This is a genomic window from Streptomyces ovatisporus, assembly GCF_042653885.1.
Lineage (GTDB): Bacteria > Actinomycetota > Actinomycetes > Streptomycetales > Streptomycetaceae > Streptomyces > Streptomyces ovatisporus.
The window spans coordinates 173,015-230,685 of the sequence record NZ_JBHSFH010000003.1; the positions used below are offsets into that span (position 1 = coordinate 173,015).

Annotated in this window: 37 protein-coding genes, 1 other RNA gene and 1 pseudogene (2 of these 39 running past the window's edge); 15 read left to right on the forward strand and 24 right to left on the reverse strand. The window is 72.2% G+C overall.

The window, feature by feature from the left end:
- Window positions 1-160, forward strand: partial view of an SCO2278 family lipoprotein gene (locus tag ACFPA8_RS02480; RefSeq protein ID WP_465270228.1) — the 3' end only. Its footprint begins 833 nt before the window's first position; the window shows 160 of its 993 coding nt (coding positions 834-993); its start codon lies beyond the left edge, outside the window; the stop codon is at window positions 158-160.
- 43 nt (window positions 161-203) lie between these two features.
- On the opposite strand, the gene ACFPA8_RS02485 is transcribed toward ACFPA8_RS02480, so the two are convergent.
- Window positions 204-953 (reverse strand): bifunctional DNA primase/polymerase, encoded by a 750-nt coding sequence (locus tag ACFPA8_RS02485; RefSeq protein ID WP_386441533.1) that lies wholly within the window; start codon window positions 951-953, stop codon window positions 204-206.
- 363 nt (window positions 954-1,316) lie between these two features.
- On the opposite strand from ACFPA8_RS02485, the gene ACFPA8_RS02490 reads away from it, so the two are divergent.
- Window positions 1,317-2,216 (forward strand): glycerophosphodiester phosphodiesterase, encoded by a 900-nt coding sequence (locus ACFPA8_RS02490; RefSeq protein WP_386441536.1) that lies wholly within the window; start codon window positions 1,317-1,319, stop codon window positions 2,214-2,216.
- A 105-nt stretch (window positions 2,217-2,321) separates the two neighbouring features.
- On the opposite strand, the gene ACFPA8_RS02495 is transcribed toward ACFPA8_RS02490, so the two are convergent.
- Window positions 2,322-2,957 (reverse strand): TetR/AcrR family transcriptional regulator, encoded by a 636-nt coding sequence (locus ACFPA8_RS02495; protein ID WP_386441538.1) that lies wholly within the window; start codon window positions 2,955-2,957, stop codon window positions 2,322-2,324.
- Window positions 2,958-3,068: 111 nt separating this feature from the next.
- On the opposite strand from ACFPA8_RS02495, the gene ACFPA8_RS02500 reads away from it, so the two are divergent.
- Window positions 3,069-3,290: a DUF6243 family protein gene (locus tag ACFPA8_RS02500; RefSeq protein WP_386441541.1), complete on the forward strand. Its 222-nt coding sequence runs from the start codon at window positions 3,069-3,071 to the stop codon at window positions 3,288-3,290.
- Between the two features lie 196 nt (window positions 3,291-3,486).
- On the forward strand, window positions 3,487-4,305 hold the full coding sequence (gene ddaH, locus ACFPA8_RS02505; RefSeq protein ID WP_386441544.1) for a dimethylargininase: 819 nt from the start codon (window positions 3,487-3,489) through the stop codon (window positions 4,303-4,305).
- A gap of 251 nt (window positions 4,306-4,556) precedes the next feature.
- Here ddaH and ACFPA8_RS02510 read toward each other — a convergent pair whose 3' ends face one another.
- The 3 genes from ACFPA8_RS02510 to ACFPA8_RS02520 all read right to left on the reverse strand — a co-directional run bounded on the left by ACFPA8_RS02510 (window position 4,557) and on the right by ACFPA8_RS02520 (window position 8,863).
- Window positions 4,557-5,594 (reverse strand): small ribosomal subunit Rsm22 family protein, encoded by a 1,038-nt coding sequence (locus ACFPA8_RS02510; protein WP_386442779.1) that lies wholly within the window; start codon window positions 5,592-5,594, stop codon window positions 4,557-4,559.
- A 113-nt stretch (window positions 5,595-5,707) separates the two neighbouring features.
- The gene (locus tag ACFPA8_RS02515) at window positions 5,708-7,123 is read right to left on the reverse strand and encodes a multidrug effflux MFS transporter (RefSeq protein ID WP_386441547.1); all 1,416 of its coding nucleotides are present in this window, start codon (window positions 7,121-7,123) and stop codon (window positions 5,708-5,710) included.
- A 111-nt stretch (window positions 7,124-7,234) separates the two neighbouring features.
- Window positions 7,235-8,863, reverse strand: coding sequence for an alkaline phosphatase D family protein (locus tag ACFPA8_RS02520; RefSeq protein ID WP_386441550.1), 1,629 nt, complete (start codon window positions 8,861-8,863; stop codon window positions 7,235-7,237).
- Window positions 8,864-8,983: 120 nt separating this feature from the next.
- Between ACFPA8_RS02520 and ACFPA8_RS02525 the strand changes: the two genes are divergently transcribed.
- Window positions 8,984-9,835, forward strand: a complete 852-nt coding sequence (locus ACFPA8_RS02525) for an SDR family oxidoreductase (protein ID WP_386441552.1) — start codon at window positions 8,984-8,986, stop codon at window positions 9,833-9,835.
- Window positions 9,836-10,208: 373 nt separating this feature from the next.
- A complete protein-coding gene (locus ACFPA8_RS02530; protein ID WP_386441555.1) occupies window positions 10,209-11,498 on the forward strand; it encodes a lactate 2-monooxygenase in 1,290 nt (429 codons plus the stop codon).
- 30 nt (window positions 11,499-11,528) lie between these two features.
- Here the strand turns inward: ACFPA8_RS02530 and ACFPA8_RS02535 are convergent, their stop codons facing one another.
- Complete coding sequence (locus tag ACFPA8_RS02535) at window positions 11,529-11,993, reverse strand: SRPBCC family protein (protein WP_386441558.1); 465 nt, start codon at window positions 11,991-11,993, stop codon at window positions 11,529-11,531.
- Between the two features lie 125 nt (window positions 11,994-12,118).
- Here ACFPA8_RS02535 and rnpB point away from each other — a divergent pair.
- Window positions 12,119-12,521, forward strand: an RNA gene (gene rnpB / locus ACFPA8_RS02540) — RNase P RNA component class A.
- 282 nt (window positions 12,522-12,803) lie between these two features.
- On the opposite strand, the gene ACFPA8_RS02545 is transcribed toward rnpB, so the two are convergent.
- Together ACFPA8_RS02545 and ACFPA8_RS02550 are read right to left on the reverse strand one after the other, a co-directional pair.
- Window positions 12,804-14,024, reverse strand: a complete 1,221-nt coding sequence (locus ACFPA8_RS02545) for an FAD-dependent monooxygenase (RefSeq protein WP_386441561.1) — start codon at window positions 14,022-14,024, stop codon at window positions 12,804-12,806.
- Window positions 14,021-15,421, reverse strand: coding sequence for an MFS transporter (locus tag ACFPA8_RS02550; RefSeq protein ID WP_386441564.1), 1,401 nt, complete (start codon window positions 15,419-15,421; stop codon window positions 14,021-14,023). Before ACFPA8_RS02550 ends, ACFPA8_RS02545 begins: the two co-directional genes overlap by 4 nt.
- A gap of 283 nt (window positions 15,422-15,704) precedes the next feature.
- Here ACFPA8_RS02550 and ACFPA8_RS02555 point away from each other — a divergent pair, with 283 nt between their 5' ends.
- Together ACFPA8_RS02555 and ACFPA8_RS02560 are read left to right on the forward strand one after the other, a co-directional pair.
- Window positions 15,705-16,337, forward strand: coding sequence for a TetR/AcrR family transcriptional regulator (locus tag ACFPA8_RS02555; RefSeq protein WP_386441567.1), 633 nt, complete (start codon window positions 15,705-15,707; stop codon window positions 16,335-16,337).
- A 266-nt stretch (window positions 16,338-16,603) separates the two neighbouring features.
- Window positions 16,604-17,395, forward strand: a complete 792-nt coding sequence (locus tag ACFPA8_RS02560) for a hypothetical protein (protein ID WP_386441570.1) — start codon at window positions 16,604-16,606, stop codon at window positions 17,393-17,395.
- A 75-nt stretch (window positions 17,396-17,470) separates the two neighbouring features.
- Here ACFPA8_RS02560 and ACFPA8_RS02565 read toward each other — a convergent pair whose 3' ends face one another.
- The 3 genes from ACFPA8_RS02565 to ACFPA8_RS02575 form a co-directional block, all read right to left on the reverse strand.
- Window positions 17,471-18,067, reverse strand: a complete 597-nt coding sequence (locus ACFPA8_RS02565; RefSeq protein ID WP_386441573.1) for a hypothetical protein — start codon at window positions 18,065-18,067, stop codon at window positions 17,471-17,473.
- Between the two features lie 19 nt (window positions 18,068-18,086).
- Window positions 18,087-20,621, reverse strand: coding sequence for a type 1 periplasmic-binding domain-containing protein (locus ACFPA8_RS02570; RefSeq protein ID WP_386441576.1), 2,535 nt, complete (start codon window positions 20,619-20,621; stop codon window positions 18,087-18,089).
- Window positions 20,622-20,772: 151 nt separating this feature from the next.
- Window positions 20,773-22,581, reverse strand: coding sequence for a hypothetical protein (locus ACFPA8_RS02575; protein ID WP_386441579.1), 1,809 nt, complete (start codon window positions 22,579-22,581; stop codon window positions 20,773-20,775).
- 164 nt (window positions 22,582-22,745) lie between these two features.
- Between ACFPA8_RS02575 and ACFPA8_RS02580 the strand changes: the two genes are divergently transcribed.
- From ACFPA8_RS02580 to ACFPA8_RS02590, 3 genes and pseudogenes are all read left to right on the forward strand, one after another.
- On the forward strand, window positions 22,746-22,931 hold the full coding sequence (locus tag ACFPA8_RS02580) for a hypothetical protein (protein WP_386441582.1): 186 nt from the start codon (window positions 22,746-22,748) through the stop codon (window positions 22,929-22,931).
- Window positions 22,932-23,052: 121 nt separating this feature from the next.
- On the forward strand, window positions 23,053-24,024 hold the full coding sequence (add, locus tag ACFPA8_RS02585) for an adenosine deaminase (protein WP_386441584.1): 972 nt from the start codon (window positions 23,053-23,055) through the stop codon (window positions 24,022-24,024).
- A 150-nt stretch (window positions 24,025-24,174) separates the two neighbouring features.
- Window positions 24,175-24,264, forward strand: a pseudogene (locus ACFPA8_RS02590) (IS5/IS1182 family transposase); the annotation flags it as partial.
- Window positions 24,265-24,283: 19 nt separating this feature from the next.
- Here ACFPA8_RS02590 and ACFPA8_RS02595 read toward each other — a convergent pair.
- The 3 genes from ACFPA8_RS02595 to ACFPA8_RS02605 form a co-directional block, all read right to left on the reverse strand.
- Window positions 24,284-24,982: a zinc metalloprotease gene (locus ACFPA8_RS02595; RefSeq protein WP_386441587.1), complete on the reverse strand. Its 699-nt coding sequence runs from the start codon at window positions 24,980-24,982 to the stop codon at window positions 24,284-24,286.
- A gap of 187 nt (window positions 24,983-25,169) precedes the next feature.
- Window positions 25,170-25,400 carry a hypothetical protein gene (locus ACFPA8_RS02600; protein WP_386441590.1) on the reverse strand — a complete coding sequence of 77 codons (231 nt, stop codon included), beginning with the start codon at window positions 25,398-25,400 and terminating at the stop codon, window positions 25,170-25,172.
- A complete protein-coding gene (locus tag ACFPA8_RS02605) occupies window positions 25,390-25,623 on the reverse strand; it encodes a hypothetical protein (protein WP_386441593.1) in 234 nt (77 codons plus the stop codon). The genes ACFPA8_RS02600 and ACFPA8_RS02605 overlap by 11 nt, the downstream gene beginning before the upstream one ends.
- A gap of 115 nt (window positions 25,624-25,738) precedes the next feature.
- On the opposite strand from ACFPA8_RS02605, the gene ACFPA8_RS02610 reads away from it, so the two are divergent.
- Together ACFPA8_RS02610 and ACFPA8_RS02615 are read left to right on the forward strand one after the other, a co-directional pair.
- Window positions 25,739-26,593 (forward strand): helix-turn-helix domain-containing protein, encoded by an 855-nt coding sequence (locus ACFPA8_RS02610; RefSeq protein ID WP_386441596.1) that lies wholly within the window; start codon window positions 25,739-25,741, stop codon window positions 26,591-26,593.
- Window positions 26,569-26,796: a DUF397 domain-containing protein gene (locus tag ACFPA8_RS02615; protein ID WP_386441599.1), complete on the forward strand. Its 228-nt coding sequence runs from the start codon at window positions 26,569-26,571 to the stop codon at window positions 26,794-26,796. The genes ACFPA8_RS02610 and ACFPA8_RS02615 overlap by 25 nt, the downstream gene beginning before the upstream one ends.
- Here ACFPA8_RS02615 and ACFPA8_RS02620 read toward each other — a convergent pair.
- From ACFPA8_RS02620 to ACFPA8_RS02665, 10 genes are all read right to left on the reverse strand, one after another.
- Window positions 26,787-36,461, reverse strand: coding sequence for an amino acid adenylation domain-containing protein (locus ACFPA8_RS02620; RefSeq protein WP_386441602.1), 9,675 nt, complete (start codon window positions 36,459-36,461; stop codon window positions 26,787-26,789). The two genes, ACFPA8_RS02615 and ACFPA8_RS02620, sit on opposite strands and share 10 nt — an antisense overlap.
- Before the next feature lie 135 nt (window positions 36,462-36,596).
- Window positions 36,597-43,862 carry an amino acid adenylation domain-containing protein gene (locus ACFPA8_RS02625; RefSeq protein WP_386441605.1) on the reverse strand — a complete coding sequence of 2,422 codons (7,266 nt, stop codon included), beginning with the start codon at window positions 43,860-43,862 and terminating at the stop codon, window positions 36,597-36,599.
- Window positions 43,855-44,784 (reverse strand): 3-hydroxyacyl-CoA dehydrogenase family protein, encoded by a 930-nt coding sequence (locus ACFPA8_RS02630; protein ID WP_386441607.1) that lies wholly within the window; start codon window positions 44,782-44,784, stop codon window positions 43,855-43,857. The genes ACFPA8_RS02625 and ACFPA8_RS02630 overlap by 8 nt, the downstream gene beginning before the upstream one ends.
- A gap of 44 nt (window positions 44,785-44,828) precedes the next feature.
- A complete protein-coding gene (locus ACFPA8_RS02635) occupies window positions 44,829-50,783 on the reverse strand; it encodes a condensation domain-containing protein (protein ID WP_386441610.1) in 5,955 nt (1,984 codons plus the stop codon).
- A 46-nt stretch (window positions 50,784-50,829) separates the two neighbouring features.
- Window positions 50,830-52,863: a non-ribosomal peptide synthetase gene (locus ACFPA8_RS02640; protein WP_386441612.1), complete on the reverse strand. Its 2,034-nt coding sequence runs from the start codon at window positions 52,861-52,863 to the stop codon at window positions 50,830-50,832.
- A gap of 16 nt (window positions 52,864-52,879) precedes the next feature.
- Window positions 52,880-53,995 carry an HAD-IIIC family phosphatase gene (locus ACFPA8_RS02645; RefSeq protein WP_386441615.1) on the reverse strand — a complete coding sequence of 372 codons (1,116 nt, stop codon included), beginning with the start codon at window positions 53,993-53,995 and terminating at the stop codon, window positions 52,880-52,882.
- Window positions 53,992-55,215, reverse strand: a complete 1,224-nt coding sequence (locus ACFPA8_RS02650; RefSeq protein ID WP_386441618.1) for an acyl-CoA dehydrogenase family protein — start codon at window positions 55,213-55,215, stop codon at window positions 53,992-53,994. Before ACFPA8_RS02650 ends, ACFPA8_RS02645 begins: the two co-directional genes overlap by 4 nt.
- 23 nt (window positions 55,216-55,238) lie before the next feature.
- Window positions 55,239-55,565, reverse strand: coding sequence for an acyl carrier protein (locus ACFPA8_RS02655; protein ID WP_386441621.1), 327 nt, complete (start codon window positions 55,563-55,565; stop codon window positions 55,239-55,241).
- Window positions 55,562-56,521, reverse strand: a complete 960-nt coding sequence (locus ACFPA8_RS02660) for a 3-oxoacyl-ACP synthase (protein ID WP_386441623.1) — start codon at window positions 56,519-56,521, stop codon at window positions 55,562-55,564. Before ACFPA8_RS02660 ends, ACFPA8_RS02655 begins: the two co-directional genes overlap by 4 nt.
- 496 nt (window positions 56,522-57,017) lie before the next feature.
- Window positions 57,018-57,224 carry an MbtH family protein gene (locus tag ACFPA8_RS02665; RefSeq protein ID WP_386441626.1) on the reverse strand — a complete coding sequence of 69 codons (207 nt, stop codon included), beginning with the start codon at window positions 57,222-57,224 and terminating at the stop codon, window positions 57,018-57,020.
- A gap of 345 nt (window positions 57,225-57,569) precedes the next feature.
- Here ACFPA8_RS02665 and ACFPA8_RS02670 point away from each other — a divergent pair, with 345 nt between their 5' ends.
- Window positions 57,570-57,671 carry the 5' end (the start) of a PP2C family protein-serine/threonine phosphatase gene (locus tag ACFPA8_RS02670; RefSeq protein WP_386441628.1) on the forward strand. It continues 1,131 nt past the right edge of the window, so 102 of the gene's 1,233 nt are visible here — the first part of the coding sequence; it begins with the start codon at window positions 57,570-57,572; the stop codon falls past the right edge of the window.

Sequence of the window (57,671 nt, forward strand, 5' to 3'; positions counted from 1 at the left end):
GGACCCGCTGCTGAAGGCGCTGATGACGGGCAAGCCGAAGCAGTCGGTGACGTACGTGCGGGTGTCCGAGCAGGCGGTGACCGTACCGGCGAAGAAGGACGGCGGGCAGGTCGGCTTCCTCAACCGGATCGACGGGCTGACTTCCGCCAAGGGCGAGTGAGGGGGTCCTTCCGGGTGACGGCCGTCCCTACGGCGGCCGGCTGTCACCGCACCGGCCAGGGAGCGGTCTCCTCGCCCGTGTACGACGCGCATGCGTCAGTGAGCGCCTCCAGGAGCATCAGCGGCTCCGGCAGCACCTCCGTGCCACCGGCCCCGGAGACCGGCGGCCGCACCCAGCGCACCCCCGCCTCCTCCCCGCGGCCGGGGAGCCTGGCAGGCGGAACGAGCACGTAGCTGCCGCGGCAGTGCCAGCGCAGCCCCGGGTGTTCGTCCATCGTCTCCGGGTGGCAGTCCAGCTCGCAGGGCCACCACTCCTCCTCGTCCTCGGGAGTGCCGCGAGTGGCGGTGAAGAAGAGCATGCGGTCGCCGCCCGAGATCGCGACGGGGCCCAGCGGCACCTCCTCCGACTCCAGCCGCTCCAGAGCCGCCCGCCCCGCCTCGGCCGGCACGTCGAGCACGTCGTGGTCCTTGCCGGTGGCGGTGATGAAGTTCGCCTCGGGCTGGCTCTCGGCCCAGCGCCGGATCTGTGCCGGGTCCGTGGTGGCCTGCGTCTGCCAGCCGAAGGAGACGGGGTGACGTCCTGGAGTCGGACAGCCGATGCGTACACAGGAGCAGCCGTACCCCGAGGGGTGGGCGGCGGGCGCGAGCGGGAAGCCCGCCTCGGCGGCGGTCAGCAGGAGTTCCGTACGGGCGCGGGCGGCGTCGGCTTGCGCGCCGGCGTTCCTGGCCTTCGCCCTGGGACCGGACCGCGTGAACTGACGCAGCCACCGGTCGAACCTGCTCTCGCGTTCCATCTACCGCCTCACTCCGCACCTAGCGACCACACAACCGTGGATCTCCGAGACTACGCAGCACTGCGCCTGCTCCGCGGCGAATCCACGGATCGGGGCTGACCGACCGTCACGCAGGGCCGCTGTGACCGGCCGTGACGCCCTCCTCGTCGCGCGGCTCGTCCTGTCCTGGCGGAGCGGGTACCCGCGTGGGGCGGATTCTTGTACGACGTCGGCACGCCCGCCGCGTGTACGGCACCGGCATGCCGTCTTGCCGTCGTGCCGTCTTCCCGTAGTGCCGTCTTCCCGTAGTGCCGTCTTCCCGTAGTGCCACGTATGGACCGCTCCGTCCGGCATGGTCCGTGATGCCCGCCTAGCTTGTGATCCATGGTCGCGGTCACACTCACGAGCGCCAGGGCGCTCGTCCTCCGGCTGCTCTTCCCGCTCGTGGTGCTCGCCTCGGCCGCGCTCACGCCCGGCTGCGCGCCGGCCCGCATCCGTGCGGACGACGGCCCTCGCGTCGGCGGTCTCCCCGGAACGGTGTACGCGGCTCATCGGGGCGGCGCCCTCGAAGTGCCGGAGAACAGCATGAGCGGGCTGCTGGCGACGTACCGCGAACGCACCACCGACGTACTCGACGTGGACGTGCGCTCGCTCCGCGGCGGAACGCCGGTGGCCATGCACGACCGGACGCTCGACCGGACCACCGACCACCGGGGACCGGTCGGCGAACTGTCCCTGCGCGACTGGCGCCGGGTACGGACCCGGCCCTCCCCCGGCCTGCCCGGCAGCTGGAGCCCGGAGCGCCCGCCGACTGCCGCCGCGGTGCTCGACCGGTTCGGCGGACGGACCGTGCTCAACATCGAGATCAAGGACGTCGAGGGCCTGGAGCCGCTGGCGCGCATGGTGCGTGAGCGCGGGCTGACCGAGTCCGTCTACGTGCAGTCCAACAGCGTGCGCCTCGCCGCACGTGCGCACCGGATGGGACTGCTGACCTCGGCGTGGCGGTCGGTGAAGCAGGCCCGTGCGGACCGGCCGTCCCGGTGGCGCCGTTTCATCGACATGCTCAGCGTGGACCACCGCGCACGCAGCTCCGACATCCGCCGGGCAGCTCGGTCCGGCATCCCCCGGGTGTGGGCGCACACGATCCTCACTCCCGCCGAGCGGGACCGGGTGCTGAAGCTGGGGTGCGACGGTGTGATGACGGACGCTCCGCGGCTGCTGGCTCGTACGGATGGCAGGGAACGACCCCGGACGGCGAACAGGCAGGCGCAGCAGGGGCGTTGAGACAGGGACCGGTTCCGGCAGCAGTGCCGGCGGGACGGACCCGGGGGGCCGGGAGAACCGGGCACGCAGGGGAGGCGGGCACGCAGGGGCAGCGGGCAGGCCGTCTCAGCGCGGCGCGAGGCCCCGCAGCACGAGTTCGACGAGCGCGTCGGTGAACTCGTGCGTGAGGGTTCCGGTGCGCTGGAGCCAGCGCTGCTGGAAGGGACCGAGCAGCATCTCCACCGCGAGGCCGATGTCGATGTCCTCCGCGATCTGTCCGGCCTCCTGCGCGGAGCGCAGTCTCCGGGTGTAGACCTCCATGCCCGGCTCCATGAGCCGCTCCAGGAACTCCTTCGAGAGCTCTTCGTCCGCCGCTCCGGCCACAGCGAGGGCACGGTAGGGAGCCTCGAAGGAGGCGTCGGTGAACTCGTCGACCGTCGCGCGGAGCACCTGCTTGAGATCGGCCTCCAGATCACCCGTGTCCGGGATGCCCGCCTCGTACTCGGCGTTGGTGACGACCGTCGTGAAGGCGTCCAGCAGTACGGCCGCCTTGGAGGGCCACCAGCGGTAGATGGTCTGCTTGCCGACACCGGCGCGGGCGGCGACGGCCTCGATGGTCAGCTTGTTGTAGCCGACCTCGCCGACCAGCTCCATGCTCGCGTCGAGGATGGCGCGCCGGGAGCGTTCGCTGCGGCGGGAGGCGTCGGGCGTACGGAATTCGCGGGCTCGCGGGGCGGAGGGACCGGAAGAAGCGGAGGGCATGCCCCGAATCTAGCAAGGATCGAAGACGAGACGAACCGTCTTGACAAGACGATACGTCTCGCCTCACCCTTGGAGGGTCACATCGGCCGCGGCGGCGAGAAGGAGATCTTCATGGGCAAGGGCAGGTCCGGAAAGATGCTCGGCGTCGGCGGAGCCCGCGCGCATCTCTCCCGCGAGCAACTCCGCGGAGCACAGGGCGCGTCGGACGGTGCGGGTCTCCCCGACGCCCGCGCCCGGTCCCAGAAGCGCGAACTCCTGCGCAGGCTCCAGGAGTCGAGAGGGAACGGGTCCGGCACGCGAAAGGACCGGCGGACGGACGGGCAGACCGGCTGACGAGCGGGGAACGAGCAGACGGCAAGGGGTCGAGGCACGGGGGACGAAAGGGCGGAAAAGCCTGGCAGAGCGGCTGATCGGGCGCCCGGCACCCGTCGGCCGGAGAACATTCCCGATACTTCTGCGCGCGAAAGGCTCCTCTGGGCGCACCATGGGCGAGCAAGGTGCTCGTCGACTACCCCGTGAGGAGCCTTCGTTGTACGGACCCGGGTACACCCCCCGCCGCTTCCTGATGTGCCCACCGGCACACTTCCGCGTCACGTACTCCATCAACCCGTGGATGGATCCGGACAAGCCCGTGGACCTCCCCCTCGCACTTGCCCAGTGGGAGGAGCTCCGGGACCGCTACCGGTCCCTGGGGCACACGGTCGAGGAGCTCGAACCGCTCCCCGGGCTCCCGGACATGGTGTACTCCGCGAACGGCGCCGTCGTCGTCGACGGCCGGGTCCTCGGCGCCCGCTTCGCGCACCGTGAACGCACCGACGAGGCCGCCGCCCACCGCGAGTGGTACCGGGCGAACGGCTTCACGGACGTGCAGGAGCCGGAGCACATCAACGAGGGCGAGGGCGACTTCGCCGTGACGGACAGCTGGCTCCTCGCCGGCCGGGGTTTCCGCAGCAGTCCCCTCTCGCACGGCGAAGTGCAGGAGTTCTTCGGGCGCCCGGTCATCGGGCTCGATCTGGTCGACCCCCGGTACTACCACCTGGACACCGCACTGTGCGTGCTGGGCGGCAACGAGATCATGTACTACCCGCCCGCCTTCTCGCCGGGCAGCCAGGCCGTACTGAAGCGCATGTTCCCCGACGCCCTGATCGCGGCGGAGACGGACGCCGAGGCGTTCGGGCTGAACTCGGTGAGCGACGGTCACCACGTCTTCCTGCCCCAGGCTGCCGTCGGGCTGTTCGACCCCCTGCGGGAGCGGGGCTACGAGCCGATTCCCATCGATCTGACGGAGCTGCTGAAGGGCGGCGGCAGCGTGAAGTGCGTGACCGCCGAACTGCGTCCGGCAGTCTGACCGACGGAGCGCGCAGGCAGTCGCAAGGTGGACCCCGCGCGCTCCATGCCCCCCCTGTGCCCGGGCCCGTCGGCCCGGGCAATCACATCGGCTGCCCGGAGCGCTTCCGGGCAAAGGCCCGCTCGACCGACGCTCCGACGAGCCGATGTGCCGATGCGCAGGTGCGCCGATGCGCCGATGCGCCGATGCGCCGATGCGCCGGCATGCAGGTGGTCCGGGTCCGGGCCCGGATCTGCTGACGGTCAGCCGGCTCAGGCGGTGCCGGGTCCGGGCCAGGTGTCGCCCCACTTGACGTCGCGGGCCTCCCGGTAGGAGGAGCCGTGGCGTTTGGTGACAGTCGTCGCCCGGAGACCGTCGCCGGCGGTGCACAGGTCGAGCAGCACCTGGCCCTTGCGCTTCTGCGGCCTGCGCACGACGCGTCCCGTGGCCGGCTCTCCCGCGATCGCCGGGCGGACGGCCGCGACGTAGCTGAACTTCTCGTCCTCGTACGGCAGTGAGCCTCCCTTCACCTGTCTGTGCAGGGAGGAGCGGTTGACCCTCGCCCCGAAGTGGCACCAGTCCTCGCCCGGGACCATCGGACACGCCGCGCTGTGCGGGCACGGCGCGAGGACGCGCAGCCCGGCGCCGGTCAACTGGTCGCGCGCCGCCATGATGCGGGCGTAGCCGTCGGGGGTTCCCGGTTCGGTGACGACCACCGCGGGGGCCGCATCGAGCGCTGCGGCGACGACGGCGCCGCGGTCCTGTTCGGTCAGTTCGCCCAGGACGTAGGAGACGGTGACCAGGTCGGCGGCCGGAAGAGACGCCGCGTCCTGCTGTCCGCGCAGCGACTGCCGACGCCACTCAGTCCCCCGCAGCGCCTTCCCTTCCCCCGGTCCCCCGGCAGTGTGACGGTCGCCGGTGGCGAGTTCGCGTCCCAGAGCCAGGGCGGGTTCCGCCCAGTCGAGCACCGTGGTGCGACGGGGCGCGCCGTCGGGTCCGTCGTCGCCCCAGACCGCCGCGGCTGCCCACACCGCGGCGCCCGTACCGCCGCCGACGTCGAGGTGGGTGGCGGGCCGCCAACCGTCCGTACGTTCGGCGAAGTCGGCCAGTGCCGTGGAGACGGCGGCGAACGTGGCGGGCATCCGGTACGCCGCGTAGGCGACGACGTCGGCACGGTCCCGCAGCATCGGAGCACCTGTCGGGGTGTCCCCCCGGTAGCCGGCCATGAGCCGTTCCACTGCCGCGGACGCCTTCCGGGGAGGCAGCCCGTCGACCAGTCGGGCCAGGGCGCGGCGCAGTTCTTCCTCGATCACCGCAGCAGTCTATGGAGCGCGCGGAGAGCGGACTGCGGGGCCGCCGCCCCGGGGGGCTCGGGCCCCGAAGGGGATGAGGTCCGCCTCCCCCTCCGGGCGGCCCCGCGTGGTCAGTTGCGCGTACGCCACGGCCGGCACAGTCCGACGAACGCGCCCACCGCGACCGTCAGCGCGCTGAGCTGAACCACCGCCATCGGCACGGCAGTGTGCTCTCCGGCGATGCCCACCAGGGGGACGGCGACGGCGCCGACCAGGAACTGGGCCGTGCCCAGGAGAGCGGAGGCCGAGCCGGCCGCGTGAGGAGCGCGCATCAGCCCCTGGGAGTTGGCGTTCGGCATGACGAAGCCCATGCCGGTCATCAGCACGCACAGCCAGGCGGCCACCGGGAAGAGTCCCGCATGCCCGAACACCCCGCTCGTCAGGAGCAGCAGTGCGACCGCGGCGGTGACGGTCATGCACAGCCCGAACCCGAGGACCCGGTCCAGTGACACCCGGCCGACCAGGATCTTGCCGTTGATCTGGCCCGCGGCGACCAGGCCGATCGAATTGATCATGAAGAGGAAGCTGAAGGTCTGCGGGCTGGCGCCGTAGATCTCCTGCATGACGAAGGGCGAGGCCGACACGTACGAGAAGAGCGCCGCGAAGGAGAAGCTGCCCGCCACCAGATAGCCGGTGAAGACCCGGTCGGCGAAGAGGCCGCGCATCGTGCGCAGGGCGTTGGGGACGCCGCCCTTCTGCCGGGCGCCGGGCGGGAGGGTCTCGGGGAGCCTGCGCGCTGTGACGACGGTGATCAGGACGCCCGCGCCGGCGAGGATGAGGAAGACGCCCCGCCAGTCGGTGAAGCGGAGTATCTGGCCGCCGAGTACGGGGGCGAGGATCGGCGCGAGCCCGCCGATCAGCATGAGGGTGGAGAAGAAGCGGGCCATGGCGAGGCCGTCGTACATGTCGCGTACGACGGCGCGGGCTATGACTATGCCCGCGGCCCCCGCGAGGCCCTGCACCACCCGGCAGACGATCAGCGTCTCGATGGTGGGTGCCAGAGCACATGCCGCACTGGCGAGGACGTAGGCGCACATGCCGGTGAGGAGCGGGCGGCGGCGGCCGAACTGGTCGGACATCGGGCCGACCACCAACTGCCCCGCCGCCAGCCCCAGCAGGCACGCGGTGAGTGTGAGCTGCGCGGTGGCGGCCTGGGTGTGCAGGGTGCCCGCGACCTCGGGGAGCGCCGGAAGGTACATGTCCATCGACAGCGCGGGAAGGGAGGTGAGGCTGCCGAGGATGAGGGTCACCAGCAGACCCGCGCGGCGGCGCGGGGTCAGCCCGGACCCGGTGTTCCCGGAGACGGTGTGCGGTGCTGCACGGGGTCCGGCGGAGGTCGTCGCCGCCGGGTCGCCGGAGGGTCCCGCGGCTCCTGCGCTGTGCTCGGAGCCCGCCCTCGTGCCGGTGTTCAGGTCGTTGCCGGGGACGGCGGTTTCGTCGGCGGATGCTGTCGCGGCGGCCGATCGGGCGGAGCCGGGGTCGGTCATTCACCTCTCCAAGAGATTGTTGTTGGCCCATACATTCTCCCAGAGCTTCTTCGGCCCGGCCCACTGGTTTCCCGCTCGCCGCCCCCGTGCACGAGGTCTGCGCGCAGCCGGTCAGGCAGGCGTGAGGCCCGGTTCCCCGTTGCTCGAGACGAACGAAGCGGCTGTGGAGACCGGTGCTCCGGGCTTCGTCACGACGTCGACCGTGCGGTAGTCGGCGCGCAGTCGTCGCTGGTCAAGGGTGAGGAGGACGTATCCGCGGCGGCCGTCGTAGAACTGCATGTGGGGGTTGGCGTCCATCAGGGTCTGCCAGTTCCCCGGCCTGGCCACCCCGTCGCCGCCGCTGGCGAGCGAGGTGGTGACCAGTTCCACACCGATGGTGCGCGACGTGGTGTCGTCGTAGTCCTCCTTGATGTCCATGGCGTAGTGCACGTGCACGTCGCCTGTGACGACGACCAGGTTCTCCACGCCCGCTGCCCGCACCGACTCGACGAAGCGCCTCCGTGCAGCCGGATAGCCGTCCCAGGCGTCCATCGACAGCGGGAACGGCCCGGTGGTCCGCTCGCGCCGGCGGGAGAGGACGCACTGCTGCGGCACCAGGTTCCACACCGCGCGCGAGTTCTGCCAGCCGTCGGCGAGCCAGCGCTCCTGGGCGCTGCCGAGCATGGTGCGTTCGGGCCGTTCGGTGTCCTCGGTCGGCACCTGCCAGCCGTCGCCCGCCGACTGGTCGTCGCGGTACTGCCGGCCGTCCAGGATGTCGAGCTGTGCGAGCCGCCCGAAGTGCAGCCTCCGGTAGAGCTGCAGGTCCGAGCCGGAGGGCTGCTGAGGGGGACGCAGCGGCAGGTTCTCGTAGTACGCGCGGTAGGCGGCGGCCCGGCGGGCGAGGAACACCTCGGGTGGTGAACCGTCCGGCACTTCGTCCGCGTAGTTGTTCTCCACCTCGTGGTCGTCCCACGTGACGATCCACGGGTGGGCGGCGTGCGCGGCCTGCAGATCCGGGTCGCTGTGGTAGAGGGCGTAGCGCAGCCGGTAGTCCTCCAGGGTGGTGGTCTCCTTGTTGAAGCGGTCGGGGAGTTGCAGGGACGGGTCCGCGCGGTCGCCGCCGTGTGCGTCTACGGCGTACTCGTAGAGATAGTCCCCGAGGTGCAGGACCGCGTCGATGTCCTCCTCCTCGGCCAGGTGCCGCAGCGCCGTGAAGTACCCGTCGTGGTACGCCTGGCAGGACACGGCCGCGAAGCGCAGCGACGAGGGGTCGTCGTCGGCTGCGGGGGCCGTGCGGGTGCGGCCGGTGGGGCTGGTCCAGGCGCCCACGGTGAAGCGGTAGTAGTAGCGGGTGCGGGGCTTGAGTCCCTTGGGCACGACGTGCACGGCGTGATGGAACTCGGGGTGTGCGGTGACCTTGCCGCCGGCGACCCTGCGGGTGAAGCCCCGGTCGCCGGCCAGCTCCCAGCGGACGTCGACCGCCTCGGACGCGAGCCCGCTGTCCGGTTCGAACGGTTCGGGTGCCAGGCGGGTCCACAGCACGACCGAGTCGGGCAGCGGGTCGCCCGAGGCGACGCCCAGCGTGAAGGGGTCCTTGTCGATGGCCGACGGGTCGAGCCTGGGAACGGCATGGGCCGGCCGGGGGAGGTTCGTGCCGAGGGCGAGCGCCACGGTCGCCGCCGTCCCCGTCAGCAGTCTGCGCCGGCACAGGTGCCGTGCGGCTGCACGATGATCGCTCTCCGTGCTCAATGGCTGCGTCATACAAGCGATTGCACAATCCGCAGGAGGCTGTGAGTCGGCAGACACGCGACAGGCGCATGGCGATCCGGTGGCGGGCCGCCCGCGCGGCGGCGTACGGCTCGTGGCACGTACGCTGCGCGCATGACGACGAGGAGCGGCGCGGCGCTGAACCGGGACGGAGACACCGCAGGTCAGGCGGTGAGAACGGCAGTCGTGACCGGCGCCGGTTCGGGCATCGGCCGGGCCGTCGCCGTGGAACTGGCCGCCGCGGGCTGGTCGTTGACGCTCGCCGGACGACGCCGTGAGCCGCTGGAGGAGACCGCGCGACTGTCGGCGCGGGCCGCAGACAGGTGGACGGGCTCCGGAGCCGGTGCTTCCGCTGCCGCCCCTGCGGGCGCCCATACGGTCGTCCCCACGGACGTCACCGATCCGCGCGCCGTGACCGCGCTGTTCGACTCGGTACGGGACGGCAGCGGCAGGCTGGACCTGCTGTTCAACAACGCCGGTGTGTTCGGTCCGTCCGTGCCTCTTGAGGACATGACGCACCAGGAGTGGTGCGGTGTCGTCGACGTCAATCTGACCGGGTCCTTCCTGTGCGCACAGGGCGCGTTCCGGCAGATGAAGGAGCAGCGGCCCCAGGGCGGCCGGATCATCAACAACGGCTCCGTCTCCGCACACGCGCCCCGCCCCGGCTCCGTCGCCTACACCGCGACCAAGCACGCGATGACGGGCCTGACCAAGTCCCTCTCCCTGGACGGCCGCCCGTACGGCATCGCGTGCGGCCAGATCGACGTCGGCAACGCGGCCACCGAGATGACGGAGAAGATGCAGCAGGGCGTGCCGCAGGCGAACGGGACGACCGCTCCGGAGCCGGTGATGGACGCCGCCGACGTGGCCCGCACCGTGCTGCACATGGCGCAGTTGCCGCTGGAGGCGAACGTGCAGTTCGCGACGGTGATGGCCACGGCGATGCCCTTCATCGGGCGCGGCTGACGGCCGGCGCGGGGGCCCGGCGCTGACGGCCGGCGCGGGGGCCCGGCGCTGCCGGTCGGCGCGGGGGCCCGGCGCTGCCGGTCCGTCAGCCGCGCCCCAGGGGGTGTACGGCCGGGCTCCCGGGAACCGCGACGCCGGCTGCGGCACTTCGCCGCTTCCTCCGCATCGCCCCCGTACGCCCAGTACGAGGGCCGTCCTCCGCCGTGCGATGCACCGCATCCGACGCCGCGGGCCGGTCCTCGGAAGACCGCCCGGACACCCACTAGCCGGAGGGGCCACCTTCGGCGCAGACTCTTCTCCCCGCACCCGTGGCCTCCCCTTCCCCCGGGGGGTGACGATCGGGGCGCCGTCGACAGGGAAGGGCACGAGTGCGATGAGTGAGACGTCCGGCACGACCGGGACATCCGAGTCCTCCGCAGCTGCTGAGGCATCCGAGCCGTCCGGGGCAGGAGCAGCGACGGCGCAGGAGAACGGCGGTGCGCCCGGCGGACCGCCGGCACCGGGCTTCGGCAACTACCAGAACGACATCTACCTCAACGGCCTCGACGGTCAGCTGCCGCCCTTCACCACCGACCTCACCCTTCTCGGCGCATCCGCCCGTGAGCACCTCGACCCGGGCGCGTTCGGCTACGTCGCCGGAGCCGCCGGTTCCGGGGCCACGCACCGTGCCAACCGGGCGGCGTTCGACCGGCACCGGCTCGTCCCGCGCATGCTGCGCGGGTCAGCGGGACGCGATCTCAGCACGACGGTGCTGGGCACCCGCATGCCGGCGCCCGTGCTGCTCGCACCCGTCGGCGTGCAGTCGATCATCCACCCCGACGGTGAACTGGCCACCGCCCGGGCCGCCCGCTCCGTGGGCGTCCCGATGATCCTCTCGACGGCCTCCTCCTACACCGTCGAGGAAGTGGCCGAAGCGAACGGGCCGGGGGGCACCCGCTGGTTCCAGCTGTACTGGCCCAACGACGACGACGTGTGCGTCAGCATCCTGCAGCGCGCCCGCGACGCCGGGTTCACCACTCTCGTCGTCACCCTGGACACCTGGACGCTGGCCTGGCGCCCGCAGGACCTCGACCAGTCGTACCTGCCGTTCATACGCGGCATCGGCACGGCCGTCCCGTTCTCCGACCCGGCGTTCCGCGCGGGCCTCGACAAGCCGCCGGAGGACGACGTGATCTCGGCGGTGCTGCGCTGGGTGCCGATGTTCACCGGCACCGACCGCTCCTGGGACCAGCTGCCCTTCCTGCGCGAGCACTGGGACGGACCGATCGTGCTCAAGGGTGTCCTCCACCCGGACGACGCCCGCAAGGCCGCCGACGCCGGCATGGACGGAATCGTCGTCTCCAACCACGGAGGCCGTCAGGTCGACGGCGCCATCGCCTCGCTCGACGCCCTGCCCGGCATCGTCGAGGCGGTGGGCGACCGGCTCGAGATCCTCTTCGACTCCGGGGTGCGCACCGGATCGGACGTGCTGAAGGCCCTCGCTCTCGGCGCCCGCGCGGTGCTCGTCGGCCGTCCGTACGCGTACGGGCTGGCACACGGCGGTGAGGACGGCGTACGTCATGTGCTGCGCAGTCTCCTCGCCGACCTGGACCTCACCCTGGGCCTCTCCGGGCACCGCACGCCGGCGGAGCTGTCCGCGGACTCGCTGCAGAGCGGAGTCTGATCCGGAGCTCGGCGGCCTGCCGCGGGCCCGTCAGGGCGCCGGCTGCCCGCCGCCGGCGGAGAGCCGCGCGGCCAGCCGCCGCAGTGCGCGTTCGTTGCCGCGTCTGAGCAGCGACCGGACCAGGGGTGCGGACAGGCGCTCGGCCGGGGGCACCCGCCTCCAGGCGTACTCGAAAGCGATGCGGGTGCCGCCGCCCGGCAGTTCCTCCAGCTCGTACGTGCCGTGGGCGACGCGCCTGCCGCCGGCGCCGGTGTTCCGCTCCACGATCCGGACCGGACGGACGGCCTCCACGACCTCGATCTCGACCGCGTCGGTCCGGCCGGCCGCGCGGACCTGCACCGTGGCCTTCGCGCCGACACCGGACGCGGGGCCGGAGTACTCCCAGTCGCGGAGCATGTGGTCGGTGAACGGCTCGTGGTTGGCCATCACATCGAGGAAGTCGTACACCTCCTCCCGACCTTGCGTCACGGTCACACTGACGGTCACTGGTCGCATGCCCCAGAGCGTAGCGCCGGTACCTGAGGCGGCATCACCGCGGCTGCCGATCCGACGCCTCCGGGTCCCCACCGCCTGCGAACCGGGCGGCTCCGTCCCACGGGTACCATGGGCCGTACGGCGGACGAGCCGGCCGGGCGGCCGCGTCGGGACCTTGGTCCCGCCGAGGAACGTCCGGGCTCCGAAGGGCAGGATGGTGGGTAACGCCCACCCGGGGTGACCCGCGGGAAAGTGCCACAGAAAGCAGACCGCCGGAGCCGTACGCGGCTGCCGGTAAGGGTGAAACGGTGGTGTAAGAGACCACCAGCGCCCAGGGCGACCTGGGCGGCTCGGTAAACCCCATCCGGAGCAAGGTCAAGAGGGGCCGTCGGCTGACGGCCCTGCGCGGACGTTCGAGGGTTGCCCGCCCGAGTCCGCGGGTGGACCGCACGAGGCCGGCGGCAACGCCGGTCCCAGATGGATGGCCGCCTCCCCCGGAGCCGCAAGGCGACGGGGAGACAGAACCCGGCGTACAGGCCGACTCGTCCGCCGCACCGTCGAAACCCCCGGTCAGAAGGGGTGCCCGTGGCGCCCGGCTCGGCCGGCCCATCCTCCCGTGGAAGGCACCGACGAGGCCCTGACGCCGCCCCCGCGCGCCTCGCGCTCGCCGAGGCGACCGGTCGGCGATGACCCCCTGGAGCCTGGTCCCGCCGTCGAGTTCCGTCCCATCGCCGCTCAACTGTGGGTCCACAGCCTCCAGTTGGTCGGACCCGAGCAGTGGCGTTCCGCGATCAGTGCACCCGTCGGCGCCGGCGCGCGCGTTGCCCGGGCTCACGTCATGGGACCGAATTCGGGCAGCGTGAGGGCCGAATGGGCCGGTCTGGCCTCCGCGGAGGGCATGACTCGGAGCTCGCGCAGCATGTTGTTGCGCTGCTCCAGGGCCCGGGCGGTGGTCGGGAAGAGTGTGGCACCGCCCTCGCCGACCTGCTCCTGGTTCACGGTGACGAACTCACGGGTGCTGTGTTCGTAGGCAGCGAAGCCCGCGGTGTGGTCCCGGTCGGCCAGGGAACCGGCGAGCATGTACGCGCCGACGAGCGCGAGGCTGGTGCCCTGTCCGGTGAGGAACGAGGGCGCGTACGCGGCGTCGCCCACCAGCGCGACTCTGCCGCTGGACCAGCGGGGCATGCGGATCTGGCTGACCGCGTCGAAGAACAGGTCGTCCGCGTCCCGCATGGCGGCGAGCATGGCCGGGACCTCCCATCCCGCGTCGGCGAAGACCGATGCGACCAGGTCCCGTTGGGCCTCCGGATTCCGGAACGCGTCGAACGGCGGTTCCGGGTGGGCGAAGTTCAGGAAGGCGTGCACTTCGTCGTCGTCCCCCACGGCGTAGAGTGCCGCGGCCCTGCCCGGAGCGTTCCACATCACGGTCTCGCGGGAGAGCCCGAAGGTGTTGCGCATGGTGAACACGGCGAAGCAGTAGCCGAGGTGGCGGTGGAACTGCCCTTCGGGGCCGAACAGGAACTCCCGCGTACGTGAGTGCACACCGTCCGCACCGAACACCATGTCGAACGTACGCCTGCCGCCCCCGCGGAAGGTGACGTCGACCCCGTGGCCGGACTGGTCGAGGGTGTCGATGGAGTCGTCGAACAAGAACTCCACGTCGTCACGGACCGCCTCGAAGAGAGCGCCGGTCAGATCCCCGCGCCGCACCTCCAGGTCCCGTCCCGCGACAGCGCCTGTGACGGTGTGCGGGCGGAGCGACGCCACCTCGCTGCCGTCCCCGTCGAGGAAGGTCATCCGGCGCAGGTCGATGTGGGCGTCCCGCAAGCGCGGCAGGATTCCCATCCTCCGGACGACCTCGAGTGCGGTGCCGCGCACGTCGATGGGGTAACCACCGTCACGGAGTGCGCCCGCCTTTTCGACCACCGTGACCGCGAATCCGTAGCGGTTCAGCCAGAACGCGAGGGCGGGCCCCGCGACGCTTGCCCCGGATATCAGGACCTTGCGCCTCGGCGTCGTACGGGTATCCGTCAACAGATCGGCGCGGGTCATTCCTCGACTCCTTTGCCCATGGTCCGGACGACGAGCAGGGACAGCAGCGCGACGACACCGGCGATGAGGAAGCCGGTGACGAAGGCCGATTCGGCCGGGACGTCCGACCCGGAGGGGGTCCCGGCGGTGAGGAGCGCGCCACCGAGCATCCCGCCCACGGCGGAGCCCAGCACGCGAGTCACCAGGACCAGGCTGGTGGCGATACCGGTGTCACTTTCATCGACGGAAGAGACGATGCTGGTCACCATGGCCGTGACGCACAGGCCGTTGGCGAGCGCGATCAGCGCCTTGCCGACGACTATGTGCCAGACCTCGGTGTGTGCGACCGACAGGGCGAGCAGGGCGGTGGCCATGATGACGACCGCGGCAACGGCCACGGCACGCGAGCCGAAACGCCGCTCCCCGAGCCCGCCGGCCGGCCCGGCCAGCGTCCCGGCCACGGCGCCGGGCAGGAGGATGAAGCCGATCCCGGTGGCGCTGGCCCCGAAACCGTACCCGTCGCCGGAATCGCCGAGCAGCTGCGGAATGAGGAAGACCCCCATCGCGGTACCGAGGCAGATCACGAACGTCAGCGCACACGACTTCCAGATCACAGGCCGTGCCAGCATGCGCAGATCGATCATCGGCGAGGCCGCACGACGTTCGACGGCCACCCATCCGGTAACGAAGGCGGCCAGAAGCACGATGAGGGCGCCGAGCACGAGAGGCTGCGAGCCGGCCTCGGGCGCCACCACGAAGACGAGCATGAGCGTGACCAGCATCCCGCTCAGGAGAAGCAGGCCCGGCCAGTCCATCCCGGCACCGTCCGTGCGGCCCGGCGGATCGGACGGCATCAGCCTGTTCACCAGCAGGGTGAAGCCGATGACCGCGATCGTCGGCACCGCGAACATCCAGTGCCGGGAGAGCGCTTCCGCCACGGGCCCGGCCGCCAGGAGTCCCACCATCGAGCCCCCCACGAACATCCCGCTGACCAGCCCGATGGCCACCTTCGACTCTCCCGCGGGGAGGTGTTTGCGCACCACGATGAACGACAGGGGCAGTGCGCCGATCATCGCTCCCTGCAGGATCTGACCGAGCAGCAACACCGGCAGGTTGGGCGCCAGCGCTGACACGAGTCCACCGGCCGAGACCACCGCCATCAGTCTGATCAGGACTCGTTTCCCGCCGTAGCGGTCGCCGAGCTTGCCTGCGAGCGGTGTGACGAGCGCGCCGGTGACGGCCAGCACGATGCTGAGCAGCGCCCCTGCGGATGGACTGATGTCCAGCTCGCGTTGCAGGAGCGGGAGCGTCGGCGCCACCACCGACTCCAAGGCGCCGGTGGAGATTGCCAGTAAGCCGAGAGCCCAGACAGCGGCTTTCCCGATGCGTACCGGGGGAGCCAGGGTTGCGGCGGTCATGGACGTCCTTTCCGTCGTTGCCGGACGCGGAAGGGCGGCGGCCCTGCGCGTAGCGCTGCCGCCCTTCGGGCTCGGTGCGGACACACAGCGGCCATTCACGCGAGGCGCAGTGTGCTTGGTGCTCCGCGGTCGGATCCGACGTCGTCCGCCGGGGTGAACCCGGGGAAGCGGTACTCGAGTTGACGCATGCACGGCTTCGCCGACAGAGCGGTTGTACGGGTGCGGCAGGCACCGTGGCGATACTACACTACACCGTGCAGTGTAGTTCGGTTAAGGTGTGCTCATGCCGACCACGAAGACACTGCGCGAGGGGTCCGCTCGGAAGCGGGCCGCCATCCTCTCGGCGGCCCGGGAACTGTTCCTCGCCGAGGGCTTCGACCGGTCCAGCGTCGACGCCGTCGCCGCCCGGGCCGAGGTGTCCAAGCGGACGGTCTACGACTACTTCGGCGACAAGCAGACGCTGCTGCAAGCGGTCGTCGACGCCGTCGGCCAGTCACTGATCACCACGGTCCGGCGCACCCTGGACGACACCCTCACCGACCTCACCGAGGTACCCGGTCTCGAGGACGCCCTGGTCACGTTCTCGATGCGCATCGCGACCGACATGCTCGGCTCGGCCGAGTACGCAACGCTGCAACGACTGGTCCGCTCGGAATCAGGCCACCTGCCGCACCGGGGCTACAACTCCCTGGCCGACACCCCCGACGAGGCACTCGCCGAGCGGTTCGCCGACCTCGCCGCGGCCGGGCTGCTCGACGTCCCCGACCCCAGACTCGCGGCCGACCAGTTCATCGCGCTGACCTTCGGCGTCGCGCTGGACAGGCTCGGTTCCGCGAATGCCGCCGAGGACGCCCGCGTCCGGCCGCTCGTCGTCGAGGGAGTGCGGACCTTCCTTCGCGCATACCGCACCACGTAGCAGCTCCGCGGAACACGAGGCGACCGTCTGGGAGCGGCTCATCTCGGGGGCCTGGCACGCGAGCCGTGAGACCGCGCACCGGCCGGGACGCGTCCTGCCGCGGCACCGGGTCGCCCGCGCGCCGCGTACCGGTCGCCCGACCGGGCAGTCCAGGTCGGGGCCGGTGCCGTCCAGGCCAGAGGGACGGCCGAAAGCAGCCGCGTCACGGGCCGCAGGGACGGAAAGCCTCCCTCCGGCCGACAACGGCGACAGGGAGAGGAACGCGAGTGGTCTTCGGCACCAAACGTGAAGCAGTCCAGAGCCTCGACGCACGGGTCACCGGGATCGAATCCGGGATCAGGGAAGACGTCACCACCCGAACTCAGCTACTTCAGGCCGTCGGAACCGCGGGCAGCGACCTCGGACTCCGCATCGACGACCTCCGCCGCGCCCAGGACGAGACGACCCGCGAACTCACGGATGTGCGCCGGGACATCGCAGAACTCCTCACCCTCATCGAAAGGCAGCGGGCAGACACGCCGGAATGCCGCGCGGACTCACCGGAACCCGCGCAGGCCGGCGGGGCAGGTCCCCGCGGCGGGGCCGGGGGCGGCGGCGAGAGCGACGAGAGCAGCGGGGGCGGTCAGGGCGGGCACAGCGACGACGGTCACCTCGACGACCACTCCGATCTGCTCGCCCAAGCCGCCGGCCTCGCCGAGGCCCGGCTCGTCTGCCACCGCGACACCTGGGCCTTCGTCGTCGAACGAGCGGCCCACGGCGAGCACTTCCGCATGCCCGTCGACATCTCTCACACGCGGAACGGCACCGTCGAGGTCGAACTCTCCGGCCGTACCCTGCTCGCCGTCGTCGACGCGCTCTGGGAGGTGACGCAGACGCCGGGGACCGCGCCTGCCACCCACCATCTGGCCGCCCAGACCTACAACCGCATCCACGGTGCGCTGGCGCCCAGTTGCGCGACGGCCGGCGGCGACGTCGTCCGCATCGTCATCGACGACCGGCAGCCGCCGGACCCCGACGGACCCGGCGGACCCGGCGGACCCGGCGGCGCGACCGGCTGAGAGCGGGCCCGGGCCGGGCCCGTGCGCGACGAGCCCCGCCGCCGCGAATCCCGGCGGCGGGACCCGACTGCCTTGCTACGGCCGTACGTCGGCGCCACTCGTCGGACGGCCGCCCGCCGGCCGCGTACCGGAGGAGATGGTGAAGTAGCGGGCCCAGGGCGGTGTCGGGCGTCCCTGCCGTGCGCGTCTCGCCACGTCCTTGGAGAGGTTCACCACGCGGTTCGCCGCATGGGTGAACCACTCGCTGAGGCTGCCGCTGGACCGCTGCAGACGCCCCGTGTCGTCCAGGAGCCACACGGCCGGGTCCTCCAGTGCGAGGTCGCCGCCGTCGACCACTTCGTACCGCGTGCCGTCGTGGCAGGTCAGCACCAGCATTCCGGGGGCGTCGAGCAGTCCCGTGCCGTTCTGCCGGGTGTAGCAGCCGAGCGCCTCCGCCTTGAGTTCCGCGGGCTCGGCGTCGGCCATCACGAGGCGCTCGCCGAGGAACCAGGGGCCTTTGGCACCGCCGACGAGACGCAGCACCGAATCCGCCGCCGCGGGCAGGGAGTCGATCTGCTGGCCGCCGACGAGCCGTTCCAACTCCGCGTCCTCGGCGCCGCGGACGGCTTCCCGATCGAGGAAGGCGGTACGCGCCGCTTCGGTGTAAATGCTGCGCACGTGCTCTCGAACCATGTGTTCTTCCATCAGGGGGTCAGTCTTCGGGGCAGGTGTACGTGTCGTCGCCCTGCTTCCACTCCTTGCCGGCGTCGATGTTGTTCCCGGTCTTGCCGCAGACGAGCGCTGCTCCGGAACGGCCCTTCTTGTGGTGCAGGACGATCAGCATCTTGTTCAGCGGTCGCAGGGCACCGTTGGTGAACTGGATGTGTCCGCCGGCGCCCTCCATGCTGAAGGTGCCGTTGATGATGTACTGGTGGACGTTGCTGATGTCCAGGCTCAGGTCCACTTGAAGGGCCTTCTCCGCGGCCTGTGCGAAGACCTTCACCGCATCGTTGGCGAGTGACGCGTGTCCGTCGTTCGCCCAGAGGTCCTCGTCGCCGAACTCGTCGGCATAAGCACGGTTGAACGCCTTGGCCCTGGCGCTGCGGTGCGGATGGTCGACGGGCAGGGTGTGCGCCGTGTGGTAGAGGCGCAGCCAGGACTCGTCCGCGTAACCGCCGCTGAGTGCGGCGTTGGTGAGTTCGTTCCCGCCCACGATGGTCAGTTCCTCGTTCGCGCAGGCGGTGTTCTGGTAGTCCTCCAGAAACGCCTCGAACTCCCTCACCCGGGACGTCCAGTAGACGAGCGTCCTGGGTTCCTTCTCGACCCGCGTACAGACCGCGGCGGCCACGTCGCCCATGCTGTACTTCATTTCGAGATCGGTCTGGCCCGAGGCGCCGTGGGCGCTGGAGTCGCCGGGCGTGTAGCCGATGCGGGCTCCGGTGGACGGGGCCTCCGGGTGCCGGGCGAACTTCAGGCCGAGTTCGTTGCTGTAGACGTCGGCGGGGTCGGTGACCACGGCGACGTGACGGGGCGGTGCACACGAACTCGCTTCGGTGCGCACGGTGTTGGCCCTCTTGAGGAACGAGGCGACCACGTTCGCCTCGCGCACGTTGTTCGGTGCGACGCCGTGGTAGTACCGCCCGACCTCCATGCGCTTCGCGGTGGCCGTGGAGCTCACGACGGGAATCCGCGCGTCGTTGAGGAGTTCCAGAGCGGCGACGGTCCTGGTGCGGCTCTCGGTGAATCCGGTGACGCCCAGGAACTTGGAGTCCTTCTCGGCGTCGGCGACGATCTCCCGCGCCTTCTGCTCCGCCTTCTCGTACTGGACTCCGGCGTTGTAGCGCTTGATCTTCACCCAGACCCTGTCGTCGCCCTTCGGCGCGGACTCGTTGAGGGACCGCACCGCCATCGCCACGCCGCGGAGTTCGGGGATGGCGCCGCCGGAGCGCAGTTCGTTCATGCTCTCGGCCACCGTCGAGTGGACGAGCGCGAGCGTCACGGTCCGGTCGGGGTCGCCGTTCTTCTCCGCGTCCTCGCTCAGCCGGTCGATCTCGTCGATGGCGTCCTGGTACTGGGCCCCGGGCTTGTCGTGACCCTGGCGGCCCTGGCTGACGTACGTGGAGGCTTCCAGGCAGTCGGTGTTCTCGTCCAGGAAGGGCCCTTCGGTCCCGAGGAAGGCGAACAGCCCGAACATCCACGCCGCCACCGCGAGGGCCGTGGCCTCCACCAGCAGTTCCGTGCCGGGACGGACGCGCAGCCACGCCTTCCACACCGGCGGCACCGCCTGGGTGACGCCGCCCGGCTCCGGGAGAGCGACGTGGACGGACGTCTGTGCCTCCCTCCTGGCGTTCGCGAGTCGCCGTGCGGCCTCGGCGAGGTCCGGCCCCGCGGCTTCGGCACCGGGCTCCGGCGGCAGCGCGGCGACGACGACCATCGCGGGGTTGGGGCTCACGCGCAGCCGCTCGTCGTACAGGGAGATGAAGCTGCTGACGGTCTGCGCCCCTTCCCCGCTGCCGTTCAGCAGCAGAGCGGGACGTGCGCGGCGGCGTCGGCGGCCCGGGTGCAGCAGCCCCTGGCGGGCCTGCCCGAACAGGTCGGTCATCAGCGCCGTCAGCAACAGCCCGTCCCACGCGTCGGGGCCGGACCGGCGTACCTCGTCGAAGCGTTTGAGCGCCGCGTCGAGGGTGCGCGGTCCGCGGTAGCCGTCCGGCCACAGGGCTCCGTAGCGGCGGCCGAGAGCGAACCGCAACTGCCAGCGCTTCGCCCACAGCCGCGTGCGTCCCGCGTGCACCGCTCTCCGCAGTGTCGGCCACGGGATGTTCAGCGTGAACGGGCCGAGGGCGAACCCCCCGGTGGCGGGGACCTGTTGGCCCTCCCCCGACGGTGTGCGCGGCTCCTCGGTGATGCTGTGCACCATGTCGTAGGTGGGCAGCCGCCACTTCCCCGTCTCCGGCGGGCTGTCCCGGCGCAGCGTGCCGGCGATCTCCTCGATCAGCTGCGTCCTGGTGCGGTCCTGCCCGCTGATGTGGGCGTACGGGACGCACGGCGCCAGGCGGCCGAGCGTCGAGGAGCGCTGCAGGCCCTCCTCCAGCGCTTCGAGCGCCTGAACCGACAGTTCGGACCCGGTTCTCAGCACGACCGGCGGGAGCTTGGGCACCCGCTTCCTCAGCCGCCTGCGGGTGCGGACGGCGGCCCGGAAGGCATCCACGAAATCCTTGCGGCCGTCCCATCCGGGAAACTCCGGCATCGTCCCCGCCTCCCCCGTGGTCGTGTGCGCGAGGCAGACAGCCGGCGCCGGCCCGGAAGCCGGCAGGGGCTTCCGGGCGGTACTGACTGCCCGTCAACTCAGATGTATGTCAGGTGAGTTGTACATCACTTTGCATCAACCATGCACTGCGTCACTGTGGGAAGCCAGTGCGTGACTCCGGCCTTCGGCCGGCCGCGGCCGCCCGCCTCGTCCGGTGCGCGGAGTTTCCGGTCCCGTTGCCGGAGGCAGTGCCAGTCGTGGTGCCCGTCGTGGTGCCCGTCGTGGTGCCGGGGCGGGCCAGGGCCCGGTACTCCTCGCCGAGTTCCGAGGCGGTCGTCAGCGCCGTGAGGATGCGGGCCAGGGCGACGGCGTCGTCCTCGGTGGCGCTGAGGCGGCGGCCCAGCGCGGCGGCGTCCTCGTCCCCCGTGTCGTGGCCGGCCTGGGCGATGGTCCTGGCGCACCGGTGCAGCACGACGCTGCCGGCGGTGCCCGCCTGGATGGCGGCTTCCAGCGCGTACGGCAGCGCGCCCGCCGGGTCGGCGCACAGCCAGTGGTACATCTCCTCCAGGCGTGCCTGACGCCAGGAGGTGTCCTTCCACAGCCCCGCGGCGTCGAGCGACGGTTCCAGGGCCCGCCGCTTGTCGCGGTGCGCCCGGGCGAGCCGGGTGTGCTGCGCTTCCCAGCGCATGGGGGACTGCGCGCGCTGGAGACGGAGCATCGCGGTACGCACCACGTCGTGGTAGCGGCAGTGGCCGTTGTCCACGCTGACGAACGTCAGGCCGCGCAGCCAGGCGTACTCGTCCGCCAGCGGCTCGGGGGCGAGGAGACGGTAGAGGTCCTCGTTGAGTTGCCGGGGCAGCGCGCACGCCAGCGCGGTGCGGCGGCGGTCGGGGTCGGTCTCCCACTTGAGGAAGCGTTCGACCGCGCTGTCGGCAGGGTCGCCCACCGCGCCGGGGCCGCCCGGACGGGCCTGTCCCAGTGCGGCCACCCAGGCGGGCAGCCGTCCCGACAGGTCGAGGATGACGTCGACGACCTGCCGGTCGGTGACGTCGTAGGCGGCGAGGAGCTGACGGGCCTCGTCCTCGGTGAAGATCTCCAGCGGCACCTGCTGTACGAGGTCGAGGGCGTCGCCCCAGCATCCGCTGTCGAGCCGTCCCTGACCGCACAGCACCGTCTGCACGTTGACGGGCAGCGTGCCGTGGCGGGACTCGAGGGTGATGTCGCGCAGCCACGTCTCCAGCAGAGGCCCGGTGCGCTCGAAGGTGTCGAAGAACAGCACCACCCGGCTGCTGCGTTCGGCGACCTCGCTCAGCTCCGCCAGGAAGACGGGGGTGAGCACCTCCACGGGTGTGAGGACGAGTTGCAGGTCCTCGTGGCTGCGGAAACGTCCCGCGAGCGCCGAGCGCAGCTTCTCCGTCCCGAGCGCGGCCTGGTGCGGGTCGAGGGCGTTCGCGACGGTGCCGACGCCGGGGACGAGGCCCAGTCCCGCCAGTCCGAGCCGCGTGACGACGGCGCTGGAGACGGATGCGGTGGGCGGACCGCTGCCCTCGGCGCCCTCCCGATGCCCCGGCGGGGAGGAGAACGCGTCGTGAGCGGTCTCCAGTTCGTGGCGCCTCCGCCGGTAGGCGCCCACCTGCTTCGTGAACCTCTTCAGCGGGCGGCCCTGCTTCTCCAGCTGACCGCCGATCGCTTCCATCGCCTCGACGGCGCTGTGCACCTCGTCGCCGATGCGGGCCGTCACCGCGCCGCTCTCGCGGGCCAGATGCTCCCAGTGCCGCAGCAGCGTGGTCTTGCCCACCCCGCCGAGGCCGTGCACGTGGAAGAGGAACTGGAAACCGGGGTCCTCGGGATCACGGGTCAGGTTGTCCCGGAATACGGCGACTTCGCCGCTGCGGCCGACGAATCCGTCACGCAGACGCTGCTGGACCAGGTCCTGACGTGAACGCCTGTGCTGCACCATTCGCCCACCACCCTTACAGCGACGGCTCCGTGACGAGCCGTCATCGCGTGCCGAACAGGGAGCCGGGTCCATTGTGGACTTGTGTCACGGCGCGCAGCGGGCACGCCTCGCCGTAGCAGCGCACGGGGAGAACCCCCGCGGAGCAGCCGCCGCGCCCCAGGACCGTGGACTGCCCAAGGGCCGGCCAGTGCCTGCCTGGCCTCGCGCACCGCGGCGAGGACTTCGACCCGATCACCGCCCTGTGCGAAGCACAGCAGCGCGGCCTCACCGTCAACCGCGACCCCGACGAACTGTCCACGCTCCTCACCCGGCCGGCAGGCTCACATCTGATCGCGGGGGCCTGCGAGTGATCCCCACACGCTCGGGACGGTGGGCCCGAAGTAGCCGTGGAGACAGCAGAGGTCGCGTCGTCGGTGCACCTCGACCGCAGGTGACCTTGCGGGTGTGCCTCTTTGTGCAAGGCTCGGGGCCGTGACTTCCCCGAAGATCGAAATGCATGTTCATCTGGAAGGTACGATCCGCCCGGTCACATTGCTGGAGATCGCCCGCCGCAATGGCGAGGCATTGCCGGCTGACACGGTCGACGGCTTGGAGGATCTGTACCGGTTCACCGACTTCCGTCATTTCATCGACGTGTGGGTCATGACGACCAACTGCCTCAGAACCGCTGACGACTTCCGGCAGGTCGTCGTCGACTACGCGCGGCAGGCCCGGGACCACGGCGCGGTCTATCTTGAGGCGATCTTCTCCCCGGCCGAGCGTGTGGAGGCTCACGGCATCGGCTGGGACGAGATCTACACGGGCTACTGCGAGGGAGCTGTCGAGGCGCAGGAGCGATTCGGGCTGACGGTGCGGTTCACCCCGGATCTCTACCGTGGCTGTCCGGTGGAGTTGGCTGAGAAGTGCGCAACGGTGTCCGTGCGTTACCGGGACCGAGGCGTGGTGGGGCTGGGGATCGGTGGCTATGAGCTGCAAGGCCCCTTGGAGCCGTATCGAAGAGCGGTGCGGATCGCGCAGGACGGTGGACTCGCCTTCGTACCGCACGCGGGAGAAGCAGCCGGCGCGGAATCGATCCGGGAAGCCGTCGAACTCGGCGCCGTGAGATTGCGCCACGGGATCCGCGCCGTCGACGACTCTCTGCTGCTCGCCGAGTTGGCCGAGCGGGGTGTCGTGCTCGATGTCTGTCCGACCTCGAACCTGTGTACCGGTGTTGTCGAGCGGCTCTCCGCACACCCGCTGCCCCAGCTGCGTGACGCCGGAGTGCTGTGCTCGATCAGCACGGACGATCCGGCGATGTTCGGCACCGATCTCGACCGCGAGTACGAGTTGGCGGAGCGACTCGGGCTCCCAGCCGAAGACGCCTACGCCGCCGGTGTGGCCGGCGCGCTGTGTGAAGAGGAAGTCCTCAAACGCCTCCTGGACATGGAAGGCAGCGGCGGCTAGCGGGCGTGTCTCGAAGCAGGTGCAGCCATTCGTCGATGGCTGGGACGTGCAGGGTGGCCAGGTAGCGGACGGCGAGTTTGTCGAAGCGGGTGGCTGCCGCCCGGTGCGGTCGGGTGGCCGGGTCGGGTTGCCGTGACCCGGCCACCCGACAACTCCCGGGCCGTCGCAACGAGATACGACAAACGCGCCTACGTCTTCCACTGCACGATCACCGTCGCCGCGATCAGGCTCCGGCTCCGGCTCCGGCTCCGGACAGGCCTCAGTCGACGCCCAGTGTCCGCCCGTTGGCGATCAACGCCTCGACACCGTCGAGGTCGTGCGTGCTGAGCGTGCCCGCGTCGGACGTCGTACGGCCGCCGTTGGGCGAGCACATCACCGGCCTGACGCCGGACGGCGTGGTGACGCACTCGTACGTCTCGACCACGCCGTTGCGGTTCAGGTCGAGGTTCGGATGGTCGAGCCCCAGTACGTGCAGCAACTCGTGCACGAACGTGTTGCGCAGCTTGTACGGCGAGATGTACCAGCTGCCGTCGAAGTACTCGCTGTCCATCGACACGACGCCGCCCGCCGCCACGCCGTCCGCGGGGTGAGGGCACGGAGCTCCACGGCTGTAGCCGCCCTTTCCCATCGGGCGGTGCTCCTCCGTGTACTGGATGTGCCCCGTGGGCGGGCAACCGGCGTGGACGACGCTCTCCACGCCGCCGACGGCCATGTTCAGCCCCACAGCTCTCAGTTGTGCGACTGCCCCCGTCAGATACGGGGTGTAGCGCTTCTTCAGTTCGGCCGAGGCGAAGGTGACGGTGTACGGACGACTGGTGCTGAGTGCGGACACGCCGAACTGGGTGGTCAGCTTGAATCCGTGGCCTTGCGTGATGAGTGCGTCGGCGCGAACGGGGGTTACGGCGAGCGCACAGGTGACTGTCATTGCCGTGCCGAAGATGAGGCTGCTCCTCAGCATTGAGGCTCCTGTGAAGTTGTGTGGGGGGAGACGCCACCGTGACGCCCAGGGCCTCGACTGCGGCGAGAAGCCCGTACGGACAAGAAGACGCACGGGCGAGCGTTCTGGTTACCCAACAATATCCGATTTCTTCACAACTGATCCGTCCCGCAAACCAGGTGGGGCAGGATCTCGGACGCGAGGCCGGTCAGCGGGGCCACTTGAGGCTCTGCGCGTTCGCCTCGCGGACCTTCGCGAGGAGGACTCTCCGGCGCACCGCTTCCTCGTGCTCCTCCGGCCCGGCCGGGGCGGGCCCGGCCCCGGCCGGCACGTCCCTGACGGGCTCGTCCCCGCCCTGCCCGGCCTCCTCCTTCGCGGCCTCCTCCTTCGCGGCCTCCTCCTTCGCGGCCGCAGGCGGAGCCTCCCGCTCATCCCCCACGGCGGGCACCTCGCAGAGCGGCGGCGAGCTTGCGGGCGACGCTCGGGCTGCAGCGGCCGAGATCCACGAGGGGCGGCAGATGGTCACAGCCGAAGGTCACCGGATCGAGGCCGAGGGAGGGCAGCAGGATGTCCGCCTCGGCGAGTGCCCGGCGCAGTTCGTCGCGCGCCGCCTCCGCCTCTTCCACCACGTCAACCGCGTTGCCGCGTCCGGATGCTTCCATGTGCTCACGCTCTCCTTGCTCGTTCCTTCCTCCGGGCAACGAGCATGGAGGCGTGACGCTACGATCACCAGGGGTAACGGTTTTCGCGGCACCGGAACGAAAACGGGGGTCCACCATGCCCGCACCCAAGGAGCTCGACCCTTCCGCGTCCCTCGCCGCGCTGTACGGGGCGAAGCTGCGAAAGCTGCGCACCCGGGCGGGCTGGACCCAGCGGGAGCTGGGTGACAGGGTGCCCGTCGCTCACAGCCGCATCGCCCAGTTCGAGCTGGGCAACGAGACACCGCCCGAGGACGTGGCCGGCAAGCTGGACGAACTCCTGCGTGCGGACGGGGACTTGACCGACCTGTGGAGACACGTCAGGCGGACGCCCATTCCTGACTGGGCGCGGATGTTCGTCACCTACGAGGCCCGCGCCACAGCCATGCACAAGTACATGGCCCACAGTCTCCCGGGCCTGCTCCAGACCGAGTCCTACGCTCGCGCCGTACTGAGCGTGGGCCAGGTCTACGGCACCGGTACGGCCGTGGAACTGGAGGAGAAGCTGGCAGCCCGCATGGCGCGCCGTACCGTCCTGGACAACTCGACTCCCCCATGGCTGTGGGTCGTTCTCGACGAGGCCGTCCTGCACCGGGTGGTGGGCGGACGGCCGGTGATGAGAGAGCAGCTGGTCCATCTGCTCGACATGGCTGCGCTGCCGCGGCTGACCCTGCAGGTCCTCCCGTACGAACGAGGAGCACACCCGGGAATGGGCGGATCGGTGACGCTCCTCACCCTCCCCGGAAGCGGACAGGTGGTCTACTTGGAAGGCATCAACTCCGGGACCCTGGTGGAGGCACCGGGCGACGTCGAGCAGTACGCCATCGCCTACGACCTTCTGCAGGCCAACGCCCTGCCCCCGGACGAGTCTGCGCATTTCATCCGCGAAGTGATGGAGGACCGGTACCCATGTCCGCCGGGCACCCCGACCTGACCGATGCCATCTGGCGCAAGAGCAGCCGCAGCAACCCATCAGGCGGGGACTGCGTCGAACTCGCCCTGAACGTACGGGACTTCGTGCCCGTCCGGGACAGCAAGGACCCGGCCGCGTCCCTGCTCCTCTTCCCTGCCTCCTCGTGGGTGGCCTTCGTCGACGGTGTGAAGCGGGGCAGGCGGGACGGGAGCCCTCAGACCTGACCACCCGCCCCGGCCGCCTCCGCGACGCCCCCTTCCGCGGCGTCCGCCCCCTTGTCCTGATCCGCGGTCAGGACGTCCGCGACCCGGGCGTCCGGTGAGGCCGTCAGGTCCGCCAGGATGCGCTGAAGGTCCGAGGCGATCTGCTCCGCCTGGCCGCGGTCGAGCACGTCGGGGCGGTAGTCGAAGCGCAACGCGACACCCGCCTCTCCCGCGAAGGCCACGAGCGTCAGGGGGTAGTGCGCGGCGTCGCGGCCCTCGATGCCCTCGATCCGCAGGCCGGGTACGGGCTGTTCGAGGCCGGCCTGGTCCAGGGGGTAGTTCTCGAAGACGACATGGGTGTCGAACAACTCCCGCCGTCCCGCGATGCGTTGAATGTCGCCCAGGCCCATGTGGTGGTGCGGGAGCATGCGGGCCTGGTCCTCCTGGAAACGGGCCAGCATCTCCCGGACGGTCTCGGAACCGTCGATCGTGACCCGCACCGGGACGGTGTTGATGAACAGCCCGATCATCGTTTCCATGCCCGGGACTTCGGGCCTGCGGCCCGAGACGGTCGTGCCGAAGACCACGTCCTCCGTGCCGCACGAGCGGGCGAGCAGCAGCGACCAGGCCGCCAGCAGCACGTTGTTGAGCGTCAGGCCGCCCTGGGACGCGGTGCCGCGCAGCGCGGCCGTCAGTTCGTCGGGGAGGACGATCTGCATCGGCTGCGGCTGCACCGCCCCGACGCTGATGTCTCCGTCGGTCAGCCTCGTCGGTTCGTCGATGCCGCCGAGGGTCTCCCGCCATGCCGTACGGGCCGCCTCTGCGTCCAACTCGGCCAGTACGGCGATGTGTTCGCGGTAGGGCGTGACGGGGGGCAGCTTCGTGGTGTCGCCGCGGGAGTCGTACAGGGCGAAGAACTCCCGCACCAGCAGCGGCATCGACCAGCCGTCGAGCAGCAGATGGTGGTTGGTGAGGACGAGCCTGTGGTCGCCGGGGCCGCAGTCGAACAGGCTGTAGCGCAGCAACGGCGGCCGGTCCAGCGTGAAGCGGGCCCGCAGATCGGCGTGGAGGAGGCGCCGGAAGACCCTTTCACGGCGTCCGGCGGCGACTCCGGTGAGGTCGATCTGCCGCCAGGGCGGTTCGATCGCGCCGGGCAGCACCTGTACGGGGCGGGGCAGGTCCTCGTGCTCGAACGCGGCGGCGAGGTTGGGGTGCCGCTCCAGCAGGGCCCGGGCGGCGGCGCGCAGCGCGACGGTGTCCGGCTTCTCCCCCAGGCGCATCACGACTTGCGCCTGGTAGACGTCCGGGCTGTCCGGTGCGAACAACGAGTGGAAGAGCAGGCCCTGTTGGAGGGAGGTGAGGGGCAGCACATCGGTCAGGCCCGGGTGCTTCTCCTCCAGTCGTTCGACGTCCTCCTGACAGAGGCCGGCCAGCGGCAGATCGGACGGGCTCCGGCCGCCTGCTCCCGGTGACGAGGCGTGTGCCACCAGCGCGTAGAGCGCGCTGAACCACAGGTCCGCCAGCTCGCGCATCTCCGCCGGGCGGAACAGGCCCGCGGCCCAGGACCATTCGGCGCTCAGCTCGGGGCCGTACGGGCCGTCCACGGTCAGCGAGTTGACGTCGATCAGGTGGCCTCCGGGGAGAGCGGCCTCGGCGTGTTCGTCGCCCGCGAGGGCGGCGGTGTCCGCGGTGACGCCCCAGTCGGCCTCCTCGGCGGCGGTCATCCGGCCGAGGTAGTTGAACCCCATCCGGGGAGTGCCGAGTCCGGAGAGTTCAGGACCCGTACGGGGGTCCAGGTAGCGCAGGACGCCGTATCCGACGCCGCGGTCCGGAACCGCGCGCAGACGCTCCTTGACGCGTTTGAGTGCACGGCCGAGGGCGGGGCCCGCCGTCCACACGTCGTTCCACTCGCAGCCGGTGGGCTCGAGGCGTACGGGGAAGACGCTGGTGAACCAGCCGACCGTGCGGGTGAGTTCGACCTCCGGTTCGTCGGGCAGGTCGGGGCGGCCGTGGGATTCGAGGTCCACGAGGACGTCGCCCGGGTCCAGTCCGCGGCGGCGGCGCCACTCCTCCAGAGCGAGGGCGAAGCCGGTCAGCAGGACAGGTTCGACTCCGCAGTGGAAGGCGGCACCGACCTCGGTCAGCAGTTCGCGGGTGCGTTCCGGCGGCATCGTCGTCCGCAGATGTCCGACGCCCGCCGCGACGGTCCCTCCGCCGGAGGTTCCCGCCCTTCCGGGGGCGACCAGGGCGGGGTCCGGGCCGGAGAGCGCCTCGGCCCACAGGCCGCTCTCGTGCTTGCGGGCGCCCGTCTCCCCCTGTTCGGCGAGGAGCCGCGCCCACTGCGGGAACGACGTCTGGGCGGGCGGCAGTTGGGGCCGCTCCCCCGCTGCGACGGCCGCGTAGGCGGTGGCGAGGTCGGGAAGCAGGATGCGCCAGGAGACGCCGTCCACGGCGAAGTGGTGGACGACGAGCACCACACGGCCGTGCCGGTCCGGTCCGCGGTCGACGAGGACGGCCTGCAGCATGCGCCCGGCTCGTGGATCGAGCCTGCGACGAGCCTCCCGCATGGCCTCGCCCAGCGCCTCGGGGAGCACGTCGGGCCGCGCGCCGGTCCCGGACCGGAGACCGGCCGCGTCGTCCGGCGCGGGAACGCGGTGCAGGTGGACGCAGTCCTCCGCACGCACGGCGCCGGGGGCGAGTGTCTCCAGGGTCCAGTCCTCCGCGCCCTCCCGGCCCGCCGCGTCACCCCCGGCGGGCGAGGAGGACGTCCCGAAGCGCAGGCGCAGCGCCGGATGGTGATCGAGCAGGGCCTGCACGGCACCGGCCAGCCGCTCCCGGGTCGCTCCCAGCGGGGCGCGCAGCGTCATGGACTGGCTGAACGCCGTGGTCTCGCCGCCGTGTTCACGCCACCAGTGCATGACGGGCGTCAGCGGCAGCGGCCCGTTCTCCTCGGCCTCGGGCGTCCCCCCGGCGGGGCCGCCGTCGTCCTTCTTCGCGATCTCCTTGGTGACGGTGGCCAGTTCGGCGACCGTGGGGTGGCGGAAGACGTCCCGTACGTTGAGGTGGTATCCGGCGGCACGGGCGCGGCTGACCAGCTGAATGGCGGTGATGCTGTCCCCGCCGAGGTCGAAGAAGGCGTCGGTGACACCGGCGGCGGGCAGTCGGAGCAGGTCGGCGACGATGCCGCACAGCACCTTCTCGCATTCCGTCTCCGGTTCCGCCGCGGCGGTGCTCGGCTCGGCCCGCACCGGTGCGGGCAGCGCGGCCCGGTCGAGTTTGCCGTTGCGCGTCAACGGCAGCCGGTCCAGGACGACATGGGCCGTCGGCACCATGTAGTCGGGCAGCACGGTGGCGGCGTGCTCCCGTGCCGCCTCCCAGTCCACGCTCTCCTCCGCCCCCGGCTTCTCGGGCACCAGGTAGGCGACGAGGCGGCGTTCGCCCGGCTGGTCCTCCCGGGCGACGACGGCGACCTGGCCGGCGCCGCCCCGCCCGGCGAGTGCGGCGGCGACCTCCTCCGTCTCGATGCGGAAACCGCGGAGCTTGACCTGGCCGTCGGCACGGCCCACGAAGCCCAGCTCCCCGCCGGGCAGCCAGCGCACGAGGTCGCCGGTGCGGTACATGCGCGCGCCTGCCGGGCCGAAGGGATCGGCGACGAAGCGTTCGGCGGTGAGGGCGGGCCTGTGGAGATAGCCGCGTGCCACGCCGGCACCCGCGACGTACAACTCGCCCGTCACGCCCGCCGGTACGGGCTGGAGGGCGTCGTCGAGGACGTAGGCGCGCATGCCGTCCAGGGGGCGCCCGATGGGCACGCCGCCGCCGTGGGCCGCGGCGCCGCCCTCTCCGCTCTCGCCGCCGCCCTCGCGCACGTCGCTGTCGGTGACGGCGTGCCGGGTGGCGAACGTCGTGGTCTCGGTCGGTCCGTAGCCGTTGACGACGCGCGTACCGGGGCAGTGCCGGTGCACGGCGCGCACGGCGCGGGGTGAGACGACGTCACCGCCCGTCCAGACCTCTTCGAGAGGGCGGAGCACGGCCGGTTTCTCCTCCGCCACGAGCTGGAAGAGGCCGGCGGTCAGCCAGAGGCTGGTGACGTCCTCGCCCGCGACGAGCTGCTCGAGCGTCTCCACGTCCAGTTCGCCGGGTGGCGCCACGACCACTTCGCCGCCGGTCAGGAGCGGGCCCCAGATCTCGAACGTGGAGGCGTCGAAGGAGTGCGGCGAGTGCAGCAGTGTCCGCCGCGGCGCCCTGTGCCGGCCGTCGCCGTCGAGGGCGAGAGCGACGATGTCGGCGTGGGTGACGGCGACACCCTTGGGGACGCCGGTCGACCCGGAGGTGTACATGACGTAGGCGAGCGCGGCCGGTTCCTTCGGCGTACCGGGAGGCTCCGTCGGGCCGCCGGGTTCCCGGGCCACGCGGACGGCGGCCGCGGTGCCGGTCGCCGTGCCCGTACCGGAATCGGAATCAGAACCGGGACCCGAACCGGAACCGGAGGCTGCGCCGCTCGCCTGGTCGTGGATGCCCACGACACGGGGCGAGCCCGGCCAGCCGCTCCCGTCCTCGCCGCCGTCGGTGTCCGTGACGAGCAGCGGGGCGCGCGACTCCGCCACGACCTGTTCCTGCCGGGCCCGCGGTGCCCGCGGGTCGAGCGGTACGTAGGCGCCGCCCGCCCTGAGGATCGCCAGCAGCGTCACCACGAGAGCGTCCGACCGCTCCAGCAGGACGGCGACGGGGGTCTCGGGACCCACCCCGCAGTCGGCGAGCCTGCCGGCCAGCGCCGCCGAGTGGGCGTCCAACTCGGCGTAGCTGAGCGTGCGTTCGGACGTCCGGACGGCGACGGCGCCGGGTGTGGCGCGTACCTGCTCGGCGAACCGCTCCGGAACCGTGCACGCCGCCGCGGCCGGAAGCGCCGTCCCCGTTCCCCAGCCGGCCAGCAGGCGCCGCCGCTCCGCCCGTCCGAGGATGTCCAGGCCGTTCACCGGCAGATCCGGACGGGCCGACGCCGCCGCCAGCAGCCGCTCGAACCGCTCGCTGAGGGCTTCGGCCGTCGCCCGCTCGAAGAGGGCGCTCCTGTATTCGAGCCGGCCGTCCAGGCCGAGGCAGGCGCCCTCCGGGCCGCGGTGCTCGTACACGCTCAGGCACAGGTCGAACTTGGCGGCGCTGGTGTGCACGGCGCTGACCGTCGTCGAGAGGCCGGGCAGGCCGAGCTGCTGCGGCGGCGCCTGCGTGAGCGTCAGCATCACCTGGAACAGCGGCTGGCCCGGGGCGCTCCGGTCGGGGTTGAGGGCTTCGACGACCAGGTCGAAGGGCACGTCCTGATGCTCGAAGGCCACGAGGTCGGCCTCCCGTACGCGCCCCAGCAGTTCGCGGTACGTGGGCGTCCCCGAGGTGTCGGTGCGCAGCACCACGGTGTTCACGAAGAACCCCACGAGGCCGTCGAGGCGTTCGTCCGTACGGCCCTCGACGGCGCTTCCGACGGGTACGTCCGTGCCCGCTCCCAGCCGCGTCAGCAGCGCGGCGAGTGCGGCGTGCACCGCCATGAACAGGCTTGCCTGCTCCGAGGCGGCCAACTCGGCCAGCCGGGCGTGCACTTGGGCGGGCACGCGGAAGCCGACACTGTCTCCGGCGCTGCTCGACTCCTCCGGTTCCTCCTGGCTGGGCGCGCGGTCGGCGGGCAGCGGTATGCGCTGCGGCAGGTCTTCGAGCGCCCGGGTCCAGTGGCCGAGACCCTCGCTCGTCAGGGCCGTCGGCTCGTCGCCGGTGCCCAGCAGCCCGCGCTGCCACAGCGCGTAGTCGGCGTACTGGACGGGCAGCGGCCGCCAGCGCGGCGAGGCGCCCCGGCAACGGGCGGTGTAGGCCGTCGCGAGATCGCTCAGCAGCGGGGTGAGGGAGGCGGCGTCGCAGGCGATGTGGTGGAGCAGGAGCAGCAGGGCGTGTTCGCCCGGACCGCAGGTGAACAGCTGGGCGCGCAGCGGCGGTTCGGACTCCAGCCGGAACGCGTGGCGGGCCGCCGCGGCGAGGGCGTCCTCCAGTCCGGCGGGGTCGGTCCGTACGTCCGGGAGCCAGGGGCTCGCCGCTCCGGGGGCGAGCACCGACTGCTCGGCGTGGCCGCCGCGTTCGGTCACGACCGTACGCAGCGGCTCGTGCCGTCCGGTGACGTCGTGGAGGGCGGCGTGCAGGGCGTCCCTGTCGAGGTCGCCGGTCATCCGCAGCACCAGCGGCACGTTGTACGTGGCGTCGGGGCCGGTGAGCGACTGCTGGAACCACAGGCGGCGCTGGGCGTGGGAGAGCGGCACGCTCTCCGGCCGGACGGCCGGCGGCGACAGGGACGGGGACGGCCGGCGGGCCGGGGCGCCGGCGGCGTCACGGAGGGTCCGCACCCGGGCGGCGAGTGCCGCCACGGTCGGATACTCGAAGACGTCCCGCACGTCGATGCCGGCGTGCAGTTCGCTGCGCACCCTGCTGACGAGCCTGGTCGCACGCAGACTGTCGCCGCCGAGGTCGAAGAAGCCGTCCGCGGGACCTGCCTGCGGCACGTCGAGCAACTCGCAGTAGAGCGCGGCGAGTTGCCGCTCCTCGGGTGAGTGGAGCTGCTGGTCGCCGCCGGCGGCGCGCCGTGCCGTGCGGGCCGCGGACGCCGGGGACGGCAGTGCCGCGCGGTCGAGCTTTCCGTTGGCGGTCAGCGGCAGCGTCGCCAGGGGCACGAAGACGGCGGGCACCAGATGTCCGGGGAGCTTCGCCAGCAGACGGTCGCGCAAGTCCGCGCCGAACGGGGCGTCTTCGCCCCGCTGCGGGCCGGAAGCCGCGGTTTCGGAGCCGCCGGAGGACTCGCTCCCGCCGCCTCCTGCCGGGACCACGTACGCCACGAGCCGGGCGTCGCCCGTGCCGTCCCCGTCCGCGACGGCGGTCACCACGGCTTGTGCGACATCCGGGGCCCGCACGAGGGCGGCCTCGATCTCACCGGGTTCGATGCGGAAACCCCGGACCTTGAGCTGGTCGTCGGCCCTGCCCGCGTACTCGAGCCCCCCGTCGGCCCGCCACCTGACCAGGTCGCCCGAACGGTAGAGCCGTGAACCGGGCGGGCCGAACGGGTCCGCCACGAAGCGGGACGCGGTCAGCGCCGCACGGCCCAGATAGCCGCGCGCCACCCCGGGGCCTGCGACGTACAACTCCCCCGTCGTGCCCGGCGGTACGGGACGCAGACGGCTGTCGAGCACGTGGAACCGGGCACCCGGTATCGCCTGTCCGACGGGGCTGCCGTGCTCGGCGAGGTGGGCTTCGGTCAGGTCGATACGGCTGGCGTGCACGGTGGTCTCGGTGATGCCGTACATGTTGACCAGTACGGGAGAGTCGGGCCCGTGCCGGTCGCGCCAGGAGCGCAACCGGTGCGGTCGCAGCGCCTCACCGCCGAAGACGACGTAGCGCAGGGCCAGTCGGCGTTCCGGGCCGGTGGGGTCGTCGTCGCCGCCTCGGGAGGCGACGGTGGCCCCGGGTGCGGCGGCCTCGGCGTCCGCCGCGTCCAGCGCGCGGAACGCGGACGGCGTCTGGTTCAGTACGGTCACGCCCTCGCGGCGCAGCAGCGCGTGGAACTCCCTCGGGGAGCGGCTCACTTCGTGGTCCACGACGACCAGCCGTCCGCCGTGCGCGAGTGCGCCCCACATCTCCCAGACGGAGAAGTCGAAGGCGCAGGAGTGGAACATCGTCCACACGTCGTCCGGGCCGAACCCGAACGGCGCGGCGGCCTCTTCCAGGAGCGCGACGATGCTGCTGTGCGGCACCACCACACCCTTGGGGCGGCCGGTGGAGCCGGACGTGTAGATGACGTAGGCGGCGTGCTCCGGCCGCAGCGGTGCGAGCCGGTCCGAGTCCGTCACGCCGTCCGGCGCCGACTCCGCCGACTCGTCCAGGAGTTGCCGCAGAACGTCGGGTGTGACGGTGAGCAGCGGTCGCGCGTCGTCCTGGATCATGGCGATGCGCTCGGCCGGCCAGCGCGGGTCCAGAGGCAGGTAGGCGGCCCCGGTCTTGGTCACGGCGTAAATCGCCGTGACCAGGTCCGGATCGCGCGGCAGCAGCAGGGCGACCGTCCGCTCGGGTCCTGCACCGCGCTCCACCAGCGCTCTGGCGAGCCGGTTGGCGCGGGCGTCGAGTTCGCCGTAGGTGAGGCGGCTCCCGGTGTCCTCGTCCAGGCCGGTGCCGGAACTGACCGCCGTGGCACGGGGATTGCGCTCCGCCCAGCGCTCGGCCAGCTCGGGCAGGGTCTTCGCGGAAGCGGGGCGCGTCCGCGCGGGGCCGGGCACCAGCAGCCTGCGCTCACCTGCCGTGAGGGCGTCCAGCTGCCCGGCCGGGCGGGCCGGGTCAGCGGCCAGCTGCCGGAGCAGCCCCGCGAACCGGCGTGCCTCGGCGGCGGCTTGAGTGCCCGTGAACCTGGCGGGATCGGCGTCCACGTCGACGCGCAGCCCGTCGCGTTCCGCGTCCCGGTAGACGGTGACGGACAGGTCCTCGACAGGGCCGATCGCGACGTTGCGCATCACCATCGGCCGGCCCGCGAAGAGCTGCCCGTAGTCGAAGGGGAGCACGTTCACCGCGAGGCCGAACAGCCGTCCCGTCCCGCCCGTGAGACCGAGATCGTGGCGCAGGTCCTCGTACCGGTAACGCTGGTGAGCGAGGACGGCGCTCATCTCGGCGCCGACGGTGCGCACCAGCTCCGAGGCGGGCCGGTCCAGGGCGACGGGAACCCTCAGCGGCACCACGTTGGAGGCCATGCCCGGAACGGAACGCAGAGCCGGGTCCACACGCGCCGCGACGGGGAGGCCCAGCATCACCTCTCCGGGCGCGTGGGGGCCCGTACGGGCGTGGACGTGCAGCGCCGCGGCCGTCAGGACCAGCGCGGGCCAGCGCACTCCGAGCCGGCCGGCCTGCTCGCGCACCGCCCGGCGCACCTCGGCGGGGAGCACCGCGCTGCGGCGCACCGCCATCCCGGACGCCTCGGCGCCCGCCACCGCACCGCCGCCGGCCCACGAAAGGTCCGCGGCCTCGGGCCGGTCGGCCGTCCTGCGCAGCCAGAAGTCGCGGTCCGCGCCGAACTCCGGTGCGGAGCGGTAGGCGTCCTCCTCTTCGAGCAGCGTGCTCAGCGGCCCGAACTGCCCCTCGGGCAGCGGCTCTTCCGCTTCCAGGGCGGCGTACACCTCCCCCAGACGACGGGCGAAGAGGGAGGAGCTGTAGCCGTCCAGGACGAGGTGGTGAGCCCCCAGGTACCAGCACGTACGCGCCTCGCCGAGCTGGAGCAGCCCGCCGCGCAGCAGGGGCCCTCGGGCGAGGTCGAACGGGCGCGCCAGATCGGTGCGCATCCAGGCCGTGGCCGCCCGCTGCGGATGACGTTCACGGGTGAGGTCGACGAAGGGGACGTCCGGGCAGGTCCCGCTCGGCGGGCGGACGTGCTGGCGTGGCTCTCCGTCGTCGCCGACCGTGAACTCCGCCCGCAGCGCCTCCGATTCGGCGGCGACCTGCCGGAAGGCCGTACGGAAGGTCTCCGGGTCGAGCCGTCCGGACACCTCGACGCTGATCCCCACGTGGTAGCGGGACGAACGCGGCGCGAGTGCCTGGCCCAGCCACATGCCGGACTGGGCCGTGGAGAGGGCGAACGGTCCGTCCTGCCCCTCACCTGCGCCGCCCTCCTGGGAGGGCTCCCTCATGCTCGCTCCGATCCGTTCCACATCTCCGCCCGCCCGTACGGGAGTTGCCCTCTGCGCACCCGCCGCCCGCTGCCGCACCGCAGGACGCCGTGGCGTCACCGGTGCGGCAGCGGGGCGGTGCTCATCCGTCTCCGCTCATGCGCCGGGCTCCGGCCTCGTCGGGTCCTCCTGGAGGCGCGGCAGGAGCACGCGGCCGATGCCGCCCAGCGCGTCCGGACGTCCCATCTGGCCGTGCGAGTACTCCACGGACCGCACCTCCGGCTTGCCTCCGTCCAGATGCGGCAGCCACAGCTCGGCCGCGAGCTGGGGGTCCGTCTCCCGGGCGGCGAACACCAGCACGTCACCGGCGAACCGGCCCGGCTCGTGGGCTCGCGAGAGAGTGCCGTTGTTGAGGAAGATCCGGCAGATCGCCGCGACCCTCGCCTCGTCGAACGTGGCCAGCAGGCCCGTACGGTCCCGGGCGATCTCCAGGAACCGCGGATAGGTGAGCGTCTCGCCCTCCCAGCCCGCCGGGTCGTAACCGAAGAACTCCAGGACCAGGCCGAGGACGACTCCGACGCCGCCGTCGGCAGGGGTCTCGGCCGGTTCGGCCGGCTCGACGTCCCCTCCTGCCGGCCGATCCGCCGCGCCGCCCTGCCCGGCCCCGGCGGGGAAGGCGTCGAGCACCGAGAGCAGGCCGACCGTCTCACCGCTCGCCTGAAGCTGGACGCCCATCTCGTGCGCCACGAGCCCGCCGAAGGACCACCCCAGGAGGTGGTACGGCCCGGAGGGCTGTACCTGGCGCACCTGCCGCAGGTAGTCCGCCGCCATCTCCTTCACCGACGCGGGCAGCACCTCGCTGCCGTCCAGGCCGCGCGCCTGAAGTCCGTACACGGGCTGCTCAGGGCCGAGTTGCGTCGTCAGCCCCGCGTAGGACCAGCTGATGCCCGCGGCCGGGTGGACGCAGAACAGCGGGGGCCGGCTGCCCGTCTCGCGCAGCGGCAGCAGCACGCCGATGCCTCCGGCGCCCTGCTCGCCGCTGCCCGCCGGAGCCGTCGCGGCGGCGGCACCCGTGCCGGCGCCCGCCGCCGCCTCCGCGGAGCTCCTGCCGCTGTCCTCGCCGCTCTCGACTGCGGCGACGCTCCTCGCCGGGTCGTTGGCCGTCGTCGTCAGCAGCGCCTGGAAACGCGTGGAGAGGCTCTCGACGAACTCGCGGTCCAGCAGGTGCGGACGGTAGTCCAGCCTGAGGAAGAGGCGTTCGCCGCGTGCGGAGACGATCAGCCCCAGCGGGTAGTGCGGTGCGTCGTCGCCGCTCGCGCCCTTCAGGGCGAGACCGGGGGCGGGCTCGTCCATGACGCCGTCGATCGGATAGTTCTCGAAGGCCATCACGGTGTCGAACATGTCGCCCATGTCCGTGATCCGGCGAATCTCGCCGAGCCCGATGTGGTGGTAGGGCATCAGTGAGGTCTGCGCCTGCTGGAGCCGTACGAGAAGCGAGCCCAGCGACTCGTCCGGGTCCAGGCGCACCCGGGTCGGGACGGTGTTGATGAAGAGTCCCACCATCGACTCCACGCCCGGAAGGTCGGCGGGGCGACCGGAGACGACCGACCCGAAGACCACGTCGTCCTGACCCGTGGAGAGGCCCAGCAGTACGCCCCAGCAGGCCTGGAGGACGGTGTTCAGCGTGACGCCGTGCCGGCGCGCCATCTCCACCAGCGCCGTCGTGGTCTCCTCGCTGAGCTCGACGGCGACGTGCTCCGGCGGCTTCGGCACGCGGTCGCCCTCGTCGGGCGCGAGACGCGTCGTGGAGTCGAGGCCGGCCAGCGCCTCCCGCCACGCGGCCTCCGCGGCTTCGGCGTCGACTCCTTCCAGCCAGGACAGGTAGTCGCGGAACGGGGTGACGGCGGGCAGCCCGGAAGCCGCCTTCTCCCCGGTGATCTCCCCCTCGCCGCCGCCTTCGCGGTACAGCGCGAAGAGTTCGCGTACGAGAATGGGCAACGACCAGCCGTCCAGCAGGATGTGATGGGTGGTCATGACGAGCCGGTAGCGGTTCTCCCCGGTCGTCATGAGCATCATCCGCACCATCGGCGGCCGGGACGGGTCGAACGGCCTGCCCCGCTCGCTCCGCATGAGCCGGACCATCTCCTGCTCGCGCTGCTCCTCGGTCAGCCACCTCAGGTTCTCCTCGCGCCACGGCAGCCGGGCGTCGCCGCACACGACCTGTACGGGCTGGCGCATGCCGTCGTGGACGAACGCCGCGCGCAGGTTGCCGTGCCGGTCGAGGAGCGCCTGCCCTGCCTGCCGCATACGCTCCGGGTCGAGCGCGCCCTCCAGATCGAGCGCCAGCTGCACCGTGTAGAGGTTGTGGCGGGCCTCGTCGCCCCCCTCCCCGTCGTCGTCGGCGAGCGCGCCGAGCAGCACGTGGTAGAGCATGCCCTGCTGGAGCGGCGAGAGGGGAAGGATCTCCTCCAGATGCGGGTGTGCCTCCTCCAGCGTCTCGATCTCGCCCTGGTCGAGGGAGACAAGCGGGAAGTCGGACGGTGTACGGCCGCCCGCCCCGGGCTGCGTCGCGTACTCGGCGAGGGAGTCGAGGATCTCGAACCAGGCGTCCGCCACGTCCTTGACGGTCTTCTCGTCGACGACGCCCTCCGGCCACACGAAGGAGACGGCCAGCTCGGTACCGTCCTCGGCGTCCTGCGTGAGGGCGTTGATGGAGAGCGGGTGGGTGAGCGGCATGTCCGCGTCGGCGCCCGCGGTCATCGCCGTCTCGGGAGCCGGTGCCCAGTCGCGTTCACCGGCTGCCGCGGGCAGCAGGAAACGGCCGAAGTAGTTGAAGCCGATGTGCCGCGGCGGGGCGGAGGCCAGGGACAGCGACGTCTCGGGGTTGAGGTAGCGGAGCAGGCCGAAGCCGATGCCCTTGTCGGGGATCGTCCGCAGCTGTTCCTTCACCCGGCGCAGCGCCCGGCCCAGCTCCGGTCCCGCGCCGCGGCCCTCGGCGGCCTCCTCGCCCGGTGCCAGCCGCACGGGGTACATGCTGGTGAACCAGCCGACGGTCCGGGAGAGATCGGCGCCGGGGACGACCGGCTCACGGCCGTGCCCCTCGACGTCGATCAGCACGTCTCCTTCGGTGCCCCCGGTTCCCACGCAGCGGCGCACGGCGAGGGCCAGCGCGGTGAGCAGGACGTCGTTGATCTCGCAGTGGAAGGCCGCCGGAATGGTGGTGAAGAGGTGCCGGGCACGCTCCGCGCCGTAGGTCAGCAGGTGGGACCGCGCCCGTCCGGTGGTGTCGCGTGCCGGGTCGAGCGGACGGCTCGCCAGCTGGGGTCCGGGAGTCGCGAGCATGTCCGACCACAGCGGCAGTTCGGCCAGCCGCTTCTCCTCCCGCGCCTGGGCGGACAGCGCCCTGCTCCAGTGCCGCAACGGTGTCTCCACCGGCTGGAGTTGCGGTGTCCTTCCGGCTTCCAGGGCCTCGTAGGCGGCGGCCAGGTCGGGCACGATGATGCGCCACGACACGCCGTCCACGGACAGATGGTGGCCCATGAACATCAGGCGGCCGGGCTCGTCCTGACCGGCGTCGAACCACAGGACGCGCACCATCCTGCCCGCCTGCACGTCCAGTTCGGCCTTCGCCCTGGCGGCTTCACGGCCGATGACCTCCGCGAAGTCACCGTTCAGCCCGGTGACGTCGATACGGCGGACGGACGAGGACGCGGGAACCGACTTCTGCGGACGCACCGTCAGCTTCCAGTCCTTCGCGGACATCTGGAGGCGCAGCCGCAGCGCGTCGTGGTGGTCGAAGAGGGTCTGCACGGCCTTCGTGAGCACGTCCTGACGGAGCCCGCCGGGCACCTGCAGCAGCACGGCCTGGTGGAACCCGTCGACAGGGCCGTCGAGTTCGCGCAGCCAGTGGACGATGGGGGTGAGCGGCACCTCTCCGACACCGGACTCGGTGTCTCCCGTTGCGGCCCGGGTCGTCTCCCGCGCCACCGAGGCCAGCGCCCGGACGGTCTTGTGCTCGAAGACGTCCTGCGGGGTGAGGACCAGACCGGCCTTGCGGAGCTGGCTCACGAGCTGGATCGAGACGATGCTGTCGCCGCCCAGGTCGAAGAAGCTGTCCTCCGGGGCGACTTGGGGCAGCCGCAGCACCGAGGCGAAGACCTCGGCGACGATCTCCTCGCGGGACTTCTCCGGTTCCCGGCCCTCCTCCTCGGCGGGGGGCGGCGCCGACTCGGCGGCAGACGCCTGCTCCTGCGGCTCCGACGCGGGGGCGGGCCCGGGGGCGGGCCGATCCGCGGCAGGCTCCGGCTCGGGGGCGGCGGCGGGCCGCTCCGCGGCGGGCTCCCCGGGCGCCGGGGAGGCCGACTGAGGCGCCGGCGCCTCCTCGGGCGTCGCGGCGGGCTTCTCCGGCGCTGCGGCGGAGGGCGGGGCCGTACGGGCGGCCGGGCCGGGGTCCGGCAGGGACTCGCGGTCGAGCTTGCCGCTCGGTGTACGCGGCAGCTCCTCCATCAACGTCACCGCGGCCGGGACGAGATACGCCGGCAGCCGCTCGGCCAGCCACTCACGCAGGGCCTCGGGCTCCACCCGCGCCGCCTCGCCGCCCTGTGCGGGCACCACGTAGGCGGCGAGCCTCGCGTCTCCCCGGGTGTCCTTGCGCACCGCGCAGACCGCGCCCGCCACGCCCTCGTGGCGGGCGAGCACGGACTCCACCTCGCCCAGCTCGATCCGGAAACCACGGAACTTGACCTGCCCGTCGATACGGCCGAGGAAGTCGAGCTGCCCGTCGTCCAGCCAGCGCACGAGGTCGCCGGTGCGGTACATGCGCTCGCCCGGCGCGCCGAACGGGTCGGCCACGAAACGGTCCGCGCTCAGTCCCGGGCGCCGCAGGTAGCCGCGGGCCAGCCCGGATCCGGCGAGGTAGAGCTCACCGGGCCGTCCCGGCTCGACCGGCTGGAGCGCACCATCGAGGACATAGGTGCGCACGTGGCCCAGGGGACGCCCGATCGGCGGCGCGGCTGTCCGGGACGCGTCCCCGGTGCCGGAGCCGTCCGCACCGCTGTCCGCGGTTCCGTCCGTCCAGGCGGTCGCGTAGACGGTGGCCTCGGTGGGCCCGTAGACGTTCATCAGTTTCGTGCCGGGCATGGTGGTGCGCACCCGCTCGGCGAGCGAGGCCGGGAGCGCTTCGCCCGCCATGGACAGCGTCGTTGCCGACAGTTCGAGGCCGCCGTACTCGGTGAGCTTCGCCAGCACGGACGGAATCGCGCACACCAGTCCGCCCGACCAGCGCGGCGGGTCGCCGTCCAGCAGCGACAGCAGGTCGCGTACGACCTCCACGCGTCCGCCGCCCGCGAGCGCCGGGAAGATCTCGGCGACGGAGACGTCGAAGCTGAAGGAGGTCGCCGCGAGGGTGTGGGAGAGCGTCTCGGTCCCGAACTCCTCGCGTGCCCAGGCGATCAGGGCGACGACGTTGCGGTGCGGTACGACGACGCCCTTCGGGGTCCCGCTCGATCCCGAGGTGTAGATGACGTACGCCGGGTGGGAGGGCGACAGCGGTGCGGTGCGGTCCGCGTCGGTGAGGGGGGCGGCCGAGCGGCGGCCCAGCTCCTCCACCGTCTCCGGCTCGTCCAGGACGAGGGCGGACGCCCCTGCGGCGTGCCGGCGCTCGGCGGCGGCCGGGTACCGTTCCGCTCCGGCCGAATCCGTCACCACGCAGCACGGGCGGGCGTCGCGGATCATGAAGGCGAGTCGCTCCGCCGGGTACGTCGGGTCGAGCGGCAGGTACGCGGCGCCGGCCTTGAGCACGGCGAGCATCGCGACGACCGTCTCCGCCGACCGGCCCAGCATCAGGCCGACAATGCGTTCCGGCCCCGCACCCCGCTCGATGAGCAGTCGTGCCAACCGGCTGGCCCGCTCGTCCAGTTGACGGTACGTCAGGCTCTGCGCGGCGTCGGTGACGGCGACCGCGTCGCGGTGCCGCCCGGCGGAGGCGTCCAGGAGTTCGGGGAGGGTACGGGCCGGAAGCGCCGGCTCGCCGGAGCCGCGGGCCCAGGACAGGACGGTCTCGCGCTCGTAGTCGCCCAGCAGCGCGAGAGCGCCGACCGGACTGTCCGGAGCGGTGACGGCGCCGTCGAGCAGGCGCCTGAACCGTTCGCTGTGCGCGTCGAGTTGGTTCTCCGTGTAGCGGTCGGCGGCTCCGGTGAACTCGACGCGCAGTGTGCCGTCCCCCGGGTCCTCGTCGACGACGATGCGCAGGTCCTCCGCCTCGCCGGCGCCGATGCGGCGGACGGTGGCCCCCAGGTCGCCGAAGCGGACGGCGTGCACGGCGGTCCGTACGTCGACGACGGGCCCGTACAACTGCGCCCCCTCACCGGTGACGCCCAGCTCCGCGCACAACTCGGCGTGCCGGAATCGCTGATGGCGCCGCGCCCTGCGGCTCTCCAGCGCCACCTGCCGCGCGAGGCGCACGAAGCCGGTGCCCGGGCGTACGGTCACCCGCAGCGCGGCCACGTCCCCGGCCGAGCCCGGCACGCGCCGGGCCGCGCGGCTCAGGCGGCCGTCGACGGGCAGGCCCAGCACGACGTCGGTGCCGCCCGTCATGCGGTGCACGTAGGCGGCGGCAGCGGCCAGCAGCACCGCGGCGGGGTCGGTTCCGGTGCGCCGCGTGGCGGCACGCACGCGGCTGCTCGCCTCGGAGCTCAGCACGGCCGTCCTCGAACGCACGGCGGGCGCACCCGCGGCGGCCCCGTCCGCCGCGGCGGAGGCGAGCGACAGCGGCTCGGGGCGGCCGATGGTGCGCTTCAGCCAGAACTCCCGGTCCTCGGCGTGCTGTGGGGACGAGCGGTACTCGGACTGCTCGGACTCCAGCTGTGAGAGCGGCACCAGCCCGCCCTCCTCCGGCGCCCACCCCTCCGTGCGCGCGGTGTAGACCTCGGCGACGCGGCGGGTGACGAGGGCGCAGCCGAAGCCGTCCACCACCGCGAGATGGTGGCGGTGGAACCAGCGGAAGCGCTCGGCGGAGAGGCGGATCAGGGCCTGGGAGGACAGTTCCGCCGTCAACGGCTTGGCCAGCTCGGCCCGTTCCCACTCCTCGGCGGCGGCCACCGGGTCGCTCTCGCCGCTGAGGTCGATCTTCGCGAGGGTGAAGGTCCCGTAGGGCTCCAGCTGCGGTACGCCGTCCGCCGGCTCCTGCTGCCCGGCGGAGCCGCCGGCGAGGCGCAGGCGCAGCGCCTCGCTCTCACCGGTGACCTGGCGTACGGCTTCCTCGAAGTGTGCCGTGTCCAACGCGCCGTGTATCTGGACGACTTCGGTCACCTGCGGTTGCGGCGCCCCGGAGTCCGTGCCCGGCTGCGCACCGGACCGTGTCCGGCGCCAGACCTCCCGGCCCGCGGCGGACATCGGGATACGCGCAGTGTGGTGGTCAGCCATGACTGGTCTCTCCCCGTGTGACGAGCGGGCTCTTCGGATAGGTGTGGAAGCCCCTGCCGGCCTTGCGGCCGACGCTGCCCTCGGCGACGAGTTCAGCGAGAAGGGCGCACGGCCGGAAGCGTTCGTCCCCGGTGTGCTCGCGGAGGACGTCGAGGGTGTCGACGATCGTGTCGAGTCCGATGAGGTCCCCGGTGCGCAGCGGCCCCATCGGGTGGCCGAAGCACTCCTGGAAGACGCGGTCCACGGTCTCCGCGTCGGCGGTGCCCTGCTGAAGGACGGCCGCCGCCTCGTTGACGGTGAGCATCAGGACGCGGTTGGTCACGAAGCCGGGACCGTCCCCGACGACGATCGGCTTCTTGCCGATGCGTGCCAGGAAGCCCAGCGTGAGCGCGAGGGTGTCCTCGCTGGTGTGCGGTGAACGCACCACCTCCACCGCGTCCTTGAGCGGTGCGGGGTTCATGAAGTGCGTACCGACGACACGGTCGGGACGCCGGGTGAACGACCCGAGTCGCTCGATGGGGATGGCCGAGGTGCAGGAGGCGAAGACCGTCCGCGGGCCGCATGTCTCGTCGAGCCCCCGGAGGATCTTCTCCTTCACCGGCACCTGTTCGCGTGCGCACTCGACCACGAACGCGGCATCGGCCAGGCCGGTCAGCTCCTCCGTGAACCGCACGAGTCCGGCCGGGTCGGCGGGGGACGCCCCCGTGCCGTCGCCGTCCGGCTGTCTCCCGCGCAGCAGGCTCTTCAGCCGCAGCCCGGCGCGCAGCCTGGCCGCCCCGTCCCTCCGTGCCTCCGCATCGGGGTCGACGACCACGACGGAGTGACCGGCCTGTGCGAAGCACTGGGCCACGCCGGCCCCCATGGTGCCGGCGCCGACGACGCCCACCGGCGCGGCCGGCTCGATGTCCTTGCGTTCGCCCACGTTCGCGGGCCCCTTTCGATTTCCGTGTCTCTCAGGTCGTGAAGTCAGCCGGCGTGCGGCGAAGTGTCCGACAGCCACAGGTCGTTCAGCGGCGTGCGGGGCTCCTTGCAGCCCGAACCCAGCAGCGTGACCAGGTCGTCGGCCATGGCGGACACCGTGGCGGCGTCGAACATGTCCGTGCGGTAGTCGACGCAGACGCTCAACTCGCCTGCTTCGGGGCCTTCCACGGCCGTCCAGGCCAGGTCGGCGGGTCCGGCCGGACCCGCCGCGCCCGTGGGAGCGGCCGTCGCGGGAAGGGTCAGCCGGGCTCCGCCCGAGCCGGGCCACCGCACCGCCCGTACGTCCAGCCCGGCCCGCTCCCCCAGCGAGCGCGGCAGCCGGTGATGGGCGTAGACCACGTCGAAGAGGGGTGCCCTGCCGGGCTGTTGCGGGACGCGGAGCTTCCGCAGCACGTCGGAGAACGGCACGTCGCCGTTGCTCTCGGCGTCGGCGATCACCTCGCGGACCCGGTCGGTGAGCCGGTGCAGGCAGGGCTCGTCGTCGGTGCTGATCCGCAGCGCCAGCGGGTTGGCGAACGGGCCGACGATCTCGCCGAGCCGCGGCCGGGACGGCGCGTCGGGGGCCGAGTCGGGGTCGGGAGCGGCCTCCAGGAGGCCGACGAGCACCTCGTCCGCACCCGAACGCAGCGACAGCAGCGCCACGATGCCCGCCAGCAGCCCTTCCCGCGGTCCGGTACGGGCCAGTTCACCGGCCAGCGGGGCGGGCAGGCGGAACTCGTGGGACGCGATGGCGTCCGGGCCCGGTCGCGCCGAGGCGGGCCGTGGCCTGTCGGCGGGCAGGTCGAAGGCCCTGAGGTCGGCCAGTCTCTCCTGCCAGTGGGCGAGTTGACCGTCCAGCAGGCCGTCCGCACGGAGGCGGCGCTGCCACTGCGCGTAGTCGTCGTACGAGACGGGAAGCGCGGCGGGCCCCGGCGCGGACCCTCCGCAGCGGGCACCGTAGAACGCGAACAGGTCGCCGAAGAAGACGCCCGGCTGCGCGCCGTCGTAGACCTCACGGTGTGTGGTGACGACGAGGACGTGCTCGTCGGGCGCGGTCGTCACCAGCAGGGCGCGCAGCGCGTGTCCCGTCACCGGGTCGACGGCGGTACGTCCGTGTGCCAGCGCCAAGTCCCGGGCAGCGGCGGCGGGTTCATCCCGTTGGGAGACGTCGGCGGTATGCAGGAAGCCGGTGCCGACGCGCGCACCGTCCCGGGCGAAGGGCGACAGCGGCTGCTGCGGGAGCACCGGGAAACGGGTGCGCAGCACGTCGTGCCGTTCCGTCAGGTCGTCGAACGCCGACCGCAGCGCGTCCGTGTCCACCGCTCCGCGCAGCCGCAGGCAGGCGGTGACGGCGTCGCCGCCGGGTTCCGGGCCGCCCGCCGGTCCGGCGGGCGCGGAGGCCACGGGCGTGGGTCCGGACCGGGCGTCGGGCCGCGATCCGGGGGATTCCGGTCCGGCGGGTTCCGGCAGGGCCCCCGGGGCGCCGGCGATCTCGGCCCGGGCGGCACCGGTACGCGAGGTGCGCGAGCCGGGCGGCCCGGCGGGCAGCGTGCGGTGGTCCGCGTCGACGTCCTCGACGGCGGCCCACAGCAGACTCAGGAGCGAATCGGTCATCGCCTCGACGGTCCCGGCGTCGAAGAGCTGCGTGCTGTACTCCACCGCCACTTCGAGCTCTTCGAGGTCGGGCCGCTCCGCGACGACGACGGTGATGTCGAACTTGGCCGTCCCGGGCGGGAGTCCGGGGAACAGCGGCGTCTCGTCCTCGTCGCCGTCCGGACGTCCCGGGTTGAAGGTGCTCTCGCCGAAGGAGAAGTTCGGCGGCAGCGTCTGGTGGACGTACATGATGTCGAAGATCGGGTTCCTGCTGGGATCGCGGTCGGGTGCGACCTCCCGTACGACCCTGTCGAACGGGATCTCCTGGTGCTCCATCCCGTCCAGCACCACAGCCCGGACACGGCGCAGCAGCTCACGGAAGCCGGCGTCGCCCGAAAGGTCGGTGCGCAGGGCGATGGTGTTGTTGAAGAAGCCCAGCAGGCCCCACAGTTCGGGGCGGCTGCGGCCGATGGTCGGCGTGCCGACGACGATGTCCTTCTGACCCGACCAACGTGAGAGCAGCACGTTGAGGCCGGTGAGGATCACCATGAAGAGCGTGGCCGTCTCGCGGCTGCCCACGGCGCGCAGCCTGCCGACGAGTTCGGCAGGGATGGTGAAGCCGTACGTCGCGCCCGCGTAGTCCATACGGGCCGGACGCGGCCTGTCGGTGGGCAGCTCCAGCGCCGGCGGATCGGCCAGCTGCTCGCGCCAGTAGTCGAGTTCACCGTCGAGCAGCGAGCCTTCCAGCAGGTCGCGCTGCCAGCGGGCGTAGTCGCTGTACTGGACGGGGAGCGGCTCCGGACGGTGTACGCGGCCCTCGCAGCGGGCCTCGTAGAACTGGAGGAGTTCGCCCATGAGGATCTGCGGCGCCCAGCCGTCGTTCACGCCGTGGTGCATCGTCCAGCAGAACAGGTAGTCGCCAGGGCCTATACGTACGACCGTGACGCGCACCAGCGGATCGTGGGCCACGTCGAAGACCCAGTGGGTCTCGGCCTGCACGGCCGCGCGTGCCGCCAGCTCGGGATCGGGCTCGTCCGAGACGTCCAGCACCCGGAAGAAGTCGCCCAGTTCGGGACGGACGACGAGCTGCGGACGGCCGTCGACCTCCGCGAAGTTCGAGCGCAGGGCCTGGTGCCGCTGTGCGAGGTCCTCCCACGCCAGCCGCAGCGCCTCCAGGTCGGGTTCGCCGCGCAGCCGGGAGGCGCCGGGGAGGTTGTAGAGGGTGGTGCCGGGGTCGAGCTGGTGGTGGAACCACATGCGCTCCTGCCCGTAGGAGAGCGTCGGCTCCTGGTTCGGGCGGATGGGCGGCAGCCTGTGGACGCCCCCGGCCGCGGGAGCAGGCCCGTCGCCGTCGGCGGGAGCGGAGGAGCCGTCCCGCGGCCCGTCCTGAGCACCCTGCCGCGACGGGGCGGACTGCCCGGCCGGCTCCGCGGACCGGGGCGCGGCGGGCATGCGTTCCGTGATGGCGTCGGCGAGGTCCGAGACGAGTGGGTGTGCGTAGATGTCGATCAGCTTGAGCGAGGCGCCGTAGCGCGTGAGGACCCGCTCGATGAGCTGCAGGGCGATGACGGAGTTGCCGCCGATGGAGAAGTAGTCGGCGTCGGCGGCCACTTCGTCGGCGTAGAGCAGTTCGGCGAGTGTGCCGCGCAGCCAGGGCAGCACCGCCTCCTCGCGGCTGTCCTGTGCGGACTGCGGGGCGGGGGCGGCGGGCGCGGCAGCAGCGGCGGCTCCGGCGGGCGACTCGGCAGTGGGCCGGGCAGTTGGCTCGGCAGTTGGCTCGGCAGGCTGTGCCGGCTGCGGCCGGTCCGGAGCCGGGCGCGGCTCGGCGGCCACCGTGCCGGGCGGCGGCGCGGTCGCGGCGTCCGGCACGGCTCCGGACGCCCCGTGCTCAGGCTCGGGCTCCGGCCGGGTGGGCGCCTCGGGCGGCCGGACTGCACGTGCGGGGGCGGCCGGTGCGGAAGTGGCCGGTGCGGGAGTGGCCGGTGCGGGGCTGGCCGGTGCGGGGGCGGCGGAAGCCTGGCCGGTGGCCGGCACCGGCGCTGAGTCCCACGCGGAGTCCTTGGCGGCCGCGGGAGCGGGCGGCTCCGTCCCGGCCCCGTCGAAGCGGATGATGTCGTCCAGCGGACGCGCCCAGCAGCGCACCCCGTCGAAAGGGTGGCCGGGCAGCGGCACCCGGCGTGGGGTGCGGCCTTCGCCGCCCCTGAGCGCGGGCCACCCGAGGTCCAGCTGCGCCTCGTAGAGACGGCCGAGCGCCTCCAGGGCGCTGCCGTGGGAGTCCCCGAGCGTGAGCACCTGCGCGCCGGGACGGTCGGCGAGCTGGAGCGACAGCAGGTCGCTGATCTCGCCGCGTGCCGCCAGTTCGACGAACACGACCGGCCCTGCCGCGAGTTGCTCCTCGACGGCGGCGTGAAGCCGGTCGGCGCGCACCGGGCCGCCGAAGACCTCCCTGCTCCCGTCCCCGTTGTCGTTCGCCCCTTGCACCGCCTTCGCCCGTTCCAGGGCGCGGGTGTCGTCGGCGGACAGCTTGCCCTGGAGATGGCGTACGGCGTAGCGGGAGACACCGGAGCTCATGAGCCCGTCGACGGGCACCCCCGCCCTCTTCAGCCAGGCGTGAGCGGCGAGTTGGGCACGCACTCGGGGCGAGAGGTCTTCCGGCAGCGGCAGCCGCGCGGGCAGCGCGGCGCCCTCACCCGCCGGTGCGCCCTCCGCGTCGCCCGAGAGCAGCAGTACGACGCGGGGCGCGGCGGGAGAGGAGCCGCCGCCGGAGGGCGAGCCGGCGGAACCGGCCGGCGTCGCCCCGAGCCTCCGCCAGGTGACCTGGGCGGCGAGCTTCAGCGCCAGCTCGGAGGACGTACGCGCCACCAGTCCCATGCGGTGCCGGTGGTGATCCCTGCCCTCGTTGAGCGTCATCGCCACGTCGGCCAACTGCATGGTCCCGTCCCGCAGTTCGAGGGAGAGACGTTCACAGAGGGCGACGAGGTCGCTCTCGCTGCGGGCGGAGAGACCCACCAGGAGAGGCCGCTGCCGCGTGCCGTCCGGGGGCTCCGTGGCGCCGTCGCCCCCGGAGGCGGCGGGAACGGGCGGCTGCTCGACGACGCAGTGTGCGTTGATGCCGCCCAGGCTGAAGGAGCTGACTCCGGCCCGGCGCAGCTTCGACTCCCAGCGGCGGGACGAGGTCACCACGTCGAGCCGCGCCGCCCCGAGGTCGACGTCCTCGCCGGGACGGGTGAAGTGCAGGGTCGGGTAGAGCTCCGCGTGCCGCACGCTGAGGATCGTCTTGACGAGGCCCGCGATTCCGGCGGCGTGGTCCAGATGGCCGAGGTTGGTCTTCACCGAGCCGATGGGCAGACGGCCCCCGCTGTCGCCGCGCGCCAGGGCCAGCCCCTCCACCTCGACCGCGTCGCCGAGCTTCGTGCCCGAACCGTGCGCCTCGATGTATCCGGCCGTGGCGATGTCCACACCGGCGCGCCGCCACGCCTTGCTGATCACCTCGGCCTGCGACTTGGCGCTGGGCGTGGCGATCGTCGCCGAGTGGCGGCCGTTGTGCACGACCGCGCTGCCGCGGATGACCGCGTGGATGAACGCACCCTCCGCCAGGGCCCGTTCGAGCGTGGTGAGCAGCAGGACGGCGCCGCCCTCGCCGCCTGCCGCGCCGTCCGCCCCCTCGTCGAAGGCGCGGCACTTGGCGGTCGGCGAGGCGATGCCGGGGAAGGCCCCGACGGTCGCCGCGGGCGGTACCACATGCTTCAGGCTCACGCCGCCGGCGACGGCGAAGTCGGCGTCACCGTCACGCAGTTCACGGGACGCCTGGTGGACCGCGACGAGTGACCCGTTGCAGCCGGTGTCGACTCCGTAGCAGGGTCCGGTGAGTCCGAAGAGGTGCGAGACGCGGGCGGGAAGCCCGCAGGGAATGTTCCCGATCATGCTGAGGGTGCCGTACTCGCGTACCAGCGGCTGATAGCCGTTGCTGGGCGAGCTGAAGACGACGGCCGTACGGGAGTCACGCATCGTGGAGGCCGCGTAGCCCGCGTTCTCCAGCGCCTCGCGGGTGAGCTGGAGCGCCAGCCTGTGCTGCGGGTCCGTCACCTCCGCCTCACGCCGCGAGAGACCGAAGAACTCGTGGTCGAACAGGTCGATCCTGTCCAGGTAACCCTGGTGCGGGTACTCCGCGTCCGGGTCGAGGCACGTGGCCTTCACCCTCTCGCGGGGTATCGGACGCACCGAGTCCCGGCCGGCGCGCAGGTTCTCCCGGAACTCGGCCAGGCTGTCGGCCTGCGGGAACCGGGTGGATATCCCGATCACCGCGATGCCCGCCGGTTCCTGTGACGCGTCCGTCCCGCCGAGGCCGCCCCCACCGATGCTGCTCATATCGCCTTCCCGTTCATGCGCTCCGCCCTCACCGGCTGCCGTCGCCTCACAACTCGTAGGCCGCGGGGATGTCTTCGGCCGGTCCGTCGTCCTCCCCGTCCGGGCGCGGGCCCAGCCGGTCGGTGATCGCTTCCGCCTGCGCGCCGACGGTGGTCAGGTCGAAGAGCTCGCCCACGCGCAGCACCCCCGGCCAGCGGGCGTCCAGCTGCTTGTGCAGATCGATGACCCGCAGCGAACTTCCGCCCACCGCGAAGAAGTTGTCGTCCGGGCCGGCCTCGTCGTGGCCGAGGACGGCCGCCCAGATCTCCGCGACCCCGCGCACCGGGTCGGCCGCTTGTCCGGACCCGCCGGCGTCACCGCCGGACGCGCCCTCCCCGGCAGGGCTCCCGGCGTTCGCGGTGCCGCTCCGGTCCGCCTCCCCGGCGTCGGAGCGGAGCAACTGCAGGAGCGCCGCACGGTCGGCCTTGCCGCTGGAGTTGAGCGGCATGCGCTCCAGCGTGCGGAAGAGGACCGGTACGGCCTGCTCCACCAGGAACTCCCAGCAGTGCGCCCGCAGATCGGACCAGGCGGGCATGCCGCCACCGGGCACGACGGGGGTGAGGAACGCTGCCAGCCGGGGCTCACCGGCCCCGGTGTCGCAGACCACGACGGCCTGCCCGACGGCGGGGTGGTGCTCCAACGCCGCCTCGACCTCGCCCAGTTCGATACGGGCACCGCGGATCTTGACCTGCTGGTCGCTCCTGCCGTGGTAGTGCAGCGACCCGGACCCATCGACGTGCGCGATGTCGCCCGTCCTGTACATGCGCGCTCCGGGCGGTCCGAACGGGTCCGCGACGAACCTCTCCGCCGTCTTGCCGGGCTGCCCCGCGTAGCCGAGCGCCACGAACGGGCCGCCGATGTACAACTCGCCGTGCACGCCCGGGCCCACCTCGCGCAGCCGGTCGTCCAGCACCCGCGCCTCGGCTCCCCTCCAGGGCCGGCCGATGGGGATGCGGGACCAGGCGGGGTCCAGTCCGGGGGCGACGGTGCAGGAGATGGTCGTCTCCGTGGGCCCGTACTCGTTGACGAGCACCGCCCGGGGCAGGCGCTCCGTGTGGGCGCGCACGAGATCCGGGGTGCAGGCCTCCCCGGCGACGACGACCAGCCGCAGGGTCTCCGGGAGCAGCCGGCTCTCCTTCAGCAGGGCGCGGTAGTAGGACGGCACGACGATGAGGTGCGTCGCGTCGTGCTCCCCGGCCAGCCGGCCCAGTTCGTGGACCTGCTTGAGCTGCTTGTCGTCGGGGAGCACGAGGGTGTGGCCGTTGCTGAACGACCAGAACATGCCGCCGAGCATCCCGTCGAAGGACAGCCGCATGGCCATCACACATGTGGCGTGCTCCTCGCCGTAGACCTCCGGCCTCGGTTCGATGGACGCGGCGAGCGATCCCCTGCTGACCATCACCCCCTTGGGGGTCCCGGTCGATCCGGAGGTGCAGACGATGTAGGCCGGGGTCTGCTCGGGCGGCTCGGCCTGTCCGGTGGCGGCCGGCCCGGAGTTCCCCGCCAGGTCGGCCGCGGCGGCCGTGTCGGCCGTGTCGGCCCCGTCGGCCTCGTCGGCCGTGCCTCCGGGTTCGAGGAGTTCACGTACGTCGAGCCCCGCCACGTCCAGACGTTCCGGGATGTCGGTCAGTCCCTCCAGCGCGGCGTCCGGCCCCGACGTCACCACCACCGCACAGTCGGTGTCCGCCAGCAGGGCGCGCAGCCGGCTGGGCGGCTGGTCCGGTTCGACGACCGCCCACGCCGCACCGATGCGCAGCGCGGCGAGCATCGCGGCGACGGCGACGGCGTTCTGTTCGAGCCTGATACACACGACGCGGCCGGCACTCGCGCCGCGGCTGCGCAGTCTCCGCGCCAACGCGGCCGAGGCCGCGTCGAGTTCGCGGTACGTCAGCTCCGTACCGCCCACGACCAGGGCCGTCCTCCCAGGGGAGAGGGCTGCCTGCCGCTGGAACAGTGCCCAGACGGACGCCCCGCCGGCCGGGCCGGAACTCTTCTCCGCCGCGGTCATCTCCGCCGTCTCCCCCGTAGTCTCGTGCGCCACTCTGCTCCCGGCCCCCTCAGTCCGTTCCGGTGACGACGCGCACGTGGCCCGCCTGCGCAGGAGCCGGCCGGTCGGGATCGAAGGCGAGGACGAGCGGGTCCTCCTCCCCGGGGACCGGGGTGTAGCCGGCGAACCGCAGCGTGACCAGCATGTTGCGGTTGGCCTCGGTGGGCACGAAGTGCGCCACGGGCCGCCGCCCGCCCGCGATCGACTCCCGGACGAGATGGCCGAGGAGCACGGTGCCCACACCACGGGAGGCGACCCGGCAGGACATCAGCATCAGCCGCAGTACGGACTCCTCCGGCGTGAGCTCGGTGACGGCCAGGCCGATGACCCCGTAGTCGCCGAACCTGTCGCGCAGCGCCGCCACTTGCACCCGGTGGTCGGGCGAGGCCCGCAGCTCACGCAGCTCGCCGGCGTCGTAGGTGAGCCCGGAGGTGTTCAACTGGTGTGTGCGGACGGTCAGTTCACTGGCCCTGACGAGGTCCTCCTCCGTCGCCTCCCGGACCGTCATGACCAGGTCGAGCGACGCGAGGAAGCCCTGCCTGTCGTCTCCGAACTCCTCCTCCGCGACCTGCCGCTTCCGTTCGGTGCGGTAGAGGTGCCTGCGCCGTCCGGCTTCCTCGGTGACGAACTCGGGCTGGAACTCGGGCAGATCGGGCAGCCCGCCCGCCTGGCCGGCGGCGTAGCAGCGCACCATGGGCAGTACGGACGCCACCTCCGCCCGCTCCACGGGGTCGTTGTCGATGAACGCGACCGTGTCGAGACCGATGTTGAGCCCCTCGGCGATCCGGCGCACCGCGGCCGACTTGGCGCCCCAGCCCACCTGGACGTCGCAGAACCACTCCTCGACGCCGCGCTCGTCGAGATGGCGTGAGGTGATGGCGTACTCGCCCCGGCTGGCGGCGGCGTGCAGGATGCCTCTCTCGTCGAGCGCCCGCAGCGTCTTGAGGACGGCGGGAAACGGCTCGGGGTCGTCGTTCTCCAGGACCACCCCGTCCCACACGGTGTCGTCGAGGTCCCACACCAGGCACTTGACGACGGGTGCGGGCGAGCTCTTCCCCGCCTCCGGTGTCTCCGCGCTCCCGGCGCTGCCGGCCGCCTGCGCGGTGGCCTCCTGCCGGTCCGTCATGACGCCTCCGGCTGCGGGGCGCCAACTGCGGGGCGCGGCGCTCCGCAGCGGCGCAGCAACTGCTCCGCGATGTGCTGTTCGGCCACCTGCTGGGCTCCTTCGATGATCTCCATGACCTTCGCGTCCCGGAAATGACGTCCGGCACGGCTATCCGGCTCGCATCCGGCCGAGCCGAGGACCTGTACGGCGTCCCTGCTCGCGGAAGCGGCGGCAGCGGCGGCGGCGTACTTGGCGACGATGGTCTCCGTCACCGCGCCCTGCGCCGCCTCGGCACGGAACCGGGCCGCGCGCAGGGCCAGTTCGCGGGCACCCGCGGTCTCGACCGCGGCACGGGCGAGGAGTGAACGGACGGACTGGTGGTCGGCGAGGGCCGCTTCGCCCTGCGTACGGGCCGCCGCGTGCGCGGCGGCGTCCTCCACGCAGGCCTCCGCCATGCCGACGCATCCCCACGCCACCGTGAAGCGACCGTGGTCCAGCGCGGTGGCCGCGACGTGCGAGAGCCCCAGCCCGGCGGGCGCGACGAGGTTGCCCCGCGGTACGCGCACCGCGTCCATGCCGATGTGCGCGATCTGCGCGGCACGCATGCCGAGCTGGCCGCCGACCGGCTCCCGGCTCACACCTTCCCGGTCCGTCTCGACGAGCACGGCGGTCGGCCTGCCCCGGTCCTTGCCGAGCACCAGAAGCACCTGGGCGTCCTGCCCGAAGGTGATCCACTTCTTTCTGCCCGTGACCGTGACGTGCTCGCCGTCGCCCGAGTCCTCGATGCGCGTGCCCACCTCGGCGAGCGCGCTGCCCGCCGCCTCCTCGGTGGCCGCGAACCCGGCGATCAGCTCACCGCTCGCCAACTGCGGCAGCCACCGGGCGCGTTGCTCCCGCGTACCCCAGCGGTGCAGCGCCGCAGCGACCATGCCCTGCACGGTCACCAGGCCGCGCAGTGCGCTGCACACGCCGCCCAGGTGCGCGCAGATCTCACCGAGTTGCGCGGGAGCGATTCCCAGCCCGCCGTAGCGCTCGGGCAGGTCCGGAGCCAGCAGCCCGGCGGCGGCGACCTCCTTGTGGACCGCGGCGGGCAGAGCCCCGTCCCGGTCCCACCCGGCGGCGCGTGCCGTCACGTCCGCGGCGAGCCTCGCCGCGGCGGCGACGGGCGAGGCGCCGCCCGCGGGGCCGCCGGCAGCGGCGGTCCCGGCCGCGCCCGCGGCCCTCCCGCCGGTTTCGGGCACGCCGTGCCCGCCTTGTACGCCGTTCACTGAGTCTCGGTGAACTCGGGCGACCCCGTCTTGCGCTGCACGAAGCGGGTGATGCGGTTCGCCGTACGGAAGCTGTCCAGGTCGAGGTCCTCGACCTCCACGGTGAGGGAGAAGCGGCTCTCGACGAACGTCACCAGCTCCAGCGCGAAGAGCGAGTCCGCGAGGCCGAGCGCGAAGTAGTCGTCGTCGGGCTCCACGGGCCGGCGGAGCGCGGCGGTCAGGAACTCCGTGACCTGCCGCCCGATCTCGTCGCCCGCTCCGCCGCCGGTCCCCTCGTCCCGGGTCCCGTCCTGGGCCGCGTCCTTGATGTCGCCGTCGCTCACGATGCCGTCTCCTGAGGTCCTATCCCGGCCAGCAGCACGCTCCACGCCGCCACCGGGCTCACATTGATCAGCACGGCGTGGTCGCCCTCCACGAGCTCCTTGCGCTCGATCGCCGTGTACAGGTTGAGGAAGACGTCGTTGGGGCCCAGGTGCCCGTACTGCCGCAGGTTGTCCCGGCACACGGACATCAGCTCGATGCCCAGCGACTCCTCGCTGAAGGTGAAGCCCGCCATGGACAGGTTCTGGCTGACGTAGCCGCGTACGTCCCCGGGCTTCAGGCCGTGGCTCTCCAGCAGCCCGCCCATCAGGCCCGAGACCCGGTTGCGGGTCTCCATCGCGAGCCGGAAGGAGTAGGCCGACAGGTCCTTGCACTCCTCGCGCCACTGGCCGGTGGGCAGGTCCCGGTACTTGACGTGGAAGAGGTCCCAGTGGTCCCCGTTCGTCTCCTGCGCCATGCCGAGCAGCCGGACCGGGCCGGTGCGGGAGAGCAGGAGCGCCTGCCCGCCGTCGCCGTTGACGGTCACGGGGTGCCGGTAGCGTCCCGCGGCGGCGGGCTTGCTGCCGTGCACGACGAGGACGTCCCCGAGATCGGCGTCGGCGCACATCAGTCCGCGGGCAGCCAGCAGCGCGGGCGTGATCGAGACGCAGCCGAGGCCGCCCACCGTGAAGGTGACCGCCCGGTCCGCCCCCAGGCTGCGCTGGAGCCTCGTCGCCTCGGAGCTGAGCAGCGTCTCGGGCGCCCGCGACTCCACGACGATCAGCGCGCCCAGGTCGCGGGCGTCGACCCCGGCCTTGCCCAGCGCTTCACGTGCGGCGCGCTCGGCGAGGTCGGCGGAGCTCAGGCCGTCGTCGGCCCGTACGGCCTCGACGCCCAGCGCCAGGCACGTACCCCGCTCGGTCTCGTCCAGCGAGGCGAGCTCGGGCAGATCGGACACCTCGACGGACCGCCCGGGCATGTGCCAGGCGGCGCTCCTCACTGCAACGGGAAATGCGTGGTTCTCCGCGACTCGAGGCGTCACGAGCCCTCCCCCATTTCTGGTCCGAGGCCGGATGTTACAGCGCGCCCATGGCGAGGAGAAGAGGCGAGGAATTGGCGTACAGGAACACCGGGGAAACGTCGTTCAAACATGACAGCTCTCATGAGTCTGCCGTTATATCCGGTTCAGGCGGCGACGCCGGAGCGGATCGTTTGAACCCTTTTGCCTGAGAGGTCGCAACGGGGCGGAATCCGCCCCGCGCGGCAGATCCGGAATGCTGCATTCAACTTCTCGCCGCAGCAACCGGGAACTCGTCCTCCTGGACACCGGGTCACACCCTGAAGACCTGCCCGCTACGGGCCCGTCGCACGCAAAACGGCGAGTGGCCCCGGAAACGTCCCTGGTGGAACGCGTCCGGGGCCACTCGCCACGGATGCCGACGACGACTGCGCGGGCCGGCGGAGGGGGTCGGCCGCTAGCGGGCCTCATCGACGAGACTGGCCGGCCGCATGTCCGTCCAGTGCTCCTCGATGTGGTCGAGACACGCCTGACGGGTGTCCTCTCCGAAGGCAATGGTCCAGCCCTCTGGAACTTCCGCGAACGACGGCCACAGAGAATTCTGCTTCTCGTCGTTCACGAGCACGTAAAAGGAACCGTCCTCGTCGTCGAATGGATTGCTCATCGGATCCCTTTCGCTCGCGTGTGAGCGGAAAGCCTCTCCCCCGCCCTCTCGGCGGGCATACTCCCGTACCACCATGGCCCCCGCAAGTATTCGGAGAAGGAATGCACCCGCTCCGGGCGAAGCGGCGTCCGGTTTCCGCACGCGCGACAGAACGGGCCGAAGCGGGCAGCCGGGACCGCCATCCGGGCAGTACGGGCCCCGACTTCCGGCCCCCGGCTCCGCCCGGTTCCTCCCGGCTCCTCCACAGGAGCCGGGAGGAACCGGGCGGATGCCCTACGACGCGCGGACGGGCCGGACGCGAGGGAAAATGGAGACATCTGTCGGCCCGGAAATTGGCAGGAGCCAGTGACGAGACTGGAGATCGACTACGCGGCGCTGTTCGCAGCGACGCCGAGTCCCTACCTCGTACTGCACCCCGACCTGGTGATCGCGGACGTCAACCAGGCC

Coding starts and splice junctions, on each gene's coding strand:
- ACFPA8_RS02595 (WP_386441587.1), bottom strand. CDS start 24,982: ATGCTGAGGAGCAGCCTCATCTTCGGCACGGCAATGACAGTCACCTGT.
- ACFPA8_RS02565 (WP_386441573.1), bottom strand. CDS start 18,067: ATGGTTCGAGAGCACGTGCGCAGCATTTACACCGAAGCGGCGCGTACC.
- ACFPA8_RS02545 (WP_386441561.1), bottom strand. CDS start 14,024: ATGACCCGCGCCGATCTGTTGACGGATACCCGTACGACGCCGAGGCGC.
- ACFPA8_RS02500 (WP_386441541.1), top strand. CDS start 3,069: ATGGGCAAGGGCAGGTCCGGAAAGATGCTCGGCGTCGGCGGAGCCCGC.
- ACFPA8_RS02615 (WP_386441599.1), top strand. CDS start 26,569: ATGTCCGCCGGGCACCCCGACCTGACCGATGCCATCTGGCGCAAGAGC.
- ACFPA8_RS02495 (WP_386441538.1), bottom strand. CDS start 2,957: ATGCCCTCCGCTTCTTCCGGTCCCTCCGCCCCGCGAGCCCGCGAATTC.
- ACFPA8_RS02530 (WP_386441555.1), top strand. CDS start 10,209: ATGAGTGAGACGTCCGGCACGACCGGGACATCCGAGTCCTCCGCAGCT.
- ACFPA8_RS02635 (WP_386441610.1), bottom strand. CDS start 50,783: ATGAGCAGCATCGGTGGGGGCGGCCTCGGCGGGACGGACGCGTCACAG.
- ACFPA8_RS02660 (WP_386441623.1), bottom strand. CDS start 56,521: ATGCCCGGGCGGTCCGTCGAGGTGTCCGATCTGCCCGAGCTCGCCTCG.
- ACFPA8_RS02575 (WP_386441579.1), bottom strand. CDS start 22,581: ATGGTGCAGCACAGGCGTTCACGTCAGGACCTGGTCCAGCAGCGTCTG.
- ACFPA8_RS02525 (WP_386441552.1), top strand. CDS start 8,984: ATGACGACGAGGAGCGGCGCGGCGCTGAACCGGGACGGAGACACCGCA.
- ACFPA8_RS02605 (WP_386441593.1), bottom strand. CDS start 25,623: ATGGAAGCATCCGGACGCGGCAACGCGGTTGACGTGGTGGAAGAGGCG.
- ACFPA8_RS02665 (WP_386441626.1), bottom strand. CDS start 57,224: ATGAGCAATCCATTCGACGACGAGGACGGTTCCTTTTACGTGCTCGTG.
- ACFPA8_RS02520 (WP_386441550.1), bottom strand. CDS start 8,863: ATGACGCAGCCATTGAGCACGGAGAGCGATCATCGTGCAGCCGCACGG.
- ACFPA8_RS02645 (WP_386441615.1), bottom strand. CDS start 53,995: ATGACGGACCGGCAGGAGGCCACCGCGCAGGCGGCCGGCAGCGCCGGG.
- ACFPA8_RS02625 (WP_386441605.1), bottom strand. CDS start 43,862: ATGGCTGACCACCACACTGCGCGTATCCCGATGTCCGCCGCGGGCCGG.
- ACFPA8_RS02550 (WP_386441564.1), bottom strand. CDS start 15,421: ATGACCGCCGCAACCCTGGCTCCCCCGGTACGCATCGGGAAAGCCGCT.
- ACFPA8_RS02555 (WP_386441567.1), top strand. CDS start 15,705: ATGCCGACCACGAAGACACTGCGCGAGGGGTCCGCTCGGAAGCGGGCC.
- ACFPA8_RS02535 (WP_386441558.1), bottom strand. CDS start 11,993: ATGCGACCAGTGACCGTCAGTGTGACCGTGACGCAAGGTCGGGAGGAG.
- ACFPA8_RS02610 (WP_386441596.1), top strand. CDS start 25,739: ATGCCCGCACCCAAGGAGCTCGACCCTTCCGCGTCCCTCGCCGCGCTG.
- ACFPA8_RS02570 (WP_386441576.1), bottom strand. CDS start 20,621: ATGCCGGAGTTTCCCGGATGGGACGGCCGCAAGGATTTCGTGGATGCC.
- ACFPA8_RS02485 (WP_386441533.1), bottom strand. CDS start 953: ATGGAACGCGAGAGCAGGTTCGACCGGTGGCTGCGTCAGTTCACGCGG.
- ACFPA8_RS02620 (WP_386441602.1), bottom strand. CDS start 36,461: ATGAGGGAGCCCTCCCAGGAGGGCGGCGCAGGTGAGGGGCAGGACGGA.
- ACFPA8_RS02490 (WP_386441536.1), top strand. CDS start 1,317: ATGGTCGCGGTCACACTCACGAGCGCCAGGGCGCTCGTCCTCCGGCTG.
- ACFPA8_RS02515 (WP_386441547.1), bottom strand. CDS start 7,123: ATGACCGACCCCGGCTCCGCCCGATCGGCCGCCGCGACAGCATCCGCC.